General features: G+C 45.1%; 47 protein-coding genes, 1 tRNA gene and 1 pseudogene. 17 read left to right on the plus strand and 32 right to left on the minus strand.

All coding sequences use genetic code 11. From position 1 onward, the window contains the following. A pseudogene (locus ABV001_RS02565) lies at positions 1–83 on the minus strand (30S ribosomal protein S6); the annotation flags it as partial. Positions 84–204: 121 nt separating this feature from the next. Here ABV001_RS02565 and zwf point away from each other — a divergent pair. The 4 genes from zwf to pgl all read left to right on the plus strand — a co-directional run bounded on the left by zwf (position 205) and on the right by pgl (position 3,137). Beyond that, positions 205–1,734 (plus strand): glucose-6-phosphate dehydrogenase, encoded by a 1,530-nt coding sequence (gene zwf / locus ABV001_RS02570; protein WP_352421374.1) that lies wholly within the window; start codon positions 205–207, stop codon positions 1,732–1,734. An 88-nt stretch (positions 1,735–1,822) separates the two neighbouring features. Further along, positions 1,823–2,062: a hypothetical protein gene (locus ABV001_RS02575; protein ID WP_352421375.1), complete on the plus strand. Its 240-nt coding sequence runs from the start codon at positions 1,823–1,825 to the stop codon at positions 2,060–2,062. Beyond that, entirely contained in the window at positions 2,053–2,370 is a 318-nt protein-coding gene (locus ABV001_RS02580; RefSeq protein ID WP_352421376.1) for a type II toxin-antitoxin system RelE/ParE family toxin, read from the plus strand. The genes ABV001_RS02575 and ABV001_RS02580 overlap by 10 nt, the downstream gene beginning before the upstream one ends. Positions 2,371–2,402: 32 nt before the next feature. Continuing rightward, a complete protein-coding gene (gene pgl / locus ABV001_RS02585; RefSeq protein ID WP_352421377.1) occupies positions 2,403–3,137 on the plus strand; it encodes a 6-phosphogluconolactonase in 735 nt (244 codons plus the stop codon). Here the strand turns inward: pgl and def are convergent. The 4 genes from def to folB all read right to left on the minus strand — a co-directional run bounded on the left by def (position 3,121) and on the right by folB (position 5,474). After that, positions 3,121–3,681: a peptide deformylase gene (gene def / locus ABV001_RS02590; protein ID WP_352421378.1), complete on the minus strand. Its 561-nt coding sequence runs from the start codon at positions 3,679–3,681 to the stop codon at positions 3,121–3,123. The two genes, pgl and def, sit on opposite strands and share 17 nt — an antisense overlap. A gap of 60 nt (positions 3,682–3,741) precedes the next feature. Then, entirely contained in the window at positions 3,742–4,176 is a 435-nt protein-coding gene (gene ruvX, locus ABV001_RS02595; RefSeq protein WP_352421413.1) for a Holliday junction resolvase RuvX, read from the minus strand. 4 nt (positions 4,177–4,180) lie between these two features. Then, positions 4,181–5,014 carry an LPS export ABC transporter ATP-binding protein gene (lptB, locus tag ABV001_RS02600; RefSeq protein WP_502929826.1) on the minus strand — a complete coding sequence of 278 codons (834 nt, stop codon included), beginning with the start codon at positions 5,012–5,014 and terminating at the stop codon, positions 4,181–4,183. A 103-nt stretch (positions 5,015–5,117) separates the two neighbouring features. Further along, positions 5,118–5,474, minus strand: a complete 357-nt coding sequence (gene folB, locus ABV001_RS02605; protein ID WP_352421379.1) for a dihydroneopterin aldolase — start codon at positions 5,472–5,474, stop codon at positions 5,118–5,120. Positions 5,475–5,569: 95 nt separating this feature from the next. Between folB and ABV001_RS02610 the strand changes: the two genes are divergently transcribed. After that, positions 5,570–7,360, plus strand: a complete 1,791-nt coding sequence (locus tag ABV001_RS02610) for an aminopeptidase P family protein (protein ID WP_352421380.1) — start codon at positions 5,570–5,572, stop codon at positions 7,358–7,360. 138 nt (positions 7,361–7,498) lie between these two features. After that, positions 7,499–8,017, plus strand: coding sequence for a gamma carbonic anhydrase family protein (locus tag ABV001_RS02615; RefSeq protein ID WP_352421381.1), 519 nt, complete (start codon positions 7,499–7,501; stop codon positions 8,015–8,017). A 332-nt stretch (positions 8,018–8,349) separates the two neighbouring features. On the opposite strand, the gene ABV001_RS02620 is transcribed toward ABV001_RS02615, so the two are convergent. From ABV001_RS02620 to dnaB, 16 genes are all read right to left on the minus strand, one after another. Next, complete coding sequence (locus ABV001_RS02620) at positions 8,350–9,771, minus strand: Gfo/Idh/MocA family protein (protein ID WP_352421382.1); 1,422 nt, start codon at positions 9,769–9,771, stop codon at positions 8,350–8,352. Between the two features lie 43 nt (positions 9,772–9,814). Next, positions 9,815–12,568, minus strand: a complete 2,754-nt coding sequence (locus ABV001_RS02625; protein ID WP_352421383.1) for a M60 family metallopeptidase — start codon at positions 12,566–12,568, stop codon at positions 9,815–9,817. Positions 12,569–12,599: 31 nt separating this feature from the next. Further along, on the minus strand, positions 12,600–14,561 hold the full coding sequence (locus ABV001_RS02630) for a M60 family metallopeptidase (RefSeq protein WP_352421384.1): 1,962 nt from the start codon (positions 14,559–14,561) through the stop codon (positions 12,600–12,602). Positions 14,562–14,797: 236 nt separating this feature from the next. Next, complete coding sequence (locus tag ABV001_RS02635) at positions 14,798–16,096, minus strand: BT_3987 domain-containing protein (protein ID WP_352421385.1); 1,299 nt, start codon at positions 16,094–16,096, stop codon at positions 14,798–14,800. Positions 16,097–16,119: 23 nt separating this feature from the next. Then, positions 16,120–17,961 (minus strand): RagB/SusD family nutrient uptake outer membrane protein, encoded by a 1,842-nt coding sequence (locus tag ABV001_RS02640; protein WP_352421386.1) that lies wholly within the window; start codon positions 17,959–17,961, stop codon positions 16,120–16,122. Positions 17,962–18,066: 105 nt separating this feature from the next. After that, the gene (locus ABV001_RS02645) at positions 18,067–21,453 is read right to left on the minus strand and encodes a TonB-dependent receptor (protein WP_352421387.1); all 3,387 of its coding nucleotides are present in this window, start codon (positions 21,451–21,453) and stop codon (positions 18,067–18,069) included. Positions 21,454–21,654: 201 nt separating this feature from the next. Further along, positions 21,655–22,638, minus strand: coding sequence for a FecR family protein (locus ABV001_RS02650; RefSeq protein ID WP_352421388.1), 984 nt, complete (start codon positions 22,636–22,638; stop codon positions 21,655–21,657). A gap of 217 nt (positions 22,639–22,855) precedes the next feature. Further along, a complete protein-coding gene (locus tag ABV001_RS02655) occupies positions 22,856–23,101 on the minus strand; it encodes a sigma-70 family RNA polymerase sigma factor (RefSeq protein WP_352421415.1) in 246 nt (81 codons plus the stop codon). Further along, the gene (locus ABV001_RS02660; RefSeq protein WP_352421389.1) at positions 23,020–23,403 is read right to left on the minus strand and encodes a sigma factor; all 384 of its coding nucleotides are present in this window, start codon (positions 23,401–23,403) and stop codon (positions 23,020–23,022) included. Before ABV001_RS02660 ends, ABV001_RS02655 begins: the two co-directional genes overlap by 82 nt. 41 nt (positions 23,404–23,444) lie before the next feature. Beyond that, a complete protein-coding gene (locus ABV001_RS02665) occupies positions 23,445–24,716 on the minus strand; it encodes a peptidase U32 family protein (RefSeq protein ID WP_352421390.1) in 1,272 nt (423 codons plus the stop codon). Between the two features lie 116 nt (positions 24,717–24,832). After that, entirely contained in the window at positions 24,833–25,333 is a 501-nt protein-coding gene (gene trxA, locus ABV001_RS02670) for a thioredoxin (protein WP_352421416.1), read from the minus strand. 33 nt (positions 25,334–25,366) lie between these two features. Further along, on the minus strand, positions 25,367–25,582 hold the full coding sequence (locus ABV001_RS02675; protein WP_352421391.1) for a DUF6132 family protein: 216 nt from the start codon (positions 25,580–25,582) through the stop codon (positions 25,367–25,369). A 162-nt stretch (positions 25,583–25,744) separates the two neighbouring features. Beyond that, positions 25,745–26,068 carry an ArsR/SmtB family transcription factor gene (locus ABV001_RS02680; protein WP_352421392.1) on the minus strand — a complete coding sequence of 108 codons (324 nt, stop codon included), beginning with the start codon at positions 26,066–26,068 and terminating at the stop codon, positions 25,745–25,747. Between the two features lie 195 nt (positions 26,069–26,263). Beyond that, positions 26,264–26,968, minus strand: coding sequence for a porin family protein (locus tag ABV001_RS02685; protein WP_352421393.1), 705 nt, complete (start codon positions 26,966–26,968; stop codon positions 26,264–26,266). After that, a complete protein-coding gene (locus ABV001_RS02690) occupies positions 26,965–29,019 on the minus strand; it encodes a LysM peptidoglycan-binding domain-containing protein (protein WP_352421394.1) in 2,055 nt (684 codons plus the stop codon). The genes ABV001_RS02685 and ABV001_RS02690 overlap by 4 nt, the downstream gene beginning before the upstream one ends. 193 nt (positions 29,020–29,212) lie before the next feature. Continuing rightward, on the minus strand, positions 29,213–30,748 hold the full coding sequence (dnaB, locus tag ABV001_RS02695) for a replicative DNA helicase (protein WP_352421395.1): 1,536 nt from the start codon (positions 30,746–30,748) through the stop codon (positions 29,213–29,215). 272 nt (positions 30,749–31,020) lie between these two features. Between dnaB and ABV001_RS02700 the strand changes: the two genes are divergently transcribed. The 4 genes from ABV001_RS02700 to mazG all read left to right on the plus strand — a co-directional run bounded on the left by ABV001_RS02700 (position 31,021) and on the right by mazG (position 36,255). Continuing rightward, the gene (locus ABV001_RS02700; protein ID WP_352421396.1) at positions 31,021–31,458 is read left to right on the plus strand and encodes a Fur family transcriptional regulator; all 438 of its coding nucleotides are present in this window, start codon (positions 31,021–31,023) and stop codon (positions 31,456–31,458) included. 104 nt (positions 31,459–31,562) lie between these two features. After that, a complete protein-coding gene (locus ABV001_RS02705; protein WP_502929827.1) occupies positions 31,563–33,017 on the plus strand; it encodes a catalase in 1,455 nt (484 codons plus the stop codon). 265 nt (positions 33,018–33,282) lie between these two features. After that, positions 33,283–35,319: a protein-disulfide reductase DsbD family protein gene (locus tag ABV001_RS02710; protein ID WP_352421397.1), complete on the plus strand. Its 2,037-nt coding sequence runs from the start codon at positions 33,283–33,285 to the stop codon at positions 35,317–35,319. A 141-nt stretch (positions 35,320–35,460) separates the two neighbouring features. Beyond that, positions 35,461–36,255 (plus strand): nucleoside triphosphate pyrophosphohydrolase, encoded by a 795-nt coding sequence (gene mazG / locus ABV001_RS02715; RefSeq protein WP_352421398.1) that lies wholly within the window; start codon positions 35,461–35,463, stop codon positions 36,253–36,255. A gap of 9 nt (positions 36,256–36,264) precedes the next feature. On the opposite strand, the gene ABV001_RS02720 is transcribed toward mazG, so the two are convergent. The 9 genes from ABV001_RS02720 to ABV001_RS02760 form a co-directional block, all read right to left on the minus strand. Next, positions 36,265–36,828: a DUF2179 domain-containing protein gene (locus tag ABV001_RS02720; protein WP_352421399.1), complete on the minus strand. Its 564-nt coding sequence runs from the start codon at positions 36,826–36,828 to the stop codon at positions 36,265–36,267. A 55-nt stretch (positions 36,829–36,883) separates the two neighbouring features. After that, positions 36,884–37,939 carry a threonine aldolase family protein gene (locus ABV001_RS02725; RefSeq protein WP_352421400.1) on the minus strand — a complete coding sequence of 352 codons (1,056 nt, stop codon included), beginning with the start codon at positions 37,937–37,939 and terminating at the stop codon, positions 36,884–36,886. A 57-nt stretch (positions 37,940–37,996) separates the two neighbouring features. Further along, complete coding sequence (gene metH / locus ABV001_RS02730; RefSeq protein ID WP_352421401.1) at positions 37,997–41,698, minus strand: methionine synthase; 3,702 nt, start codon at positions 41,696–41,698, stop codon at positions 37,997–37,999. A gap of 42 nt (positions 41,699–41,740) precedes the next feature. After that, positions 41,741–42,685 (minus strand): nucleoside recognition domain-containing protein, encoded by a 945-nt coding sequence (locus ABV001_RS02735; protein WP_352421402.1) that lies wholly within the window; start codon positions 42,683–42,685, stop codon positions 41,741–41,743. 100 nt (positions 42,686–42,785) lie between these two features. Further along, a complete protein-coding gene (gene smpB, locus ABV001_RS02740) occupies positions 42,786–43,238 on the minus strand; it encodes an SsrA-binding protein (RefSeq protein ID WP_352421403.1) in 453 nt (150 codons plus the stop codon). After that, positions 43,238–43,789, minus strand: a complete 552-nt coding sequence (locus tag ABV001_RS02745) for a Yip1 family protein (RefSeq protein WP_352421404.1) — start codon at positions 43,787–43,789, stop codon at positions 43,238–43,240. Before ABV001_RS02745 ends, smpB begins: the two co-directional genes overlap by 1 nt. Positions 43,790–43,970: 181 nt before the next feature. Then, on the minus strand, positions 43,971–44,726 hold the full coding sequence (locus tag ABV001_RS02750) for a hypothetical protein (protein ID WP_352421405.1): 756 nt from the start codon (positions 44,724–44,726) through the stop codon (positions 43,971–43,973). Positions 44,727–44,751: 25 nt separating this feature from the next. Beyond that, positions 44,752–46,065, minus strand: a complete 1,314-nt coding sequence (locus ABV001_RS02755; RefSeq protein WP_323424120.1) for an outer membrane beta-barrel protein — start codon at positions 46,063–46,065, stop codon at positions 44,752–44,754. Continuing rightward, positions 46,062–46,628 carry an RNA polymerase sigma factor gene (locus tag ABV001_RS02760; RefSeq protein WP_323424119.1) on the minus strand — a complete coding sequence of 189 codons (567 nt, stop codon included), beginning with the start codon at positions 46,626–46,628 and terminating at the stop codon, positions 46,062–46,064. Before ABV001_RS02760 ends, ABV001_RS02755 begins: the two co-directional genes overlap by 4 nt. A 248-nt stretch (positions 46,629–46,876) precedes the next feature. On the opposite strand from ABV001_RS02760, the gene sppA reads away from it, so the two are divergent. The 7 genes from sppA to ABV001_RS02795 all read left to right on the plus strand — a co-directional run bounded on the left by sppA (position 46,877) and on the right by ABV001_RS02795 (position 55,260). Continuing rightward, positions 46,877–48,655, plus strand: a complete 1,779-nt coding sequence (gene sppA / locus ABV001_RS02765; protein WP_352421406.1) for a signal peptide peptidase SppA — start codon at positions 46,877–46,879, stop codon at positions 48,653–48,655. Between the two features lie 33 nt (positions 48,656–48,688). Then, complete coding sequence (gene lpxK / locus ABV001_RS02770) at positions 48,689–49,807, plus strand: tetraacyldisaccharide 4'-kinase (protein WP_352421407.1); 1,119 nt, start codon at positions 48,689–48,691, stop codon at positions 49,805–49,807. Further along, entirely contained in the window at positions 49,764–50,576 is an 813-nt protein-coding gene (locus ABV001_RS02775; protein WP_352421408.1) for a purine-nucleoside phosphorylase, read from the plus strand. Before lpxK ends, ABV001_RS02775 begins: the two co-directional genes overlap by 44 nt. After that, positions 50,576–51,598: a thiamine-phosphate kinase gene (gene thiL, locus ABV001_RS02780; protein ID WP_323424115.1), complete on the plus strand. Its 1,023-nt coding sequence runs from the start codon at positions 50,576–50,578 to the stop codon at positions 51,596–51,598. The genes ABV001_RS02775 and thiL overlap by 1 nt, the downstream gene beginning before the upstream one ends. Positions 51,599–51,799: 201 nt before the next feature. Continuing rightward, entirely contained in the window at positions 51,800–53,551 is a 1,752-nt protein-coding gene (locus ABV001_RS02785; RefSeq protein WP_352421409.1) for a tetratricopeptide repeat protein, read from the plus strand. A gap of 183 nt (positions 53,552–53,734) precedes the next feature. Then, a tRNA-Phe gene (locus tag ABV001_RS02790) sits at positions 53,735–53,807 on the plus strand. 232 nt (positions 53,808–54,039) lie between these two features. Beyond that, on the plus strand, positions 54,040–55,260 hold the full coding sequence (locus ABV001_RS02795) for a site-specific integrase (RefSeq protein WP_352421410.1): 1,221 nt from the start codon (positions 54,040–54,042) through the stop codon (positions 55,258–55,260). Between the two features lie 254 nt (positions 55,261–55,514). Here ABV001_RS02795 and ABV001_RS02800 read toward each other — a convergent pair whose 3' ends face one another. Beyond that, positions 55,515–55,814 (minus strand): helix-turn-helix domain-containing protein, encoded by a 300-nt coding sequence (locus ABV001_RS02800; RefSeq protein WP_352421411.1) that lies wholly within the window; start codon positions 55,812–55,814, stop codon positions 55,515–55,517. Continuing rightward, positions 55,814–56,128: a helix-turn-helix domain-containing protein gene (locus tag ABV001_RS02805; protein WP_352421412.1), complete on the minus strand. Its 315-nt coding sequence runs from the start codon at positions 56,126–56,128 to the stop codon at positions 55,814–55,816. Before ABV001_RS02805 ends, ABV001_RS02800 begins: the two co-directional genes overlap by 1 nt. Positions 56,129–56,565: the final 437 nt, after the last annotated feature.

Raw genomic sequence — 56,565 nt, forward strand, 5'->3', positions numbered from 1 at the left:
GTTTTGAATTTTTCAACCGCTTCCTTCATCTGAGCATCAGACAAAACGGGAGTCAAAATGAAAACGGTTTCGTAATTGTTCATACTAATTTAATTATTAATTCGTTAATTGAAAAAATTTCGAGCGGCAAAGATACAATAATTTCTCCAAATATCAACTTTTTAGACCTACATTTGTTATCTTGATATCGTAAATCCATTAAAAATGAAGAAAACAATCAACCAGGCGCTAATAATTTTTGGTGCGTCGGGAGATCTTACCTACAGGAAATTGATCCCTGCCGTGTTCGACCTGTTTATGAATGATTCCTTGCCGGAAGGATATGCCGTGCTCGGAGTGAGCCGGACTGAATTCACTGATAAACAATTTCGCAAGAAAATGAAAGAGGGTATCCGCCAATTTGCCCATTATAAGAATGCGGACGAAAAGAAAATCGACAGTTTCCTTTCCCTGCTCTTTTACCTGAGTATCGACACAGCAAAGGGGGAAGAGTATATACATGTGAAAAAGAAACTGAGCGAACTGGACAAAAAACTCAATCTGGGACATAACTATATTTTTTACCTCTCCACTCCACCCTATCTATACCCCATCATACCCAAATTCTTATACGGCCAGGGGCTCACGTTACAACAGAAAGGTTTCCGGAGAATTATTATCGAGAAACCGTTCGGACATGACCTTCCGTCGGCTATTGAATTGAACAGGCAACTCCTGGAATTTTTTCAGGAAGACCAGATTTACCGTATCGACCACTATCTGGGTAAAGAAACGGTGCAAAATATGCTGGTGACCCGTTTTGCTAACGGCATCTACGAACCGTTATGGAACCGCAATTATATCCAGCATGTAGAAATCACGGCAGCCGAAAGCGTCGGCGTGGAAGGTCGCGGGGGATACTACGACGAATCCGGTGCATTGCGGGATATGATTCAGAACCATCTGCTTCAGATGCTGTCTTTGGTGGCCATGGAACCACCCAACAAAATAACGCCGGAGGAGATCCGCTATGAAAAAATGAAGGTATTCCGTTCACTGCGCCCCCTGAGCAAGATAGACCTGAAAAAGAACGTGATCCGCGGACAATATACCGAAGCGACCGTACGGGGTAAACATTATAAAGGTTATCGTGAGGAGGCGAATGTAAAAACAGGCTCGCGCACAGAAACCTATGCCGCGATGAAAATCTTTATCGATAACTGGCGATGGGAAGGGGTGCCCTTTTATATCCGTACAGGGAAAAGATTGCCTACACAGGTATCGGAAGTAGTTATCCATTTCAGGCCATCGCCGCAAAGGTTGTTTAAGACTGCAGATAATTCACCCCAGTCAGACAATCAATTGATCCTGCGTATCCAACCCGATGAAGGTATTTTGCTGAAGACCGGCATGAAAGTGCCGGGAAGCGGTTACGAAGTAAAATCGGTCAATATGGATTTTCATTATTCAGAGTTGAACGACCATTATATACCTGGTGCCTACGAGAGATTGATACTCGATTGTATGGCGGGCGACAATATGCTTTTTATGCAGGGTGCCGCCGCCGAAGAGACATGGAAATTCGTTCAACCCATCCTCGATTATTGGGAGAATGACAAGGATGCAACTCTCCATGGTTATCCGGCCGGATCCTGGGGACCGGACGTGGCAGACGACCTCATAGAAGGGAAAGAGAATACCTGGCGCTACCCATGCAAGAATCTGGCGGAAGACGGGATTTATTGTGAGTTGTGATTTGAAAAGGAGTGTAATTTTTTTAACAATAATTCTACTGATAAGAAAAAACTCTTTTGTAAATTTGAACAAATAAAATAGCATTGTCATGGATATTCAAACGAGAAAAATAGAATTTGTGCAAGAGTTTCTAAAGCTGCAAAACGAAGAGTTATTGATTCGTTTAGAAAATCTTTTGCATTCAGGTAAATCAACCAAAGAGGATAATTTCAAACCTCTATCCAGAAAAGAGTTAAACCGAAGGATTGACCAATCCTTAGAAGACTCAAAAAATGGAATGCTCACCCAATCAAATGATTTAATTTATGAAATAGAAAAATGGGATTGACCGTATTTTGGACAGATTTTGCGAAAAATGAGCTAAAAAAAATCCATCACTATCATCGCAAAAAGGTTAGTGTAAAAGTAGCTCAGCAAATCTCTACACAAATTGTAGAGAGTACCCATATTTTAAATAATTTACCGGAATCTGGTGCTATTGAAGAACTCTTACAAGAAAAACCACAAAATTTCAGGTACATCCTAAGCACGAATTACAAAATCATTTATTGGATAAACAAAGAGAAAAATAGAATTGAAGTGGTGGATGTATTTGACACACGACAAAACCCGGTCAAAATGAAACGGAACAAATAAAACAAAAGTCGTTTTTTTGAATAAGGAAAAAAATGGACATACAGATTTTCAAGACAAAAGATGACCTGAACAAGGCTTTTACCGACAGGCTAAAAGAGGTTATTTCAAAAAAGGATATAGTGACAATTGCCCTTTCGGGCGGCTCTACGCCAAAATCATTATTTGATGATTGGGCGCAACTACCTGAAGGCGAAATAAACTGGAAGAAAGTCAAACTTTTCTGGGGTGATGAGCGCTGCGTACCGCCATCCGACGATGAAAGTAATTACAAGATGACCAAAGAGCATCTTTTTGATTTTGTGCCGGTACCCGAAGAAAATATATTCCGTATACAGGGAGAAAACGATCCCGAATCGGAAGCCGAAAGATATGGAGGGTTACTCAACCGGGAGTTAGGAACGACGAATGGCGTGCCTTCTTTCGATATCCTGATGTTAGGCATGGGAGACGACGGGCATACCGCCTCCATCTTTCCTCATGAAATAAAACTCTGGGACAACCCTGACAATTGCGTGACAGCCATTCATCCCGTGAGCGGGCAGAAACGGGTGAGCCTCTCCGGTAAAGTAATCAATGCGGCAAAGAATGTTTTTTTCATGGTAACAGGAGAAAACAAAGCCGAGAAAGTGAAGGAAATCATCGAACAACCGGATTCAGCCAAAGAAAAATATCCGGCAGCGCTGGTACAACCGGAATCGGGAAGTCTCCACTGGTTTCTGGACCGCGAGGCGGCCAAGCTGCTCCCCCGGCCTACTTCACCGTCCTGATCTTATAGTCGCAAGACACTTTCCCTTTTTCCATATTGGCCAGTTTGCTTTTGACCATCCTTTTACGAAGCGGTGAAATCTTATCCACAAACAGGATGCCATCTATATGGTCATATTCGTGTTGGATGACACGCGCCCTAAAGCCTGAGAATGTCTCATCGCGCGGCTGCAGGTTCTCATCCAGATACCGGATGCGGATCTGCTCTTCCCGGGGCACTTTCTCGTGAATACCCGGGATGCTCAGGCACCCCTCCTCTACAGCGGCCAGTTCCCCTTCCCGTTCAATGATATGGGCATTGATGAACGCCTTTTTGAAATCCTTGAACTCAGGATGTTCCTCATCCGCCAGCGGGGAGAGATCCACCACGAAAATACGGTCCTCCAATCCCACTTGAGGACCGGCAAGCCCGATACCATCGGCCGCATACATGGTTTCGAACATGTTTTCGATCAATTCCTTTAAATTGGGGTAATTTTGTGGCTCTATATCTTTTGCCTCTTTCCTCAAAACCGGATGCCCGTAAATATATATAGGTAATATCATAATTATTAATTTGTTGAATCGTTGAACTGTTTGTTGAACCGTTAAATCAGTAAATCATCATTACTCGTCCCGGCCTGTCGGGAACAATCGCCTCTCCATATATCCCTGCAGGATAATGGCAGCGCTGATTTCATCAACCAGTTCCTTATTTTGACGGTCTTTCTTTTTCAATCCGGCATCCCTCATAGCCTGTTGGGCCATTTTGGATGAAAACCGCTCATCCCAATATTCCACAGTAATCTGCGGATATAATTTCCTCAACCGGTTCACGAAGGGTTCCACCCGTTTCATATTTTCTGAAGGCTCATTATTCATCTGTTTGGGTAGTCCCACCACAATACACGATACCGCCTCTTTTTGAAGATACTCGTCCAGAAAATCAAAAATCCGGGATGTCTCCACTGTAGTCAGGCCATTGGCAATGATCTGCAGCGGATCGCTTACAGCTATCCCCGTGCGCTTTTTCCCGTAATCGATAGAAAGGATCCGGCCCATACTTTCAAGGAGCATCGAATATACGTTTGCGCAACTCAAAATCTCGTCCAAGATACTTCTCCCTTACCACCGGATTGGCAGCCAGTTCCTCGGCAGTACCCTGAAACAGGACTTTACCCTCAAAAAGCAGGTAAGCACGGTCAGTGATACTCAACGTCTCATCTACATTATGATCGGTAATAAGAATACCTATATTCCTGTATTTCAATTGAGCCACAATCGACTGTATATCCTGCACTGCAATCGGGTCGATCCCGGCAAACGGTTCATCGAGCATGATGAATTTCGGGTCAATAGCCAGACAACGCGCAATCTCTGCACGACGACGCTCACCCCCGGAAAGACGATCACCCGTATTCTTTCTCACCTTACCGAGCCCAAACTCATCGATGAGACTCTCCAGCTTTACCTTTTGCTCTTGAGGCGATTTATCGGTAAATTCCAATACCGACTTGATATTATCTTCCACCGTCATCTTCCGAAAGATAGATGCCTCCTGGGCCAGATAACCAATCCCGTGCTGCGCACGTTTGTAGACCGGAAAGCGTGTAATATTCTGCTTACCGATAAATATCTCTCCTTCATTCGGCACGATCAATCCCACCGTCATATAGAAGGTGGTTGTCTTTCCCGCCCCATTAGGACCGAGCAACCCGACGATCTCTCCCTGATTCACGTTAATGGAGACATGGTTCACCACCGTACGCTTCCCATACTTCTTCACCAGATTCTCGGTGCGCAACGTCAGCGATTCTTCCTGTGACAGACTTTCCTGCTCTATAGTATCAAGCTCTTCGGTTTCAATGCCGGACACTATGTCATCTCTCGTTTCGTCCATTTACTCGAAATATTTTTGCAAATATAGAGAAAGCCGGGAGAAATGCCAAACTCGTTTGAGCATTTCCGAGGCGCATCCCATATTGCACAAAGGTATGAAAAAGTTACGATTCTGAAATAATCACTGTCGCGCAATCCATTTTTCCGGCTACAGGTGGATTCATCTTTGCCAGTTCCACTTCAATCCGGTCGATCCCGGGAAACATCTCCTTTACTCTCCGCAAAATACGGTATGCTACGTTTTCAATTAACTGGGAAGGTTTTGCCATTTCTTTTTTTATCAAATCATATACCTCCGCATAATCGACCGTATCCGCCACATCATCGCTGATACAGGCTTCCGACAAATCGGATGAAAACCGCAATGTCACGGAAAAATTATTCCCGTGAAGTGCCTCGTGTTCCAATACGCCATGATAGGCAAAAAAATGCATGTTTTTTAATTCGATGGATGTCTTCATTGATTTATTCTTCTTATCAGAAACTCAATTATGGGAATATTTCGTTATATTTGTTGTTCCAAATACAAATATAATGAAAGCAAATTTATAATCATATGAAGACAACCGAAATTTCCAAAAGACTTTCAGCCATAAGGCAATTTATGGAGGAGAAACAACTCGATCTATTCATCGTTCCCAGTACGGATGCCCATCTGAGTGAATACCCACCCAAGCACTGGGAATCCAGAAAATGGATCAGCGGCTTTACCGGTTCCGCAGGAACGGCTGTAGTGGCAAAAGACAAGGCTGGCGTATGGACGGATTCCCGCTATTTCCTGCAGGCTGCCGACGAATTGAAAGATACGGGGTTCGAATTGTTTAAAATGGGACAACCCGGCACACCCGATATGACGGACTGGATTATTGAACAGGCTGGTAATGGCGGAGCGGTTGGAATCGACGGGTTGGTTTACGCGGCCTCTGAGGCAAAAGCATTAAAAATAAAACTCGATGCAAAAGGTATCCGGCTGGAGACCTCTCTCGACCCTTTTGCGACAATATGGAACGACCGTCCGGAAATTCCTAAGAATGAAGTTTTCACTTTGCCGGATACGGTAACCGGGGAATCGGTCACAAGCAAAATTAAACGCATCAATGCCGAATTGAAAAAGGTGGATGCGGATGGCTTGATCATAGTAACCCTCGATGCGGTAGCATGGACTTTTAATCTTCGGGGAAACGATGTGGATTACAATCCGGTAGCAGTTGCATACGGCTATGTTTCGGAGAAGGAGACAGTACTGTTTATCGATCCCGAAAAATTGACCGATGAAGTATCCAAAACGTATAAAAAGCAAGGGATTAAGATTACCGATTATAATGATATTTTCGAATATGTCGCCGGATTACCGGAAAATAACACTATCTGCATTACCGGTAACAAAATCAATTATAAGTTGCTGCAAACTATCCCTTCCTCATGCAAGATTGTGGACATACCGTCGCCCGTGGACCTGATGAAGAGTATAAAAAACGAGACCGAATTAAAAGGATTCAGGAATGCCATGATCAAAGACGGTGTGGCACTTGTGAAATTCTATATGTGGCTGGAAAAGGCCGTTCCTGCAGGAGAAGTGACAGAAATGACCGTGGAAGAAAAGTTGCATGAGTATCGTTCTCAACAGGATCTCTTTGTAGGCGACAGTTTCGGCACTATTGCCGGATATGCGGGAAATGGCGCCGTTATCCATTATCATGCTTCTCCCGCAACCTCCCTACAGGTGCAACCGGAAGGATTACTGCTGATCGATTCCGGAGGCCAGTACAAAGACGGAACGACCGATATCACCCGCACGGTGACTGTCGGCAAGTTAAGCCGACAGATGAAAAAAGATTACACCCTGGTATTGAAAGGACATATCGCCCTGGCTACCGCTGTCTTTCCCGAAGGAACCCGCGGGTCGCAACTCGATATCCTTGCCAGAAAAGCGCTGTGGGATAACGAACTCACCTACTGGCACGGCACCGGACACGGCATCGGACATTTTCTTAACGTTCACGAAGGACCTCAAAGCATCCGTCTGGAAGAAAACCCGACTCAGCTCAGGCCGGGCATGGTTACTTCCAACGAGCCGGGGGTTTATCGTGCCGACCAGTATGGTATCCGCATAGAGAACCTGATTGTCACACAAGAATACAAGAAGACCAAAGAGTTCGGCACTTTTTATAATTTTGAAACTATCACGCTTTGTCCTATCGATACCAAACCGATAGCCAAAAAGCTACTCACCAAAAATGAGATCAAGTGGCTCAACAATTATCATAAAATGGTGTTCAAAAAACTCAAAAGATATCTGAACGAAGAGGAAAGAGCATGGCTGAAGCGGAAAACAAAAGCAATATAATTCAAAGATTCAAGAGCCAAGAACCAAGAGCCAAAAACCAGGATTCAAGGCTAAATTGATTTGTGAATTTATGGATGTACGGTTCAACCGTTCATACCGTTTTCATTCATGGGTAATTAATTAGTAATTTTTCAAACAATGTCCCTTATAAAATCGGTTCGCGGTTTCACACCCGAAATCGGCGAAAATACCTATATGGCAGAAAATGCCACCATCATCGGAGATGTGATTATCGGCCGTGATTGCAGTATATGGTTCAACACCGTGCTTCGCGGCGACGTAAATTCAATTCGCATCGGAGACAGGGTAAACGTACAGGATGGCACGGTTATCCACACCTTGTATCAGAAGTCGGTATCAATCATCGGGAATGATGTATCCATCGGTCATAATGCAGTTATCCACGGTGCGGAAGTGAAAGACGGTGCGCTTATTGGCATGGGCGCTGTCGTGCTCGATCATGCTGTGGTAGGCGAAGGAGCCATCATCGCTGCCGGCTCTGTAGTGCTCAGTGGCACACAAGTGGAACCCGGCAGCATCTATGCCGGCGTACCTGCCAAATTCGTAAAAAAGGTCGATCCCGAGCAATCCAAAGAGATAAACCAGAAAATAGCGAATAACTATTTAATGTACGCGAGTTGGTTTAAGGAAAAGTAAAAATTCAGATAAATCGACCGGTTTTCTATTTTATATTAAGATATAATACCCCCAAAAAGTTAAGACAAATCTTTTTGGGGGTATTTCATAAAAGGAAAAGGAACAAAACCTATAGCTGATAAACGACTGTTTCCTCAATAAGGCGCACTCCATCATCGGGACAGGAATTCTTTAGTTCCGGGACATAAGAATAAAACAGCTATCAATATTGTTCCTCGCGTTCTTTTCATTGCTTTAAATTATGCACGACAAAAAACCTGACACATCCGGACAGACATGTTGTCTATATTCTCAAGAATACGTTAATGGTTAATTTTCAGCCATCTAAAAGTTCAATCCACGAACGCGTGACGGTATCCCCGCACATCACTCCAATGTCCCCGGGTAAAATCGGGTACCTCCACCGGAGCGCTGTTGTTCTCTATCGAGATACGGCTCAACTCCGCGAGGCTGCACCATTCCGCCAAGTCGTACACGTCCATGTCCAACGGTAATCCGTTCTGCAGGCAGTATACCAGGCGATAATCCATGATGAAGTCCATGCCCCCGTGGCCACCCACCTCTTTGGCTTTTTCTTCGAGTTCCTGATGGATGGGGTGCTTGTATTTCTCCATCAACGCATCACGAACCTCCTTCGAAACATAGTTGTGCGCGCTCAGGTCCTCGTGATTCGGCACGCCATCTGCTTCCGTCAGCGCGTCTCCCTGCAGGGCATACCCTTGGTTGGGATACTTGTTCGCGAAACCTTTTGTTCCGCTCACCTGGTACATCCGGCTGTAAGGACGAGGCGAAGCTACGTCATGCTGGATATGGATTGTCTTGCCGTTTTCCGTGCGGATCATCGTCATCGTGTGTTGCCCGTTAGCGAAGTCGTAAGCGCTGTCGCGGTCTATTCCACGCTCCTCGATCAGGTACTCGGGAATACTTATCGGCTTGGTATCCATCGCTACCAGCGTGTTCATCTTGTCGCCACGGTGGATATCCAGCGCCTGGGCTGCGGGTCCGATACCGTGGGTGGCGTATACGTCCCCCCGGAACTCCTTGTTGTACTGTAGGCGCCAATCCGCTTCGTAGGAACCCCAGAAGTCACGCAACTCGTGGATATAGGCACCCTCGGTATGTAATATTTCCCCGAAGAGTCCCTGCTGTGCCATATTCAGGGTGGTTAGTTCGAAGTAGTCGTAGACGCAGTTCTCAAGCATCATGGCATGTTTCTGTGTTTGCTCTGCGGTGTTCACAATGTCCCATATCTCCCCGAGCGTCATCGCGGCAGGCACTTCACACGCCACATGCTTGCCCTGTTCCATCGCGTAGATCATCATGTCGGCATGGCGTTTCCAATCGGTTGCTATATAAACCAGGTCGATATCTTCACGTTCGCAGAGCTCCTTCCACGCCTCCTCGCTACCACCATAGGAAGCGGCACGGGGCAGTCCGGCGTTCTCAAGGATAGCCTGCGCCTTCTCTACCCTGTCCTCGTGCAAGTCGCACAGAGCCACGATCCGCGTGCCCGGAATATGGGTAAACCGGTGTACGGCTCCCGGGCCGCGCATCCCCAAGCCGATAAATCCAACCCGAACCGTCTCCAGCCTGGGAGTGGTTAGGCCAAGAACATGTTGTTGCCCGGCAGGCCGCTCGGGTACCTCGGTACGGATAGGTTGATATTCTCCTTTCGGCGTCTGTGTGCCGTTTGTACAGCTAAATAGGAATAACGTCGCCAACAGAAGGGCGATTGTTGTAAGTTGTTTCTGCATAGAATTCATTTATTATTTATTGTATATTGGTAGCACATCTCGATCACCAATTGACTTCCGTTTTGTTTCCGTCAAAGGCAACAGCATATATTTTTAACGATTGCGGATCGCTTTCAAGCGCAAAAGAAGACTTGTTGGTAACAAAAATAAGCTGTTCGCCATCATAAGCCTCATACGCGACTACGTTCCTCCAACCATTAGTGACTATATTTACTCCGTTTTTACTTGCGGTTCCGGGTTGTATGGGCGACCTATTTTTAAAAAATTCCCAGTTGGAATCGCAAATATATTCAATCTTTTCCGTCATCGGGGCATAATTCCGCTCTTTCATTTCATCAATCAACCGATCAATCTGGTTCTGGGTGACTAAGAATTGCCCCTGGCCATAATCATCTATTGACCCGTTATACGGGCTCAGGTATCCCCAGCGGGTAAAGAAGCCGGTCAGGTCGGTTCCTGTAATATCACACATCATCCTTACAAAGTCGAGTTGTTGTTCTCCGGCGTTGGGCTTATCGGGAGAGGTACGTACCCTCTCATACAGGTCCTTGTATACATCGGTGTATCCGCGTACATTGGAAAAATAGAGCTGCAACTGCCATAATGAAACCAGTTTACAGAACACATCTTCTTCACCGGGATGCGGGGTGTCGTGCACGAACGAGTTATGGTATGCTTTCTCATACCGGTTATTATACCTTCCCATATTCTCCGACTCGATTCGCGAGTCATTCCCCCACTCTGTTTGCACGTATAGGGAATGCACATTATTGGTTACCTCGGTCATCCCCAGCCACTTGAAACCGGGGCGTGTCTGAAACACATGTCCCATCTCATGGGCAGGCCCCCAAGGTTCCGATTTGAAATTACTTAGCGTAAGGATCTCTTGTTGCGTCGACGCATTGTAAGAGGTGCGATAAGAGGTGGCATACATATAGGATGTGTATATGACCTTGAAGTATGCCCTGTTGATGGTGGGGCGGTCATACTTCATCAGTCCCATAAATTCCTTCTCCTGACGTACCAGATTGTCGTAGGCCGCAATCAATTGGGGTCCGTTGTCTCGCGCATACTGCCTGAATGCCGACGTTTCAAAGGTCAAATGCGCATGTTCTCCCAATACGTCGAAATACTTGTTGGTGGCGGCATCCAAAAGTCGTCTCCAGTCGGACGACTCATGTTTCTGAGAGTCAAAATAACCATTCACCTCACCGGAAGCAAAATGTATTTTTACCGGAGGCACAGAAGCATAATCGGGCGTATGATAGAAAATATAAATCAATCCTTTGTGCCGGGCTTTGATTTTATTGACCCCGGTTGAAAGGGGATAAAATGATGCATTGTCATAGCCGGCCGCACCCGGCGTATCGAGGTCCTGTATCTTCATACTGATGGTTTGACCGTATGTGTCACCCACAAAAACAACCAGCTCATCTCCGGCTCTTTGCACGCCAATGCCGGTTGGATTATCCAGCAAACTTAACGCGGACGTCTTATTCTCGCTCGCCCAGACATTGGGATGCGGCCAAGCCTTGTATTCCTGTATCCTGAACTCAGCGGGATATTGGTCGTTAAGCAGATAGAGAGCAATATTCCGGTAGAGGCTGCTGGAAACATTTTCTATATCGTCCAAGCCGATGCCCGGTTTCAATTCTGAACAAGTCAAATCAGTAAAGAGCTGTAACGGATCAAAGTTATCAGGGTTCGTTCTATAGAACTCCATCTCGGCACAACTGGCAAAACCTTGTCCGTCTCCGGCACCCGATTTCACGATAAATCGTATTGTTTTCGGATTGATCAGCGGCTGATCAAACACGATCTTTGCGGCTGATCCCGAACCATTAAAGTCATGTTCCAGCAATTTCACCAGATTCGGTTCCGATTCGGTGGCCGCCCACAATTCCACCTCCTTGAAATTTCCGTTGGAACCACTGGTACGGGGATGGTATATCAGATAGTCGATACTTTCCTGATCCTCGAAATGATAATCGAGTGTTATCGGGAAATAGTTGGTACCACCATTGCTCCAATTGGAGTGGTAGTTCGTATCGTAATTGCCGTCAAACGATTTTTCGATCTCTCCGCCCGTCTGGAATGAACTGGCCCAACCTCCGCTGATGGGTACCTGTATGTCGTCCTTAATATCATCCGGCGAACCACCGGCATAACCGGACTGTCCCTTTTGTATCACAAGGATCTCTTTCTCCAATTCGCCATCCGTCTGCCGGACTATCAACACGGCACGCCGCTCAGCCTCTTCCGTGTTCCACGCCACTTCAAAGCGGAACACCTCCGTCACCATCTCTGCAGAGCGGGTTTCCGGCTTCTCTTTGATCCAAGCCGCCTCTTCCGGAACAACCACTTCATATTCTATATTGGAAGTTACTTCCAAAGTAATATCCGTCCTATCAGCAGATACGGTAAATATGTCCGAAGAAAGCAATATAGCCGGTTCCGTACCCAACTGTTGTACTGAAATAGTTTCAGAAAGACTACCCGCAACAACCTCTAATTCCGCTGTTCTTGTGTCGAAATCACTGTTTTTGCTCACAGTTATACTTAGTACATTTCCTCTGCGAATAGCTTGAAGCCACGATTGCGCATCGGACTGGACTGTTGTCGTCCAATCTTCCATACTCGTCTTCACTACAATTTCACGTGTAGACGGTTCTGATTTAAAGTTGACTATTTTTGTATCAATAGTTAGAAAAGAAGGTATACTCTCCTGCTTCTCTCCGCAGGCAGGTAGCAGCAGAGCTACCAAAAAGAGAAATAGTAAAATCGACTGTAGGTTCATGCAATTAAAATTTACGTGTAACAATGTAGTATCAATCCTCCATTAATGCAATATCTTTCTTCGGTTTAGGAAGATTCATTGCCGCTATGTTTCTTTTTACGGCATCCACATCGTCCTGGCTCACCGTATAATGATAGAAACCATAGTCGTTGACCTGTATATCTCCCACGTAGAAAAAGCCCCACCGCTCAAAAAAATCGGTCAGGTCTGTTTGAGACACTTCACAGGCCAACCGGCAAAACTCAAGCATATTCAGATAATCTTTGCCGCGGTCACCACCTCCCAGCGGTTCCTGTTGGCGCATGGCAATCATCAGGTCGGGATAAAAATCGGGATACCCCTGCTCTGTGAAATAGAGATGCAATTGCCAGAAAGGAACAAGCCGGTGGAACACGTCAGTATTTCCATCGCCTCCGTACTGGCTGGAAGACACATCCTTACCCAGAAAATATAAATAAGAAATACCCTTGTCGAGTATGGTCTCACGCGCTTTGGCATAAATGCCTTGTTCCGACAGGCGGCTCCTGTTCCCCAGAGTGGTGGTAGAATAGAGTGTGAGGATATTGTTGCTCACCTCCGTCATTCCTCCCCAGGTAAGTTGCGGCCGCATCTGGAGCACATGCCCCAGTTCATGGCTGAATCCCCAGCAGGGATCACCCTTCACAATGCTTTCGGGATCTGCCACCAGGCGCATCGCCCAATCGATATAGGCCACGCCGTCCCCGTCACGGAACATATAATAATGGTAATTGATACGTGCCAACACGCGGTTTTCAGGGGAAAGCCCCTCTTTGTCCCACCCTATAAAATGGCGTTGCAGGGCTACGATACTATCAAAATTCTGTAACAGCTCAACGCCACGGTTCCAGGTGAATCGTTTCAAGCTGTCTACCGGAAACGCCACTTGAATATGCTTGCCCCGCATATCCATAATGGGGCTGACGGCATTCTCTAGGAGTGCGTTAAAATCACTGTCGGTATCGCCTCTTGTAATATCGAAGTACCCGTTTACTTTACCGGTTAGAAAATGCACGGCAATGGGCGGGTGATTTTCGGGGCTGTCATCCGTGAAGTATTGTATATAGGCATGTCCTTCTTTTTCAAGACGGATCAGGTTGGGTCCCTCTTGCAGCCGGAATGCCTCACTTTTCAGGCCCCATCCGGCGGGATCCTGTTCGGGCTTTACCCCTTCCGGTGCCCTGCGCGTCCATTCCGGAACAATAAGTGTGATTTCGGCGCCGCTGGTTTCTCCCACGAAGACAATATTCTCCCCTTTATCCAGCACAATGCCCGTGATCCCCTCGTATTTGCTGAAGCCGTCTCCAATACGCATTTGTCCTCCTAACACTACCGGATCGAGGCAGGGGGTATAATCGGCGAGCCGCAACCCCGGACCATATTTCTCGTCATAAAGTTGAGTGGCCAGATTTCTGAGCGCCGGGATTTTTAATCTTCCGATTTCCTTCCGGCGGACATTCGGCTTCAACTTCGTGCCCGTTAAATCGGCAAACACGTTTGATTCCTCAATCAGCCTCGGGGTGGTAATGGCATCCGCAGGCAACATCACGCACTCGAGCTCGCCCAGGCTCACCATATAGGCATCCCGTGATCTTCTTTCCCTGTAGGCATCCGTGATGACCAGTTTTATCTTTTCGGGATTCTTAACCGGGTTATCCAGTTCAAGGTGGACAGGGGTGTTCGACCGGCCGGCATTCAGGTCCGCTACTTTGTGGTACGTGCCCTTTTCCATTACCCAGACCTCGGCTGTTTTAATGACACCATTAAAGCCGGAACCGCGTGGAGAAAGGATGATCTTATCCAGCCGTTTGCCGCTCCCCTCCAGACCGGCTTCAATAATCACCGGTTGCCGGGGAATACCGCTCCACAGGGTATGGAAAATCTCGGTATCGGCGTCCCGTTTCCCGTCTGCAATTTTTTCAACTTGTGATCCCGGTTCGGTTATGCCGGACGGGGAGACGGTAATATTTTTCATTTCGATAATCGCGGGAGCGTCAAGATTATCCGTGATTAACGGCGTTTTTTTAAGACTGCAACTTGTTGCGACAATTGCGACAAAGAGAAAAAATTGAACCTTGATAGATCTCATAAGGGTATAAATTATGCCAACTGACGATTCATCCGTACGGGAGGCACTCGATTGGGAAAAAGGATTAAAACCTATCGGAAACATTGCTGCTTCCGATAGGCAACTAACTTGGGAATAAAATATTATTTACCAAACAATGTAAACTCTGCCATATTAAAGAAAGTGGGCGCCGAACCGCTGTTGGTTTTTAACACCTCAAATCTAAAATAGCTGAAAGGTTGATCTGCAATATATTCTTCAGAGGTGTATATTGAAGATGCTTCTGTCGGCATACCAGAAGTTATATGAGCAAGTTCTCTCCAATCCACGCCGTTTGAGCTCACCAGAATCCTGGCCTCTTGAGGTTTACCATTTGCATTATTCCTGTTTTGATAAACAAACTGGCATTGGCTAATGGCCTTATTAAGTTTGATTTGCAAATGGTGCGGATCATTAATGGCATACGACCATGCTGTATGAAAGAAAGTAGCCGCGTTATTGTCAATCAGGTTTTCGATGGGTCCTTCACTTGGTTCCTGTGCATTTGTAGATAACATGTCTACGGTAAGTGGGATTTTATTAAACGCGCCATATAACATAAAGGAAGACGCGGGTGTTTCAAACCCTTGCATGGTTACACTGGCAACTTTCAGAGGAATCACATAGGAACTTCCAAAATAATCCGCATTCCTAATGGTTATTGTAAGCGGTTCACTCCTATTCCGGCCTGTTTTGAATATCACCTTTCCTTCATCGGCAATGGTATATAACTCACTGGTAATCATTGAATATCCGGATGGGATACTATTGGGATCTACTTCAACAGTACATTCAAAGTCCCACAGGCTTGTAAATGGAAGCGTTAATCTGAATTCATAAGTCACGCTATTCCCCTCCACTGCAATAGTGGCATTATTCACTTCGTAACTCACTACCGGGACAACTACAGTAGGTTTCAACAACACCAAGTTCTTTTCTGCATTTATAGAATCTTCTCTACTCCAAAGCATCACTGGTAGCACATAATTCGATGCATCTTCTTCTAGCAGCTCATGAATAGCAGATGTTTTAAAAGATATCGTTTTGATCTGGTATTGTTCCTCAGCCTTGAATGACACGGTTGGGTCCGTTATTTCATACATCGAGGAGGGTAACAGACTGTATGCCTTCCCAATTGTGGTTGAATAGGCTGCCAATTCAGCTTCGCTCATCACGCTCAACTCAGCCAATGCCGAAGTATTAGAAGCATATCCCCCCTTCAATATTGTCATCGTGTACTCACCATCTTCACCGGTATTATAAAGGGTGAGATTATGTTCACCGACGTCTTTTATTGAAAGGATCTTCTCAAATTCCGCCGGGACTAATCCATCGTAATTTTCACACGAATAGGCTATTAACAACAGCCCCACGGTAATTGTATATATAAACTTTTTCTTCATACTATTTTGTTTATAGCAAATAATTAATTAAATCCAGGTGCTTGTACCATTTGTGGATTCTTGTACACCTCAATATAGAAAATGGGAAGCAAGTACATGCGGTTTGACCAAACAAAAGGCTGATCGACCGGTTGGGGAGTATTGAATTGCTCAAATGAAGGATTAATAGTACCATAGGCGTTCAATCCCATTCTCATTCCCTCTCCCATTGTCTGGGGAGCAATCATCCATCTCCTCACATCGTAATAGCGATGGCCTTCACCCCACAATTCAATAAAACGTTCGTTACGCACCCAGTCCGTTATGCTCATCTGACTGGTAACATCTGCCGTTGTTAAATTGGGGACACCCGCCCTTGTTCTCACTACGTTTAAGTTTTGAATGGCATTATTGGTTTCTCCCAATGCAGCTTGCGCTTCTGCCAGGTTCAAATACAACTCGGCTAACCGGATCAATGGTCTCGGTTTGCTTTCCAAGTTCCATGTATTGCTCAAAGTCACGGATAACTTCGGCATGATAAATTTCTGCGAAAAGTATCCTGTCACATTGTTATCCCTGTTATATCTCGACGGATTATATCCTTGCAGATCGCTATTCCGCAAATAAATTCTCACCGGATTTCCGTTTGCCAATTTTGAAGAGTAGTCCCCTCCATCGAAAGCAAACCAGGCATAAAAACGAGGTTCCCGTTCCACATTCAAGGTTATGATATCCCCTCTTTCCGGGATTCCAGCCGTTTTAAACCAGTTTTCCTCTCCTATAAAATCGGGATCATAGGCTGGTCTTTTTCCATTTTTTGTATAGAAGTATTCAATGGAAGTGTTTAACACCGGTGAAACGCCACTATATCCTCCATAGGTAGAGCCACTGCTTAGGGTTTGTATATAGTGCGGCATCGACCCCATGACCATATTTCCTTGATCGGCAAGTCCCCATATAATTTCTCTGTTTCCTTCGGTAACACGCGTGGTGACCAAATAGCGCATCAACAACACTTTTTTAAGAAACGCTTCTCCTTCGGCTGTTTGTTCATTTACCCCCGGAACAAAAGGTAAGTCTACCCCTTCGCGCACATGGAGATCTTCATCCTGGTATAGGGAAGCATTTCCAGACGTTAGTGCAAAATCCAATGCTTCCTGGCAAGCGATTTTAGCACGCTCCCATTTCTTGACATCATAACTGCTACTGACCAATTCCTTTCCATATTCGGGAGTTTCAAAATTCACATTCCTCCATTCCGGATAAGGGAAATCCCCATTCCATAAAGGAGAGGCCGCATATACAAGAAGTCTCGCTTTTAGAGCCTTTGCGATTGTAGAAGTAGCACGCCCCCATTTTTCCTGTTCACGGGTAGCAGGCAGGTCAACCGCAACTTCATCAAACTTATTCACTATCCAATCGGTCACATAGTCAAAATGTGAACGACCAGGGTAATCGGAAGGATCGCTATTCATCGCGATATAGTGATCATTTATCGGGCAAGGGCCATATTGCATGAGAATCAACATGTGGTAGTAGGCAATCATGAAATTAGCTTCTGCCGTCCACTCCTTTTTATCAGCTTCCGTCACGTCCTTCGCATTCGGGAGTTCTTGGAGGAATAAATGACATTGTCCAATATAACGATAGTAGCTACCCCAACGCCAGTCTCCGGTAGCTTGTGGCGTTAGCCTATTTGACAGTTGGTTATGCATATTTTCCACCCAAAGTGGCGGGAGCACCCATTCGTCAGAAGCAGCTTCGACCCCCGAATAATTCATCGGGTTTGTAATTCCGGCATAACAAGAATGCAAGAAGGCAAGGGTAGAACTAAAATCCTTCGTGGCATCTTCCAAATCGGGTTGCTCGGGTGGAACAACATCCAAGTAGTCACACGACGTTAATCCTATTGTTAATAATAGAATTATACAGCTTGCTTTTTTTATCGACCTCATCATTCCCATATGATTAAAATATTTATTTTCAATGATTTAAAAACTTAATTGTACACCTAGGTTAAATACACGTTGCAATGGATAAGCATTCCATGAAAGTTCAGGATCCCACTGTTTAAAGGGACCAAAAACCGCCAGATTATTACCGCTCAAGTATACTCGACCATGATTAAAGCTATACCCCAATTCCAACTGTTTTAAACGCAGGAAATTTCCATTTCTCATCCAATAGGTGCTCGTGTGTGCGTTATTTTGTGTATCAGTAGTTAGCAGCCCCAGTCGCGGGTATTTTGCATCGGGGTTCGGATTATCCACCGACCACCTGTTATCCGCAATATATTGAAATACGTTCTGATCGTTCTGCCCAAACGGAGCCATTAGTCCACTAACAATTGTCCGTTTAGCTGATCCATTAAAAAACACACCAAAGTCAAAGTTCTTATATCTCATACTTGCTCCAAAGCCATACTGAATACGTGGCACACTTCCATATTCTGAAATCATTGTTTTATCAAAATCATCAATGATACCATCTCCGGTTATATCCCGGTATTTAATATCTCCGGGTTTGGGTGTACTCCCCAGGTTTTGAACAGGGCTATTATCAATCTCTTCTTGTGAAGTGAATAATCCTTCTGCAATGAATCCTTCCACCCTGCTGGCTGGCTTTCCTGTACTAGATTGCCAGGGATACTTGTAAATGGGATCGTCCACATCCACGTATTTGTTTTGTGTATAGGTAAAATTACCGCGTAACTCCATCACCAGGTCCTTTGTCAGTTGCCTGTTAAAGTTTGCGCTGATCTCATATCCCCAGTTATCCATTTTACCTTTATTCGCCCAAGGTTTGGCGGTATAATACCCAAGCGATTCCGGCCATGCTTCTCGTTTGAGCAAGATATCATAACGTTTGTCATAAAAATAGTCGGCAGTGACATTCAGCGAACCAAACAATTCCATATCAATACCGAGATTCAGCTTCTTTACTTTTTCCCATCCGGCACCGTTCACAGCATACTCGAGCATTTGAGGTCCTTTAAGTTGATATCCGAGATTTTCTCCGGTCGTGAAGGCGGAACCGTCAGAGCTCAAATTCACTTGGTTAATATATAAGAAGTGAGGTGCACCGGCTCCTAATCCTGTTTCATCACTACCTATTAAGCCATAGGATCCGCGGAATTTCAGAAAAGAGACGGTATTCGCTATTGGTTCGAAAAAGGATTCTTCACTCATTACCCAACCTAACGAGATAGCGGGAAAAAACTCAAAACGACTTCCACTCGCCAAGCGCTCTGTACCGGTATAACCGAAGTTAGCTTCTGCAAGATATCTATTATCATACGCATACGTAAACCGGCCGGAAATACCTTGGTTACGGCTTGGAAGAACATTAACCTTGTATTCGCGCTGCGTGTAAAGCAACATTCCCCCCACATTGTGCAAACCAAAATTACGACTATAATCTATCGTCCCTTGTATAAAAAGAATATGGTCTCCTGATTTGGAAATATCTGATTGAGAAATAAAATCGGTCCCGGATGTGCCGAGTCTTTCAATTTCATATTCTTGTGTTCCGGGGTTATAACTACCATCTAACACTCTGTATAAATAGGGTTCGATGGAACGATTGTATCCATTTTGTGACCAGTTCTTGAAATTCACCAACATGGTGGCGCTTAATCCTTTTGTAATGAAGTCAAAATTCTGACTTACTTTTAATGAGGTGTTGATGGTATTCTCCTGCGTTTCTTTAAAAGAATTCAGCATGGTGGCATATATATTCTCGCGGTACGTGTTCCCTGTTAAAACAGAACTGCCGAATCGAATATGTTCATCTCCTTCTTGAGCAGGGAACGTAACCGGAAAGCTAATAGGATTAGCCGCCTGCATCTTTGCAAACAGATCAGATGCCGTATAATCTCCACTCTTGTATTGTCGAATTTGCGCGTTCATTCGCAAATCAACTTTGGTACCCTCAGTCAACTTGTAAGAAATATTATTTTGAAAATTATAACCCCAATTATTGATATTATTATCCCATGAATACGCCTTCTTAGAATTTAACAAACCGGTATCATGGTTTGCCTGGATGCTCATGTAGTATGTCGCTTTTTGTCCCCCGCCTTGTATATTTATATTAGCCCGTTGGTTTGTGGCCATATCCCTGAATATTACATCTTTCCAATTCACATCGGGATAGACGTATGGATTTATTCCGGATCGCGTGGCATCAATTGCATCTTGAGAGTATCTTGGAGTAGCATTCGGCGTTCGGGATATTAACGCTTCGTTATATAGTTCCATCCAGGTGGCTCCATCCACGAATTCGGGAAAGTTCATGGGTGTGTTGAATGACTGTTCCACCGTAACATTTATTTTCGTACGTTCGTTCACGTTCCCATCTTTTGTTTTAACAAGCATTACCCCATTAGCACCGCGTGACCCGTATATTGCCGTTGCCGAAGCATCTTTTAGGATAGAAAAACTTTCAATCGTTTCAGCGGGAATGTTGTTTAGATCAGCCGCACTAATTTCTACATCATCAAGCATAATGAGTGGAGTTGCGCGTCCTCCGAAAGTTCCAATACCCCGGATATAAAACTCAGATGTTGAACCGGGAGCTCCGCTGGTTGTCATGGAAATAACCCCTGCAAGTTGACCAGCGAAGGCACTGGTTAATGAAGAAGTGGGCATTCTTAAGGTTTGGCCCTTGACACTGGTAATAGAACCGGTTACACTCACTTTCTTTTGAACTCCCGCACCTACGATAACCACTTCTTCGAGCTGAGTAGCATCGGTATTCATTTGTATATCAATGACTCCCAGATTATCAACAGCAATCTCTTGGTCTAAAAATCCGACATATGAGAACTCCAATACAGCCCTATTATTATCTACTACAATTGAATAATAACCATCGATATCTGTCACGGTTCCCATTCCCGTTCCTTTAATCCGGATACTGACCCCAATCAAAGGCTCACCTGTTGCTCCTTCGGTAACATGGCCAGTTATGGTTCTTTTTTGAACCGTCTGTTGACTGGCGTTTCCTGCGAACCTGTCATCTGTCCTTTTTCGAGAAATAATTACATGGTTTCCTTTTACTTCCACATCGTATCCTGAGAAAATCGCTTCGGCAACTTCCTCTATGCTATCATAATTAGCATTGACACTGATTTTATGTGAAGCATCCACTTCGTTGTTGTTGTAAACAAATTTGTAATGGCTCTGTTTTTCAACGATCTTAACTGCTTCACTAATAGTCGCGTTATTAAGCTTGAGTGCTATCAGTCCTTGATGTGTCATCGCATTTACCTGTATTGAAAAAATGGCAGCGATTCCAAGCACAAGAAGAGGAATTCTCACAAGAGGTTCCCACCCTTTGGAATTAAATGACCGATCATTTCTTTTTTTATTGTTCATGTACTTAATGTTATTATTGTTGCTAAATTTTTCTGGATAATCTCGTTTTTTATGTTACGTAATCCTTTGTATTTGTATTTTCATTTCATTTTCTATTTCATTTTATCATAGGCATATTTTTGGGGGTTTTGAACTTATCACGATATCGATTCTTATTTCTGTAATTAAGAGACATATAATATTTCTTTACTTCATTTATTTTTATTCCACTTCCTGAAAGATGGCAATCGTTTCCTGGATTTGCCCGGGAAGTTGTTTCTGTTTCCAATTAAAAGGCACCACCGCCTGTAGTATGTTCAATATCTCTTCTTTTGTCTCGGTGTCGATGGTAAAAGAAACAGGGGTTTGCAGAACACCGGCATCCTTGCATTCAATGCGGATACCATACCATTTCTCAAGTTGGGTAAACACATCCGTCAGTCGGGTATTCTCAAACACCAACCGGCTGTTGATCCAATCGGTAAAGTTCGTCGCATCCACGGATTCCAGCCGGGTCTCACCTAAAGCCTTGTCATACGTGAACATCTGGTTGGGATGAAGGAGAAACTCTTCGCCTGCCTCTCCCGCCATCAATTGAATCGTACCCGATTCAAGCACCGCCTCGGCAATCATCTCTTCACTGTAATTCGTGACCAAAAATTGGGTACCCAACACCTGTATCGTGAGATCGGAAGTTTCCACAATAAACGGCTGCTCCTTGTTGTTAGTCACATCAAAATAGGCTTCTCCGTTCAAGTACACTTTCCGGTATGATGTGAAGTTTTCTGGATATTGAATCGTGCTGTTTCTATTAAGCCATACAATGGACCCGTCGGGCAGCACCACTTCTTTTTTCTGGTCCGAAGTAGCCGCAGTCAACAATGAAACACCAGACAATGGCATAAAAAAACGGACCGCAAGCAGCAGCAACACAATGGCGGCAGCAGCAGAACTTCCATATACCACTCTTCGGACCTTTCTCCTGAAGAGCAATTGCCGCAGATGGGTAAACCGCTCTGAGGCGCGCTCCTCATCCTGTAAATAAATATGAGATCGCTCCCATGTTTTTATCATACGGATGAAGTAGCGCTTATTTTCTTCTGAGAAGTTCAGCCACATGCTCAGCTTTGCTTTCTCTTCGTACGTGGCTTCATTGTCTAAATATCTCACAATAAGCGAATCAACATCTTTTAACGCCTGCCTCATTTTGATAAATTTTAAATCCTCTACCATATTACACGAACAAATGTGAAAACACCCTACCTCAAAAATTTTTTTTAAGATAATTAGTTACATTTTCCATCTCCACGCCCGTCAAAATTTGAACGGGTCGCTTTTGGGTTCACGCTGTAATCGGTTGTCCTGCGTGTTATTGAATGATCATTACAATGAGAGTCGTCTGCCGGTCAAACAAAGTGATATTTCATGTTTTTTGGAAAAAAATTAAAAAGAAAAGAAAGAGATGCCCTTTCTCTTCCAATGCCAACCGAATCTGTTTTATAGCTTTGGTAATATGTTTTTCAACGGCCTTCACACTGATACCGAGGGTTTCCGCAATTTGTTTGTTTTTCATCCCACTTTCCCTGCTTAGCAAGAAAACTTCCTTGCACTTAGGCGGTAACAGCAGAATAGCTTCCTCGATAATCTGTTCCATTTCCCTCGTATCAATAAAATTGTCCGAAACGAGTGTATCAAAAAAAACTGCTCTAAATTCAATTCGAAGTCCGAAAATAAGAGGTTTTTGTTCTCTGACTTCCTTAAAAAATCAATGCTCTTTCTCCGGGTCAACGTATATAAAAAAGGTTTTATGGATTCAGTCATATCGATTGATCTACGCCGGTCCCAACAATCCAGAAATACTTCCTGTACAATATCCTCAGCCACCTCTTCTCTCCCCACGATACGGAACGAATAAGCATGAAGCACGCTGAAATATTTCTTATAGACATCTTTAAAACAGTCGCTATTCATATTGATAATGAATCAAATAAAATATTCTTATGAACAACGACTTACAGAACCTCACACACCGTCCCTTGCCGGTTGGCAGTGACCATTTTATAGAGTTGATCGTTGGGACGGATCTTTTCATTGGTCCTGATAGAGAAGCGGTCTCCTTTCACCGCTTCGGGAACGGTGATAAGATCTACCCTGATATCGTCGGCGGTGAGGAAGATGGCGCCGGTGGTAGGTCCGGTGATCAATAATTCGTCTCCCGGTTTTACCGACTGTGTTTCCACAAGAAATTCCGTTACGCCAAGCTTTCCGAAGTGCTTGATGGCCTTTCCCACATACACTTTCCGCTTGGTAGCCCCCGATCCGTAACGGTGTGTCCACTCTCCCAGTCGTTGCCCGAGATAATATCCGTCCCAGAATCCCCGGTTGAATACAGTGGAGAGACGCTCATTCCAGTCGTTTATCTTCTCCCCAGTATATGTATCACTACAATAAGCCTGCACCGCTTCTTTATAGCATGACGTTACCACCCGCACATATTCAGGTCCCCTTGCACGGCCCTCAATTTTAAACACCCGCACCCCGGCATCCATCATTTTATTCATAAAATGGATAGTTTTGAGATCTTTGGGTGACATAATATATTCATTGTCGATTTCCAGTTCTATCTCACTGGTTTTATCCTTCACTATATACCCCCTGCGACAAATCTGGTTGCAGGCTCCACGGTTAGCGGAAAGGTCCTTCTCATGGAGGCTCAGGTAACATTTTCCGGAAACCGCCATACACAAGGCACCGTGACAGAACATCTCGATACGGATCAACTCTCCCGACGGTCCCTTGATCTGCTGGTCGACTATATCCTTATAAATCGCCGCCACCTGATCCATATTCAACTCACGAGCCAGCACCACCACATCGGCAAACTGCGCGTAGAATTTCAGCGATTCGGTATTGGTAATGTTCAGTTGAGTAGACAGATGCACTTCCACCCCAACACGCCGGGCATACATCAGCACTGCCACATCGGCCGCGATGACGGCAGAGAGGTTCGCCTCCCTGGCCGCATCCACCACCTTCCGCATCAGCTCCATATCATTATCGTAGATGATCGTGTTAACGGTAAGATAGCTTTTTATATGGTGATCACGACAGATAGCCGCGATATTGTGTAAATCGGCAATAGTGAAATTATTGGACGATTTGGCGCGCATATTCAACCCTTCGATGCCGAAGTAGATGGAGTCCGCACCGCCCTGTATAGCCGCAGTCAGCGACTCATAAGATCCTGCCGGCGCCATTATTTCATAATCCTGAATATTCTTCATCCCTGAACTGTAACTTGATAGGGCAAAGGTACAAAAAAACAGTCAATCAGACGCAACAGAAAACGGATACACCTTATATTGGGTATATCCGCTCCACCGCTTATCATTACAGGATTTTATGATTTTTTCAGCAATACCTCCTCGATAGCCTGCTTGAATGCATCTTTGGGAAGTGCCCCTTGTGCCATCTGCGGATCTTCGCCCATCGGCACGAAGAGTAAAGAGGGTATACTTCGGATACCGAATTCAGCAGCCAGCTGCTGCTCTGCTTCCGTATCCACTTTGTAGATATAGAGTTCACCGTCGTATTCATTGGCAAGCTCTTCCAGAATGGGAGCGACCATTTTACAAGGTCCGCACCAGTCGGCATAAAAGTCGATAATACAGGGTTTATCCCCCAGATAGACCCATGTGTCGGGATTTTCTTCGAAATTGGCCACCTTCGTCAAAAAGTCGGCTCTTGTCAATTGGATTGTTTTTTTTGATGTTGTCATACTATTATTTGTTTTTGTCACATTCGTTTCGTCACTGTTTGAACCGGTTTTCTGGCCGGCGTTGTTGCATGAAGCCAACATAAATACCAAAGCGACAGCCGCTACTAAAAAATTTGTTTTCATCATATACCTAAATTAGTTATTCTCTTGAAATTATTATTCAATTATATTCTTTGCTTTTTTATTGCTTGAAAAGAGATCGAAAAGGAGATAACCTACCAGTGCGCCATAGATCATCATCCTATAGGGATTGGAAGTGATAGGGCAAGTCCCGCTCAGACATCCCACATAATGGTAATAAATATATCCGACCAGCGTCCCGACCAATATGCCGGCTATCCTCAACCAGTGTTTCTTAAAAAAATCTTTCATATAGTTCTATTATTGTCTAAAATTTAATCACTTAACTACCTACCCACAACTTAACCACTTTTCCACCTTTCCACTTTTCCACCTTTCGCTTCGCGCAATCTGCTATCGTTCGGCAAATGTAAGTAAACTTCCTTTGCCCTCACTTACTCGCAGATTTTCACCTCAACTGCCACAGTCCAAAATGCACTTCAACACATTCGAGAATCTATTATCTCTAAGCGAGTAAAAACTATTTTTTCCACTTTTACGACAGCGGAGTATCCCTTTTGCCCTCATGTCAGTCAGATGGTGCGACAACAGCGATTGCTCACAATCCATATCCTCCATTAACTCAGTCACCGATTTCTCACCAGATTGGGTAAGCTGCATAATTACACACAGGCGGGTTTCATTGGCCAGCGCCTTCAATATATATGCTGCCCCTTCAAACTGGGAACGGTCTATTTTTTTTCTTTCCAATACAACTCCCTCTTCCTTTATTTCCATTATACTGAAACCTTAAATAAATACATGAACATATATTCATTTGTTTTTGTTCGACAAAAGTACAATTCTTTTTATCTTTCACAAAATTTTATTGGATTATTCGGAAGTAATTAATAGTTAAAAATGAAGAATTAAGAATGAAAAAAATCTCAACTTCTTCATTATTCTCATTGGCACATTAGTCTCATTAGCATATTAAAACATCCTCATATAATAAGTCAGTTTCACCCCGATCACACGGGAGGCTGAACGGGAAAAATAAGCGTTCTCGCTACGACGGCTGGTAAAAATATCCCCTAATCCGAAATAGTAACGTCCCTCAAGGTCAAAATCTCCGATACCGGTTTTAAACTCCATTCCTATTCCTCCGATTAAGCCATAATCCACCTTTTTCAGGTCATATGCACCTTCGTACTGCATCCCGATTCTTGCCTCCGGGTCAGCAGCCCTCCGTTCATCCAGATCATCCGACAATGCCTGGCTCATTTTCTGGCTATCGCCGACCAGAAAAGATATCTGCGGACCGATATTGACTATAAAGCGTGTTTTTCTTCCTGCATAGATATGCGTCATAAATGGGATATCCACATAGTTCAGTGTCCTGCTGTAAGAAAAATCGGATGACGACTCAAATTCTTCTTCCCATCCTCGTTGTGCATAGTTGATTTCCATTACAATTCCCAGATGTTTTTCGGAAATATATTTTGCCGATATTCCACCATAGATTCCCTGCTTGAAACCCATCGGCACACTCGGCACGAAATCCACCTTTGAAAAAAGGCTGCCGCCTCCCGCCCCCAGGTACAATTCACCTTTGAATATCTCTTTCTGGGCATACAAAGGAGAGATACCCAACGAGAGCAGGAGGCATAGAACTACAGGATTAAAAAGATGTCTCATCGGCTTTTATCTGTTTTGATGATTCTGCCGTCTGTACTATAATGAATGAGATACAGTCCGGAATTGATGAAACCGCCCCAGTTATTGGGACGTTCAAAATAGAACGGGAATTGGAGTGAATTGACATTCATCCCTTCGATATTTTGCTCGAAATTATTACCATATCTTTGCAGGGCGGTCAGGAAAAACAAACCGGTATCGTATCCCCACATGCCATAACTCGGGAATGTTTCCAGAAGATCCCGGTCATACCATTTGCGAAAGCTGGTTTTGAATGCCTCTACATCACGGCTCTGCTCATTGGCAAAGAAAGGAGAAAATATGTACGTATCAAACAAGCTATAATTTTCTTTGAGGTTGTAAGCTTGCCAGTCAGGATAACCGAACAGCCGGATGGAAAAGCCTGGATCTGATTCCTGTACCTTCTTCAACTCATCCAGTATCTGACGCAACAGGCCGGAGTCTCCACTGGTAGGGACAATTACATTCTCCTTATTCCTACTAAGCAATGTAAGAATCGCACTATCGAATGTGGCGGCGGCGTTCAACGTCTCGTATCTGACATTATTTCTGCGAAGTTCATTTTGCAATAAGGAAACGAATTCATTTTTATCGTTACCGCCTCCCTGTATAAACATGATATGGGCATTTCGGAATGTCTGGAGAAAAACAGAAGAAGCTTTCGTATAGGTCAGATACTGCATCGGGTTTACCTGGAACATATTTCCATTGTTGAGTACCTCAGCGTTGCTTTGCGAGAAAGGCACCACATATTTTATATTATGGGATTTTGAAAAATCGGACAGCACTTTGATTTGCGCATCACTAACCCCGCCAATAATCAGGTTAAGCGATTGCATTTCCATGGTTCCCAGCAAACTCTGGAGTTTCCGGGTATCTTCTCCCTTTCCTATATCAAAAACGAATAGTTCGATATTAGCCCCATTGTTTCGCATCTTCTCCACCGCCAGCAGAAAACCTTCATAGTACTCCTGAATACGAAGGTGTGCTCCTTTTGTCTCATCAAGGAAAGGCAGTAATAGTCCCACATTCATCACATTCACTCTCTGGGAAGGCGCGGGCTGGCTAAGTAGCCGGTTCGCCTCACTCATATCCGATCTGGAATCATCCTCCACAAGACTCCTTTTCACCGGGACAAGCAACTCCATATCGCTCTTCAATCCCCCTTCAAGCATCGGGTTCAAACGCTGTATTTCCTGCACCTGCACACTATATTGCCGGGCAATACTATAAAGTGTCTCGCCTCTGCCGACTTTATGAATAATGTTGGTAGTCTGTTCTTCATAGGGTAAGATTACCTCATACGATTCGAAAAAGGGGATACGGATAGTTTTCCCTATCTGGAACGTCTCAACCGACAACCCGGGGTTTGCCCGCATCACATCCTCCGGTTTCAGGGAATAAGTCTTTGATACGGAATAGAGCGTCTCTTTGGGTAATATGGTATGATAACGATAGTTCTCTTCTTTTTCCTGACTGATAACTCGCCGTTGCGGGATAGTAAGCACTTGCCCCTCGTTAATACCCTCCCTGCTTCCCGGATTAAGACGGAATATCTCATCCACAGTCGTGTGGTACATCCTGGCTATGCCAAACACTGTTTCTCCAACCACCACGGTATGTTGGAATGTGGTATTCTGGTCTTGCGCCCGAGACTGCCCCCCCCCGGAAGAACGAGGGGATTGAGGAGACCGGATGGACTGGGAAGTGTTGGTATTCAGCGGAGAATCCGAATTCCGCCCTTTATTTTCCCCGGTAACGGGAATCAATAGTCTTTGTCCGTTCTGGAGACCTCTTTCGGCTCCGGGATTATGACGCAGGATTTCGGCTACCGATACCGAAAAAGTCCGCGAGATAGCGTAGAGTCCTTCCCCCGATTGGACATTGTATTCATAATAAGTCTGCCCGTTCACTTGCACGGTTTTATAGTTCAGATCCTGTGCAGAAAGTGAGAGGAGTGAAATATGCAAGAAAAGCACGAACGAAAATATTGTATTCGGATTAACCCTGTTATGCATCTTTAGTTTCATTTTATATGAGCTGCCACGGCAGTTTTTAACATACAAAAATAGAAATAATATTTTGATTTATACTTTTAGTGATCAAATGCAACCAACAGTTTGACAGTAATTATAACATTTTAAGCTCAATTAGGTTTGTTATTTTTTACTTATCTCCATATATGACAGATACTTGTATTCCCTTTTAAGGTATAGTTCGCCGTTAAAATGGCAACGGATCATTTCCCTGTGTCACAAGGCCGGATGAAGGGAAAGCTGAATCCACGGAAGAGTCGGCTGGTTTGGACTGGGCATTCATTCTCGAAGGACGCTCTACATAATTTCTGCCCACGGCATAGTCATCCAGATTTTGGAAACGTGCATATTCATTATCGAACCGCATATTGGCAATACCTGTAGGCCCGTTACGATGTTTTGCCACAATAATCTCGGCAATACCTACCAACGAATTGCCCCGTTCATCTTCAGTAATCCTGTAATATTCGGGACGGTGGATAAAACAAACAATATCGGCATCCTGCTCAATGGCACCCGATTCGCGCAGGTCGGCCAGTTGCGGCCTCTTGCCTTCGTGCCCCTGACGATTTTCCACACCACGGTTCAACTGAGACAAGGCAATGATGGGGATGTTCAACTCCTTGGCCAACCCCTTCAGTGAACGGGAGATCATGCTCACCTCTTGTTCACGGCTACCGAAACTCATCCCGCTTGCGTTCATCAACTGCAGGTAGTCGATGATCAATATTTGGACATTATGTTCACGTACCAACCGCCGTGCTTTGGTACGCAATTCAAACACCGACAAACTGGGCGTGTCATCGATATAGATAGGAGCATTATACAGAAACTTATGGTTTTTATCGAGCCGCTCCCATTCATCGTCCGAAAGACGGCCGCTTTTGATACTTTCCCCTTTTATCTGGCACACGTTCACAATCAACCTGTTCACCAACTGCACGTTCGACATTTCAAGCGAGAAAACGCCTACCGGCTGTTCGTAATCGAGTGCCATATTCTTAGCCATCGACAATACAAAAGCAGTCTTTCCCATGGCCGGTCGAGCCGCAATGATCACCAAGTCGGATCTCTGCCACCCCGACGTCAGTTTGTCCAACTCCTTGAAACCGGTAGGCAGGCCACTCATACCGTCTTTACGGTTGGCTGCCAACTGGATATTGTTCAACGCCTCACGGATGACCGGATTGATCTGGATCACGTCTTTTTTCACATTCCGCTGCGAAATTTCAAATAAGCGTCCTTCGGTCTCCTGCATCAAATCATCCACATCCACAGTCTCATCAAATGCTTGTTGCGACACATCCGAAGAAAAAGCGATCAACTCCCTTGCCATGGATTTCTGTGCAATGATACGGGCATGATATTCTATATGTGCGGCAGAGGCCACCTTTTCCGATAACTCGGCAATATAGACGGCCCCCCCGGCAGTTTCCAATTCACCCCGTCGCTTCAGTTCCTCCACTACCGTCAATACATCCACCGGCTTTTGCTGCATGGCAAGCCCCTGAATGGAGTCATAGATCAACTGGTGAGAAGGATCATAAAAACTTTCCGGCTTCAATATTTCACTGATAACGGAATAAGCGTCTTTTTCCAGCATCAGCGCCCCCAGCACTGCCTCCTCCAGTTCTCTTGCCTGGGGGGGCAGCTTGCCGATATCAGGCGCGGCAACCGTTTTCTCAACTACTTTTACTGCAGATTTTCTTTTTTGTCTTTCCATCTCTCGTAGGTTTTTGCTAAAAGGATTGTAAAGGTAGGGAGTAATTTGTTCCTGTGGGAATTTTGGCGACCATTCTTTTCCAGAAGTTATAAACACATGTTGAAAACTCGATTAGGGGGAAAGATGAAAAGGTTGTGGAAGAGTGGAAAGGTAGGATTATGCAGAATCAGATTGAAAAAGATCAGGGAATATAAAATTAACAAAATAACAGTGAACTTTTCAAAGGAGAATTTGTTTTAAATAAGAATTATTCCTATTTGCAAGAGATATAGATGGAAGCTCACGCAGACGAGATACGCGAGAAACTGAGAGACAAAGGATTAAAGATTACCCCGCAAAGGATTAGTGTCCTGAAGGCTCTTCATGCTTTACAGGATCATCCCACCGCAGAGCAGATCATAGGCTTTGTACGTCAAAAAAACCCCAATATAGCTACCGGTACGGTGTATAAAACTCTTGACACGCTCGTGAAAAACGGTGTGATCACAAAGTTCCGCACCGAAGGGGAAGCGGCTCGCTATGATTGTATCCTCACCCATCATCATCATCTGTTCAGTAGTGACAATGATCATATAGAGGATTATGAGAATGAGAAATTGAACCTCCTTCTGAGCGATTTCTTCGAAACGAATGCCATCCCGAATTTCGAGATTGAATCGATCAAATTACAAATAAAAGGGAAATTTTTATCCGGCTTACATAACGATTGAGTAAAGACGATGGAATTCATCCATCAATATTAATACTTTTTAAATTTAAATTTATGAATGCAGAAGAACTGAAAAAGCAGAAAGACAAGGTGGACCAACGGAAAATGACCACCGTTGCAGGCGCGCCTGTCGGCAACAACCAGGATTCGATGACGGCAGGGCCACGTGGCCCGATGATGCTTCAGGATGTGTGGTTTTTGGAAAAATTAGCGCACTTCGACCGGGAAGTAATTCCTGAAAGGCGTATGCATGCGAAAGGATCGGGTGCGTTCGGCACGTTTACCGTGACACATGACATCACACAATACTCAAGGGCGAAGCTCTTTTCTGAAATCGGCAAAAAAACCGAAATGTTCGTCCGTTTCTCTACCGTAGCGGGGGAACGCGGTGCAGCTGACGCGGAAAGAGATATCCGCGGTTTCGCGATGAAATTCTATACCGAAGAGGGCAACTGGGATCTCGTCGGCAACAACACTCCTGTCTTCTTTTTCCGTGACCCGCTGAAGTTTCCCGACCTAAACCATGCGGTAAAGCGCGATCCGCACACCAACCTGCGCAGTCCCAACAACAACTGGGATTTTTGGTCAAACCTCCCCGAAGCGCTTCACCAGATCACCATCACCATGAGCGACAGAGGTATTCCCCGCAGCTTTCGACACATGCACGGATTCGGGAGCCATACCTACAGCTTTATCAATGCAGAGAATGTGCGCCATTGGGTGAAGTTTCATTTTGTCACCCAACAGGGAATTGAAAACCTTACCGACGCAGAAGCCGAGATGGTGGTAGGAAAAGACAGGGAAAGCAACCAACGGGATCTGTTCGAGGCAATCGGCAACGGCAATTTCCCGAAATGGAAGATGTATGTGCAGATCATGACCGAAGAGCAGGCTGAGAATATGCCCTACAACCCGTTCGACCTCACCAAAGTGTGGTATAAAGGCGATTTCCCGCTTATCCCCGTGGGAGAATTCGAACTCAATCGCAACCCAGACAACTACTTTCAGGATGTGGAACAAGCCGCCTTCAACCCCGCCAATGTGGTTCCGGGTATAGGATTCTCTCCCGACAAAATGTTACAGGGACGGCTCTTTTCCTACGGTGACGCGCAACGCTACCGCCTCGGGGTGAACCACCATCAGATTCCGGTCAACCAGCCCAAAGGTGTAGGGTGCCCCTATCACTCATTCCATCGCGACGGACAGATGCGGGTGGACGGGAACCAAGGCGCCAGCCTCCATTATGAGCCGAACAGCTACAATATGTGGCAGGAACAACCTGAATATGATGAACCGGTACAAAAAGTGGACGGAGACATCAAACGATGGAATTTCCGCGAAGATGACAGCAACTACTACGAACAGCCCGGAAAACTGTTCCGACTGATGACGCCCGATGCACAGCAACGCCTCTTTGAAAATACCGCGCGCAATATGGACGGCTGCGACGAGATTATCAAAATACGACACATCGGCAACTGCTATAAAGCAGATCCGGCCTATGGCAGGGGTGTGGCCAACGCATTAGGTATCCCTTTTTCGAAAGCCGGGATAGAGTGAGGCGGGATAACAGTCTCTGACTGAGATCCACCGAAGGCCTCAAGAGCGATAATTTTCAATGATAATTATCGCTCTTTGTTTAAGGTGTATATATTACACTGGGATAATCAATAATTCTCAGATGAATTTTTTGAAAAATATTTAACATGCCAAAACTCTTTATAACCGATATTAACCCATCATTTTAGTATGGGCATATTAACTTTGTCAATTAATTCTGGAAGTATTATGTAATCATTGTAAAGAAACAAGCATAAACAATTATATGAAAAAAATAACGATCACCCTTTTTGGATTTCTCTTCCTCTCCACGGCCTTTATATCCGCTCAGGATATAGTCACATGGAACTTTTCCCTTGAAGATGCCGGCAACGGAGAGGTTAACATCATTGCCAAAGCTTCTGTCCAACAGGGATGGTATATGTATGACACAAAGATCCCCGATGGAGGCCCCAATCCTACCATGATCGAGTTCGATAAAATAACCGGTGCGGAAACAGTCGGCGAATTTCAGTCAGTCGGTAAAAAAGCGACCGTAAAGCATGACGAGATCTTCGGAATGGAATTAGGGATATTCAAGGATGATGCGCAATTCGTGCAGCGTCTCAGGGTGACCGGCAAGGCGAACTTTTCCGTCGAAGGAAATGTACGTGCCCAGGCTTGCAACGACCAGACATGTACTCCTCCGCTACCCGTAGACTTCTCATTCAGCCCATCCGACCTGCCAGCTTCGCTCACAGTAGCCGGAAGTACATCAACCGCAGAGGAAGGAACCGTGACTGCCACACCGGTGGAAACGGACGGAGCAGCAGAACCGGAAGAAATTATAAGTGGACAGGGTACCCCGGTCTCTTTAACCGGTGCCGACAGGGACCAGCTCTGGTCGCCGGTCATTGAGGAGTTGAACGCTCTCGGGGCGGACGACAATGCCGATGCTTCCCTTTGGAGCATCTTCCTGAAAGGTCTCCTGTGGGGTTTTGCCGCGCTGATCACGCCCTGTGTCTGGCCAATGATCCCCATTACGGTCAGCTTTTTCCTCAACAGGAACAAGAAAAGCCGAAAGAAAGCGATACAGGATGCTACCATATACGGCCTGTCCATCATCATCATTTATGTGACCCTGGGGCTGATCATCACCGCCATCTTCGGCGCCGCGGCTCTCAATAACATCGCTACAAGCCCGGTATTCAACCTCATCTTCTTCGCGCTGCTCATCACCTTTGCCTTCTCCTTCATGGGGGCTTTCGAGATCGTGCTCCCGTCCTCATGGACCAACAAGATGGACAACAAGGTAGACAGTACCACTGGGTTTATCAGCCTGTTCTTCATGGCATTCACCCTGGCACTGGTTTCCTTCTCCTGCACCGGCCCCATCATCGGATGGCTGCTGGTGGATGCCGCCACACAGGGTAACTTCCTGGCTCCCGCACTCGGCATGTTCGGATTCGCCTTCGCACTGGCCATCCCCTTCACCCTTTTTGCCATCTTCCCCTCCTGGCTCAAGACACTCCCCAAATCGGGAAGCTGGCTCAATTCGGTAAAGGTGGTACTCGGTTTCATCGTGCTGGCCGTATCGTTGAAGTTCCTGTCGGTGGCTGACCTCTCCGGCGGATGGGGTATCCTCAACCGCGACATATTCCTGGCGTTATGGATCGTCATCTTCGGCTTACTGGGATTCTACCTGCTGGGGAAAATAAAAATGCATGGCGACAGCGAACTGACTCACATTCCGCTATTCAGGCTTTTCCTGGCCATACTCACCCTTGCCTTTACCGTCTACCTGGTACCCGGCTTATGGGGAGCACCGCTCAAACCGATCAGCTCTATCGTACCGCCGTTATCCACACAGGATTTCAAGCTGGCACACAAACCGATGGGACAGGTGTTCAACGATTATGAAGCCGGAATGGCATACGCTGCACAAACAGGTAAGCCCGTATTGTTGGAATTTGGCGGCCATGGCTGTGTGAACTGCCACAAAATGGATGCCACCGTACTGGCCGACGACCAAGTAAGGGAGCTCATCGACGGCGAGTTTGTATTCATCGTGCTGATGGTGGACGAGCGCACCCGGTTGCCCGAGACAATAGAGGTGGATGAAAACGGAAGGACTTCCAAGTTGCGTACCGTAGGCGACAAGTGGAGTTACCTGCAACGGCACAAGTTCGGGACCCAGTCGCAACCATTTTACGTGGTGATCGACCAGCAGGGCAAGCCGCTTTCTCCCGCACACGCTTATGATGAGAGCGTGGACAGCTATATTGAATTCCTTCATGAGGGCCTCAAAAATTTCAGGAAATAACTCTCAACAGCATTACAGAGGCGGTTTAAAACTGCCTCTGACTTTTATATATAAACGACTATAAGAACTAAACGCCCACGAATTCAAGATTAAAATGTCTTGTATCTTTGGTTCTTGGCTCTTGTATCTATTCTTAATTATATGCACACAAAAGAACAGAAATTGGAAGCATTCGGCCGTTTGCTCGATATCATGGATGAGCTGCGGGTGAAATGCCCCTGGGATAGGGAACAGACGAATGAGAGCCTCCGGGCAAACACGATAGAGGAAACCTATGAGTTGGCGGAAGCTATCCTCAGCAATGACAATAGTGAAATCAAGAAAGAATTGGGAGACCTGTTGTTACACGTAGTATTTTATGCCAAAATAGGGGAAGAAAAACAGGCGTTCGACATAACCGACATCTGTAATACCCTATGTGACAAACTGATTTTTCGTCATCCGCATGTATTTGGCGATCAAAAAGCCGATTCGGCAGGCATGGTGGAACAGTCATGGGAACAACTCAAACTAAAAGAAAAAGGGAGGAAGCAATCGGTACTGGAGGGTGTCCCTTCCGCACTTCCTGCACTGGTAAAAGCCTACCGGATACAAGACAAGGCCCGCAATGCCGGATTCGACTGGAATCAACGTCATGACGTATGGGACAAGGTAAAAGAAGAGTTAGGTGAATTGGAAGCCGAGATTGAAAAAATGGACGACAATAAGATCGAAGCTGAGTTCGGGGATATGCTTTTCAGCATCATCAACGCCGCCCGCCTCTATAAAGTGAATCCCGACAACGCTTTGGAACGCACCAACCGGAAATTTATTTACCGTTTCAACTATATGGAGAAGAAGGTAAAGGAACAGGGACGGTCATTGAAAGATATGACGCTGGAGGAAATGGAAATGATCTGGCAAGAGGCGAAAAAAACACAGCCGGTTGATTTGTAACCCGGCCTTTTATTTCCCTACCCTCCAACGCGTCAGGATAGTTTTCCGTTTTGGGAAAATACCGTTCTTTTTGGTACGTATATCCTCCACCACATAGAAAATATTGGCATCGAATTCTGTAAGTAAACGTGCCAGTGTTTTCATCTCTTTCCTGTCGACAACGGTCTCTATGATATCCACCTCGTTGGTAGAACCTGTACCATGCGTCATCGTGGCACCAATATTCATCTTATTCAATTTTTGAACTAACTCTTTTCCGTTTTTCTGCGTATAAATACGGCAGAGCACAATTCCATAAGCAATCCTGTTTTCAAGGAGTATCCCCACGTAATTCCCGGTAGCATACCCTCCTGCGTACGATACATAAGAGAGCAGGTCGTTCGCCCGTTCAAGTACTTGCGAAATGATCACGATCCAGATAAACACCTCAAAAAAGCCAATAAGCGGCGCTTTATATTTTTCACCTTTCGACACGAAGATAATTCGCAGCGTGCCGAGCGTCACATCGCAAATACGACCGAAAAATATCATTACAGGTAATAACCAGGGGTAAACGTCTAAGAAATCGAACATATTTTTTCAATTAAGAATTAAAAATTAAGAATTAAGAATTTTCATTATTCACTCTTCATTCTTCACTCTTCACTATTAATTTTTCATTTTTCACTAATTCTCTCAGGTAACCGGCAAACTCACGGATATCCCCCTCGGTAGTATCCCATGAACATACGAGGCGTACTTCGTTCCGCGACTCATCCCAGTCGTAAAAGAAATAACGTTCCCGCAACTTCTCCGATATCTCCCGGGGAAGGATCAGAAAAAGCGCGTTCGACTGCACTGGCTGTGTAATCACCGGCCCTTCGACATCCTTTATCTCCCTATAGAGTTTTTGTGCCGCCTCATTGGATCTTTTCGCATTTTCCAACCAGATATTTTCATTCAGATAGGGAATAAACTGTGAAGAGATAAATCGCATTTTGGAATATAACTGGGAGGTTTGCTTCCGGTAATACTTGATATTTTCAGCTAGTTCCTTGCGCAACGGGATAAGTGCTTCACCAAACATCAACCCGTTCTTTGTACCTCCCAACGTAAAAATATCCACCCCGGCCTCCACGGTCATCTCCCTCAGCGAGACATCCAGGATGGCACAAGCATTGGCAATACGTGTTCCATCCACGAAAAGAACCATATCATGACTATGTGCCAAACCGGACAGCGCTTTTATCTCCTGCGGGGTATACACGGTTCCCAATTCCGTGGTCTGGGAAATGGCGATTACTTTCGGCTGGGAATGGTGTTCGAAACCGAAACCATGCAGGTAAGGGCGCACCAAATCCGGCGTGAGTTTACCATCGGGCGTGGGAATCTCTTTTAACGCTGCACCGGTCATCTTCACGGGTGCACCACACTCATCCACCGCGATATGGGCGGTAGCAGCACAAAGGATTGAATGGAAAGGCAACGTACAAGCCTGCAAGGCCACTACATTGGCACCTGTGCCGTTAAAAAGGAAGAGAGGTTCTATCTCTTTCTCTCCAAGTAGCGAACGGATAGCCTCTTGTGCCGCATGCGTCCATTGGTCATCGCCATAAGCGACAGCATGGTCGCTGTTGGCATCCCTTATTGCCCTCATGATGCGCGGATCCACACCGGAATTATTATCACTTCCAAAACTTCGCATTATGTCTCTGAATTAGGTATGCAAAGATACAAAAAAAGATACAAAACCTCTTGTCAACTATACCAAATTGGCCAGCAGGAACTTGCGGATCTCGTCCGGTTTTACATTCTTGCGCCGGGCATAATCTGTGACTTGTTCTTCCGATATCTCCCCTATCGCAAAATATTTCGATTGCGGATGGGCGAAGAAGAGTCCGCTGACCGACGCATTGGGGTACATCACTCCATTTTCGGTAAGTGAGATACCGATTTCAGGGGTTTCCAGCACATCATGCAACAGGAAGTTCACCGTCTGGTCGGGAATGGAAGGATATCCCACCGCGGGACGTATCCCTGTATATTTTACGGCAAACATTTCGCCAATAGAGAGATTTTCGTCCGCTGCATATCCCCAATATTCACGGCGCACCCTGGCATGTAACCATTCGGTAGCAGCTTCCGCCAGGCGGTCGAGCAACGACTTCATCAGCAAGGCAGCATATTCGTCACCTTCTGCCTCATAGCGGCCGATCTGTTCTTCTGCTCCCACTCCGGCGGTAACGGCAAAGGCGCCGATATAGTCTTTTTTTCCCGTTTGGAGCGGTGCTATAAAATCACTCAGGCAGAAGTACTCATTTTTATCGTTTTTTTTCTGCTGACGCAAGAAAGGGAAAGGAGTACCACCTACGAAAACGGTATCATTTTCACTGTATGCTTCATAGATTCCGAAAACCGCCCTGACATAATCTACATTCTCTTCTGTAAACTTTTGCAGCATGTCCACCGCATCATCATACAATTTTTCCGCCTCCAATCCTTTTTCACGATCATCTTCCCGGTATCCGGCAATCCATGCGGCACGGGCTTCTTTGGTGCGCTCTGTCCTGGTGACTGTATGAAATTTGGCCGACATATTCCAGGCATGGAAGAAGAACTTCCAGTCGATGTAAGGCATAATCTCCTCCAACGGGATATGCTCCAGTTTTATCCGTCCCAATTTAGGGGGAACGGCTGCCTGATAATCATCCCAATCAATATTGAAAGCATGCTGCCTGGCTTCTTCCAACGAAACCAGTTCGATTACTTTCCTGGTATTGTTTTCCCGCAATACCGAATATTCGTCCTTTACTTTCCGGATATAGTCACCCTTGTTGCCGGGGTTCATCAGGCTGGCGACTGCGGACGGGCTTTGTGAAGCATCTTTTACATACACTACGGGGCCCATGCTGTATTTCGGTTCGATCTTCAATGCCGTATGTAACTTCGAAGTAGTCGCTCCTCCTATCAGCAATGGCAGGCTGAACCCGGCTTTTTCCATCTCTGCGGCGACGATAGCCATCTCTTCGAGCGAAGGAGTGATCAATCCGCTCAATCCCACAATATCGGGCTGCTCTTTGATCACCGTCTCGATGATTTTCTCGGGGGGCACCATCACGCCAAGGTCGATAATATCATAATTGTTGCATGCCAATACGATGGAAACAATATTTTTACCGATATCATGCACATCCCCTTTTACGGTAGCAAGCAGTATCTTTCCCGCCTTTTGCTGTGTATCGCCTCCGGCCGCTTTTTCAGCCTCGATAGTAGGTTGGAGGATGGCCACCGCCTTTTTCATGGTACGCGCAGCCTTTACCACCTGCGGCAGGAACATCTTCCCTGAGCCAAAAAGGTCACCCACCCGGTTCATCCCGTCCATCAGCGGCTTATCGATAATATCTACTGCGCGGGGATAGGTTTGCAGCGCTTCGGCAAGATCTTCCTCCATGTGATCACCGATCCCTTTTACCAGCGCATGGCTCAACCGTTCTTCCAGCGAAAGCGTCCGCCACTCTTCGGTTTTGCCTTTTTCCGCCTCGGGATTCTTTTCGCCCTTGATCTTTTCGGCATACTCCATCATCCGCTCGGTAGCGTCATCTCGCCTGTTCAGTACCGCATCTTCTGCCAGTTCCTTCACATCGGCAGGGATATCTTCATAGATCACCGATTGTGCCGGATTCACGATCCCCATGTCCATTCCTTCACGAATGGCATGATAGAGGAAAACGGAATGCATTACCTCACGCACATATTCGTTGCCACGGAATGAAAAGGAAAGGTTACTCACCCCTCCGCTCACCTTGGCGTGGGGCAGATTCTCCTTTATCCATTTAACCGTTCTGATAAAATCCACCGCATAGTTCTTATGCTCCTCGATACCGGTAGCAATAGCCAGGATATTAGGGTCGAAGATAATATCTTTGGGATCAAAACCGTTTTCGGTGAGCAACTTATAGGCGCGGCCACATATCCCGATACGCCGTTCGAAGGTATCGGCCTGCCCCGTCTCATCAAATGCCATCACCACTACCGCCGCGCCATAACGCTGCGCCAGCCGCGCATGATGGAGAAACTCCTCCTCACCGTTCTTCAACGAGATGGAATTGACAATGGGTTTGCCTTGCACGCATTTCAGGCCGGCTTCGATAACCTCCCACTTGGAGGAGTCGATCATAATGGGCACACGCGACACATCGGGATCCGACGCAAGCAGATTAAGGAAATTGGTCATCTCCTCCGCCCCCTCCAGCAAACCGTCATCCATATTGATATCAATCGCCTGTGCCCCGTCTTCCACCTGCTTACGGGCAATATCGAGGGCTTCTTCATAATTCTTTTGCTGGATCAAACGTAGGAATTTCCTCGAACCGGCCACGTTGCACCGCTCTCCGATATTCATAAAATTGATCTGGGGAGAGACTTCCAACATTTCCAATCCCGAAAGCTGAAGATATTCAGGCGGGGCGGACTTTTGATGGGGAATGCCGTTTTCCACAAGGCGGGCATATTCCGCAATATGGGCAGGTGTAGTACCGCAACATCCTCCAATGATATTCACCAGTCCTTCATCGATAAACTCTTTGATCTGGACGGCCATTTTTTCGGGGGTCTCGTCATACTCACCCAGTTGATTGGGCAATCCCGCATTGGGATAGGTGCTGATATAGAAAGGGGCGATACGTCCTAACTCTTTCACATAAGGTTTTAGTTCGGCCGCGCCCAACGAACAGTTCAGCCCGATGGCCAGGGGCTTGGCATGGCTGACCGAAGCGACAAAAGCGCCCAGTGTCTGCCCCGAAAGCGTGCGTCCCGCCCTGTCGGAGATAGTAACTGAAAGGATTACAGGTGTCTTGATGCCGGTTGCTGAAGCCACCTCTTCCGCAGCAAAAAGAGCTGCCTTGGCATTGAGTGTATCAAAAATAGTTTCTATCAACAAGATATCCACCCCACCCTCTACCAATGCCAGTATCTGTTCTTTATAGGCCGCTTTGAAGTCATCAAAGGTTGCCGCGCGGAACATGGGATTTTCCACCTGGGGGCTCATCGACGCCGTTTTGTTGGTTGGCCCGATGGAACCCGCCACGAATCGGGGTTTATCGGGAGTTCTCAATGTAAATTCATCAGCAGCTTCACGCGCCAGCCGCGCTGCTGCCAGATTCATCTCGCGGACAAGATGGCTCATATGGTAATCCTGCATCGAGATCGAGGTGGAGTTAAACGTGTTGGTCTCGATGATATCGGAGCCGGCCGCCAGATACTCACGGTGGATCTCCCCGATCACATCGGGGCGGGTAATGGATAGCAAGTCGTTATTTCCCTTAAGCAACGTATCGAAGTCCTTGAACCGATCACCACGAAAATCGGCTTCAGTAAGGCCGTAACGTTGTATCATTGTCCCCATCGCTCCATCCAGGATGAGGATGCGACCGGGCAATATATCCTCTATTTTTTGTTTCGTCATATTTTATTTCAATTAAGCTTAAAATAGATTCCCGAACCATCATCAAGAATCTGTTATCCTTAATTTTAAGCTTCCAAATCTTAATTTTAATATAATTCTTCTCACCCACACAACAATCCAAGCCAACGTCAACCGCACTCCCAATACCCACCAGACAGAGACACCAAGCGCTATGAAAAGTATATTGTCTTCCAGAATGGAATGCGACATGGCAAGATGATAGTTCAACAAATTAGCATCGGTTCTGTTCACCTTTCCTTCCTTCATCTGATCCATCATCAAAGCACCTCCATAAGTCAACCCGACAATATAGCCGATAAGCCATAGAAATCCGGTACTTGCCGGCAGTCCGAAAAACCGGAGTAACGGCTCAATCCCCTTACTCAGCTTGGAGATTAAACTATAAGCATCGAGCAACTTATAGAGCAGGTTCAGCGAAAAGACAATCACAGCAATCAGAAGTGTTACCTGTAACGCACTTTTCAACCAGACCAACAACAGTCCACCTAATGAAAAGATCTCCGCCAAATCAGTCTGGACAAATGTAGGATTACCCATATCCTGCGGCAGGATCAGATTCAATATAAGCCCCATGACAATACTCATGCTGATCCGTAAAGCGGTAACCGTCCAGAAAGGGGTTCCCGTCCTCGCCTGAATGGCACTCTCTACCGGAAGATTATGCGAAATCTGGCACATCAGCGCCAGGATGGTGAGCTCCCTCAAGGTAATGGACATGGAGGTAATAATGGCCAATGGAGCATAAAGTGGTAAAAAAATGCTGGTGATGAAAACGATGGCAGTACTGCCAGGTAATCCCAGATAGGCAAAAACCGGGTCAAGCAGTCCGGCCATAAAAGCGAGTATACCCCAATAATCCAATAACCTCACGATCAGGGATACCGGCAAAATAATTTTAAGCAACCACCATGTGGTGTACCCCGATTTCCTAAAAGCCGGAAGAAATATATCTTTATAAAATTGCATTAACCCCGCACACATTTAAATTTACCACTCTCCCACTCTTCCAGTCTTCAAGTCCCCCACCTAACCACTTAGGCACCTAACCACTTAGGCACTCAGGCACTTATTTCCTAAACATCCGGTCCATCGATCTTTTATCCTCTTTTTCTTTCAGGGACTGGCGCTTATCGTACTGTTTCTTTCCTCTTGCTACCGCAATCACTACTTTGGCCAAACCTTTTTCATTGATAAACAGCCGGATGGGAATAATGGTAAAACCCGTTTCTTTGGTAAGACGGGAAAGTTTGCGCAGTTCGTTTTTATTAAGGAGCAGTTTACGATCGCGGCGTGCGCTGTGATTATTATAAGTGCCGTAGAAGTATTCGGCAATATGCATATTCCGCACCCACAGTTCTCCCCGTTCGAAGAAGCAATAGGTATCCACCAGGCTCGCCTTACCCAGCCGGATCGACTTGATCTCGGTACCGGTAAGCACTATGCCTGCCGTAAAAGTTTCTACCAGTTCGTAATCGAACGTGGCACGCTTGTTCTTTATATTGATGGCTGCTTGCTTCATTACTTTATCAGATAGGAAAAAAGAGTACGGATCAGTACCGGAGAAAGAATGATAATAGCCGATGCCGCTGCGGTAAAATCAGCGACTTTTGCTTTCGGTACTTTCATAAAATAAAGCGTTCCGATATTCACCAGATAAATGGTATAAAGCGCCAATAGCCAGAGGATAAAGAGTTCTGAGAGAAAAGGCGTAATTATAAACAAAGCGTAGAGCACTACCGAAGCATACCCCGTGAATTGCTGAAAGCGCGGCAAATCCTTGCTTACACCAAAACGAGGGGCTATTTCATTCAGCAGATAAGAGGCAATAAAGTAGCCGCCGTAGACTCCCACAACATTAATAATACTACTCTTCAGCGCATTCTCCACATTCCCTTCGCGCACGAACCACAAACCTCCCACAAAAGAGGTGAAGGCTATGATCCCGAATATGGGATGAAGGAAACGGTAAAGGAACTCATGCTGTGTCCTCTTTTCCTTTTCTAAATCTTTCCACGCTGCGGGAGACGCAACAATCAACTGCGCAATAGTGATAAAAATATCCCTCCACATTCCTTTTTGATTTTGAATGGCAAAGGTACATGATTTTTTTGTAACCACACAGATTGGCAAAAAGAACCGTTAAACAACAAGTTACATATGTACTTTTATTAATTACCCGGAAGTCAGGTTAAAAAACAACAGCCCCTCTGTGAAAAGGAGCTGCCGTCTTTTATTTGTATGATGGGGGAAATTATTCTTCTTCTTCGATCTTCCACTGGACAACGGTTGTATAAGCCAACTCCGGAGCCGTATTATCACCTTTATTCTTATAATACTCAAATTTCACCTTCAGTTCTTTATCGCTTCCTCCCATTGAGCGCAATTGAGTCATGTTCAATGCCACCGCATCTCCTCTATTTTCAATAGTGGTACCTTCTGCTGTACCGGTTAACGTAAGATGGGCATAGATCACAATCTCTCCCTTATCACTCAATTCATCTCTTTTATAGAATTCGACCCTACCCGTCTCACCTTTCTTGGCGGAATAACCATATTCGATAACCCAGTAGTCATTCATAAAACTTTTAGCGTTACTATAAAGAGGGTCATACATTTCAATAAACCCCACGGGATTTTCCACTTCCGGGATTTCCACATTCGTGTACAGATATTTTGAGGGGATATCTATCACATTGGTTGACAAGATCACGTTATCAGCCTGATAAGTTTGGTCGCCCACTGTAATTGGCGTAGTTCCATTGTCTTCATCCCAACTATATACCATAAATTTAATGGTACCGGGATCCATCGTTATCATAGAGTTGGTAGTAATTAACCGTGAATAAGGAGACCACCGGGAGAACGTCTTTCCATATATTTGTCCTCTTCCATCCATATCCAGATATACAAAAGAGTTATCGGTATAATTATTGTTTCCATCATCCAAACAAGATGTCATCAGAAGCGCTGCTCCTATAACAGTTAAAAATAAGATTACTTTTTTCATTTCTACTTTCTATTTTATGTTAATATTAAAATTCATACCTTAATCCCACATTCAGGTCCATCACGATCTTCCTGTCAGAATAAATAGTTTTATACTCGTTTTTTGCGTCAAAATAATAGGCACCCCCTACTTTTCCATATAATCGCAATCTGTCGTAAATAGGGTAAGAAAGCCCCACACCAGCGTTGACTGATATCTGGGGGTTATGCTGGGATATTTTTGTAATTTCCTGCTCTTCAGATCCTTCCGAAGCGTTATTGAAATTTGCTGCTGTCTGTCCTTCTTTCATTTTGCGGAATTCCCCGGATACATCTTTTTCTATCATTCCACCTACGGAAGCATACACATTCAGCTGTCCCAGAGAAATAAGATTATAGTTTACATTCAACGGGATACCCAGATAATGGAGCTTTTGCTCTTCCATTACCTTGAAATTATTATTGATATTCCTTGTTTTGGAGTGAAGATAAGAGTAGACAAGGCCGGTTTCAATGGAAAGGTCGTCCAGCAGGTATTTGGAAACCGTAATGCCAAATGACACCGGCTGGTCATGCTCCATTTCAGAAACATTATTCGTCACATCATTGGATTGGACTTGCATACCTTTATTGGCTTCCGGCATATATTTGTTGTCAGGAAGTGCCGAAAGGCTCCGCAATGTCATGGGCGAGTTTACCGTCTGCTGGTAACCGGTCAGGCCTCCTCTGCCGTTGACGGCAAGCAAGAGGGTTCCCCGGCTTCTTCGGGCATCTCTGGCGTCGGCAAGAAGAATTTCGTCATTTCGCTGCACGGTAATAGTTTCTTCTTGACGTAACTCTTCCTCTTCTTGATCTATAGCCTCTTCTTCAGGTTTTGCCGCCTTCACTACATCCTCACTTTGCAACTTCTCACGCTCCATCCATGCCGCCAGCATTCCCGCCGGAGAGGAAGAGCGGACAACCGGCTGTTTCCCTGCTCTTGCTTTTCCCGGATTTCTTGCAGCCAGAAGCGACCCGGCTTCTGCCGGCCGTACAACAGGTCCGGGTACGGATTCCGGCGTCGTCGCCATCTTGGTCTCATGATCGGGAGTACTACCTGCGGAAGGAGACGCGGAAACCATCTCTGAAACCACCGTCTCCGTCTGTTCCATAGGATTTTGGATAAACAGTATACTACCCACGAGCAATATCAATACAGCCGCCACCGATCCGGCATACCACCTTCGGCGGAGTGCCTTCCTGGCAGCTTCGGCTGCATTCAGCGATCGTTCCACACTCTCCCATCCATCTGGCGGGGCAGGTATTTCAAAGCCGCTGAGTTTTGACTGGAACCCTTTTCTAATATCGTTATCTGACATCATTGTAACTGTCTTTGATTGTGATGAAGGATGGCTGAAATTTTCTTGCGGAGCATATTCTTTGCCCTGTAAAATTGCGAGCGCGAAGCTGCTTCATTAATACCAAGTACCTGGGCAATTTCCTTGTGCGACATCTCTTCGAAAATATACATGTTGAAAACTGTCCTGTATCCGGGCGGTAAATTCCTTATCATGTCAAGCACCTCTGCCTCGGGGATATTTTCAATATCGAGTGAATTGTCCGCCTGGGTTTCCGACTCATCGGCATTGATATAACTGTACTCTTCCATAAAGCGGTACTTCTGCTTCTCTTTCCTGTAATTCTCCAATGCCAGATTCACGAAAATCCGTCTTAGCCAACCTTCAAAAGAACCCTTGCCCGAAAACGAGCCGATCTGCGTGAAAACCCGGATAAATCCGTCGTGCAACAAGTCACGGGCTGTCTCTTCTTCCCCGCTGTAACGCAAACATACCGCCATCATCATAGGAGCATATCGCTCGTACAATAGCTTCTGGGCATCACGGTCCTGTTTCTTACATGCTATGACAAGTTGCGAATCATCCATTCTTAACCGCAGTTCATTTTAATAGATGGAAAATTAAAAAAAACGCTGCATGAACCGGGAAGTTTTTACCCTTATTTACATTTTTTTAAGAAATAATTTTCCTTACCATTTTGCGTAATTTTCACACACCAAAATTACTACCAACGGCAAAAACCGACAAATGAAATTAATTAAGAATATGTAAATTAAATTGTGCTATAACTCTTTTTTCTCTATTTTTGTAGGTATAATCAATTAATAATTACTCTATGAAGGATTTTCTGAAAATCGTGCTCGCCTCAGCTTTAGGCTTTGTTATCGCGAACATACTCTTTTCCGTCATTGCAATGATCTTTATTTTTGGTGCGATGGGATCTATCATGGGATCCTTGTCGACCGGCGAAAAATTCATTCTTCAGGACAATACCGTATTGAATCTTCGCCTGAACGGCCCCATCACCGAGCGTACCCCCGAAGAAGATCCATTCACCTCCATGATGGGCTCGAATCGCCCGTTACCGATGGGCTTAAACGATATTGTGAGTGCTATAAGGAAAGCAAAAAGCAATGATAAAATAAAAGGTATATATATCGACTCCCGCAATATGATGGCCTCAATAGCCACATTGGCCGAAATCCGCCATGAACTGGAGAATTTCAGGGAGAGCGGAAAATTCATCGTTGCCTATGCCGATGCCTATACGCAGGGGGGCTATTGGCTGGCTTCGGTAGCCGACAAAGTAGCCATCAATCCACAGGGGATGCTCGACCTTCACGGATTGGCATCGATACCGGTTTTTTATAAAGATGCCCTTAACAAACTGGGCATTGAAATGCAGATATTCAAGGTGGGGACCTATAAATCGGCGGTGGAGCCCTTCACCCAGAACGAGATGAGTGACGCCAACCGGGAACAGGTAAGCTCTTACCTGAACGATGCATGGAGTTTCCTGAGAAGCGACCTGGCGAAATCACGCTCACTCTCAATTGCCGATATCGACTTGTTGGCTGACAGCCTGCCGGCCATACAATCGACCGATTTCCTGCTTTCATCCAACCTGGTAGATACTCTCCTGTATGAAACGGAAATGAAAAATTACCTGAGGAGCCTGCTCGAAATCGATGAAGAGGCAAAAATACCCTCCGCGACAGTGGCCAATATGAAATCGGTAACCACCAAAACCGTGAAGAAGACCGATAATACCATTGCCATTCTCTATGCGAACGGGAATATCACTTCAGGCACCGGTCCAAACAACATCCAGGATAAATATATGGTGGACCAGATCGAGAAACTGAGAAAAGATAAAGAGATAAAGGCAGTAGTGTTCCGTATCAACTCGGGGGGCGGAAGCGCTTATGCTTCCGAACAGATATGGAAAGCCATCACCGATCTTAAAGAGGAAAAGCCGGTCGTGGTCTCTATGGGTGACATGGCAGCTTCCGGGGGATATTATATCGCCTGCAACGCCGACAAAATAGTCGCCCAACCCACTACCCTGACCGGGTCGATCGGTATCTTCGGCGCTTTCCCTAATTTTGAAGGGACAAGCAAAAAACTGGGTATTTCTACCGATGAGGTGAAAACCAACGAATTTTCAGACTTCGGCAATCTCACACGTCCTTTCAACGAAAGGGAAAAAGAGATGCTTCAAAACATGATCGAAAGAGGGTACGATCTTTTTCTGACCCGCTGCGCGGAAGGACGCGGCATGTCCAAAGACTCCCTGGCGCTTTATGCCGAAGGCCGTGTATGGACCGGGAATCAGGCTAAAGAGATCGGGCTGGTAGATGAACTGGGAGGTATTGAAAAAGCTATTGAAATAGCAGCAGAAATGGCCAATCTGGGTAAGAGCTATGTAGTGTTCGAGTATCCCAAGCTCCGTTCGCGTTTCGACGAATTATTCAATCCCCAGAAGGAGGAACTGGTTGCCCGGACAATAAAAGAATATCTGGGTGAAAGTTATGAGATGTTTATGCTGCTGAAAGATATCAAAGAGCAGGATTATATACAGGCAAGAATCCCGTATGATTTGAATATTCAATAAATGTAGTACTTGCGAAGCATAGAGCACTAATTAATGGAAAAGGACAAACCTTCCGTCGGAATCCGTCGATCAATGGCGCCATTGGCATGGCTCTACGGTCTTGGTGTGAATTTCCGGAACAGCCTGTTCGACAGAAAAATACTCAAACAAAAATCATTTGATATTCCGGTGATTTGCGTGGGAAACCTCACCGTAGGCGGCACAGGCAAAACACCGCATATTGAATATCTCATCAGGCTGCTATCTCCACAATATAAGGTGGCAGTGCTCAGCAGGGGTTACAAACGTAAGAGCAACGACTTTTTGATCGTCGACACCGATTCGAAGGCGCACAATGTAGGAGATGAACCCTTGCAGATCAAGCAGAAATTCCCCGAAACTTTAGTGGTTGTCGATAAAAACCGGGTGAACGGTATCAGGAAAATCCTTTCTATTGAAAAAGAGGAACGTCCCAATGTGATCCTCCTTGATGACGGGTTCCAGCACCGTTATGTACAACCCTCACTCTCTATCCTGCTGGTGGACAGCAACCGTCCTGTCTTCGAAGACCGGTTGCTGCCGATGGGATCATTGCGTGAACCGTTGAAAGGAAAAGAAAGGGCATCTATCGTGATAGTGACCAAATGCGACCCTGACATGCAGCCCATCGATTTCCGGATCTATACGAATGGATTGAATCTCTATGCGTTTCAACAACTTTATTTCACCAGCTTCGACTACGGGACGGTAACACCTCTTTTCCCTGATTTGCAGGGGAACCCGCTGCAGGCACGGGATCTTCGCAAGAAGCATGTTTTTCTGATAGCAGGCATTGCCTCACCCCAGCCTCTTGTGGATAAGGTGGAACTGTTCACCTATAACCTCTATACGAAATTTTTTCCCGACCATCATTCTTTTACAAAGAGAGATATACAATCGATCAGGGAATTGACCGATACGGTAGATGATAACAACAAGATCATCCTCACCACCGAGAAAGATGCTGTCCGTCTCAGGGCGCTGCCTTATCTTGATGAGGAAATAAAGAAAATGCTCTATTACATCCCGGTGCGCGTGACATTCATCGAAGAGAAAGAACAAGAACAATTCAACAATAATATTTTAGAACATGTTAGAAACTATCAGACAAACAGCAGATTACCTGAGGAGTAGAATCGAAGAAATCCCTAATACGGCCATTATCCTGGGCACCGGCCTGGGTGAACTGGTCCATGAGATCGAAGATAAAAAGGAGATCCTCTATACCGAGATCCCTAATTTTCCCGTCTCTACAGTGGAAGGCCATAGCGGAAAACTGATTGTCGGTACGCTCGGCGGCAAGAAAGTGCTGGCCATGCAAGGGCGTTTCCACTACTACGAAGGATACGACATGAAACAGGTAACTTTCCCCATCCGTGTTTTCCAGGCGTTGCACATCGAATACCTTTTCGTTTCCAACGCGGCGGGGGGAATGAATGCCAGCTTCGACATAGGAGATATCATGCTGATTGAAGACCATATCAACCTGTTCCCCGAACATCCGCTCCACGGAAAAAACTTCAACGAACTGGGAACCCGTTTCCCCGATATGAGCGAGGCCTACAATAAATCGTTGCGTCTGATGGCGATGGAGATCGCCAAAGAAAAGAACATCAAATTGCAGCATGGGGTTTATATCGGACTCCAGGGCCCGACTTTTGAAACGCCGGCCGAGTACAATTGGCTGCGTATTATCGGAGGAGATGCCGTAGGCATGTCTACCGTTCCCGAAGTGATCGTGGCCAACCATGCCGGGATGAAGGTGCTGGCATTCTCCATCATCACCGACCTGGGTGTGATCGGCAAGATCGTGGAAGTGTCGCACGAAGATGTGCAGGAAGCCGCCAAAATAGCCCAGCCGAAGATGGCGGAAATCATGCGTACCATTATTCAGAGAATTTGATGCAACGGACAGAAATAGCCACATTGGGCGAATTCGGGTTGATCGACCACCTGACCCAGGATATCAGACTCACGCAGGAGAGTTCCATCAAAGGCGTGGGTGACGACGCCGCCGTTATAGATAATAGTGGAAAACGGACGCTGGTGACTACCGACCTGTTGCTGGAAGGGATTCATTTCGATCTCGTCTATACCCCCCTCAAACATCTCGGGTACAAAGCAGCCGTCGTCAACTTCTCCGATATTTACGCCATGAACGGAAAACCACAGCAGATCACCGTCTCCCTCGGCATATCGAAACGGTTCTCGGTGGAAGACTTAGAAGAGTTCTACAGCGGATTAAAGCTGGCCTGTGAAATCTACGGGGTAGATATCGTGGGGGGCGACACCACCTCGTCACTTACCGGCTTTACCATCAGCATCACCTGTATCGGCTCGGCAGACGAAGGAAAAATCGTCTACCGCAACGGCGCCAAAAACACCGACCTGATCTATGTGTCGGGCGACATGGGTGCCTCTTATATGGGATTACAGTTGCTGGAGAGGGAAAAGAGCGTATTCGACGGCGACAAGGATTTTCAACCCGATTTTGCAGGCAGGGAATATCTTTTGGAACGTCAGCTCAAACCAGAAGCCAGGAAAGATATCGTGGCTTCGCTGGCGGAAAATGGAATCGTACCTACTTCTATGATAGACATCTCCGACGGATTATCTTCCGACCTGCTCCATATCTGCAATCAGAGCAACGCCGGCTGCCAACTCTTCGAAGAGCGGATCCCTATCGATTATCAAACAGCAGTGATGGCCGAGACATTTAACATGAACATAACCACCGTCGCGCTGAATGGCGGTGAAGATTATGAATTGCTCTTTACCGTTCCGCTCCATTTGCATGAAAAAATGAACAAACTGGAAGGAATCCGGCTGATAGGGCATATTACCCCTCCCGAACAAGGCTGTTACCTCGTTACCCGCGATGGACAGGAGATGCAGCTCCGTGCACAGGGATGGAATCCAATTTAAACGACCATTCACTATCTGAGAGGAACAACCTGCCAAAAATCCTTTCCCGATGGACATTTGTTCCACCGGATGCTTGGTTTATGAAAAATAATTACTGAATTACCGGTAATTTGGGACTTATTAAAAATTTCCATATATTTGACCACATATTGTTATGTTTCTGTTAAGCGAGATATTAATCGATTGACCAAATAACCAAGCATGCCCGCGACCTATGACATAAAAATATTGGTAAACCTTTTCCTATGGTTATCTTCGTCGTTTCTGCCCATTTCCTGTCTCCGACAATCGAATGCAAGGTATCCTGCTCATTTGGAAGAGATAATACATCTTTTTTTTATAGAGAATCAGAATGACAGCATTTTACATTTGGAAGATACCTGTATTACTCATCTGCCGGAAAATGTCCGGCAGGTGAGCGATATCTTCAAAGCGGCAGCGCTTTGTGAATCAGGAAGAGCCGACAGCGCAGAAATTATCCTGCAAGGTATCCGTCCGGAACTGTTAGATGCACGCGGCCTTTACTATTATAATGGAATCACCGCATTGACCCGGTTCCGTCTGAACCATCTTCAGGAGGCTTATCAAACGGCCATCGGAGTTGTGGAGAATAATGTATATGATGCACGATGCCTTGCCCTGGTAGAACGGTTAATGGCAAGAATACACTATTATTATGAGAATTATGAACATGCCATCAGTTTGCTTCATCGTTCCAGTGAACATTACCGGGAAGCCGGATTACATAAGAGCGTGGCTGTGAATCAAAAATTTCTCGCAAGTTACTATAATGGGGTGGGATCATTCGATGAAGCCATAAAAAAAATCGGTGAAGCGGAAACTACGCTGAAAAAGTATGATGATAAGGAAGAACTTTACTATGTCTATATTGTAGCGATAAACGCCTATCTGAATCTGCAACAGATGGATAGCACACAATACTATGCAAAACTGGCCATGGAGACTGCGGACTTTACCCACGACCAACAAAAACAGGCATCCATATACAATTATATGGGAAGGATTGAAAGTTTGCAGGGAAATTGGCCTGCCGCCATCGCATCATTCGAAAGAGTGATCCGGACAGATAATGAATTCTTCGGATCGGAAAGACGTAAATCAGGGGCTTGTATCGGTCTGGCTTCCATCTACAATAAACTCGGCAAACACGAAGAAGCAAAAGAATATGCCATGCGGGCAATCGGTCCCATTAGAGAGCATGACTGGGAAAATTGGCTGTACTATGCTTACACGGAACTGTCAACCGCATTTCAGTCAACCGATCCGGCAAAGGCACAACTCTTTCTTGATTCGGCTCAAATCAGCCAGGACAAATATCACCGGTTATTCGCAAGAGGAATTGTAAATTTCACCGAAACACAAATAGAACTGGATCAGGCTGCCCGTAGAATAGAACAGTTACAAAACGACAAAAGACGAAACCGGAACATATTTCATGTGGCTTTTCTCTTGCTGGTACTGTCCAATATCATAGTGATCCGGGTTAACAAGAGGCGAAAGAAGAAAAAACAGGCTAAACCGCATATCATTATGGAGCAGAAGGAGTCTGGGCTTTTCAACGATTTCGAGGTATGGTTGAAGGAGGGTAAAAAGTTCCTGCAACCCGGTCTCGACTTAAACAGGGTGGCGATGGAGATGGGTACCAACCGCAGTTATCTCTCAAAAGCAATCAATTCACAAGGTGTCAGGTTTACAGAAATCATTAACAGGTATCGGATCCGGGAAGTAATCCGGATTTTTGAAAATAAAGACGATCCCAGACATCATCTCAATACGGATGAGTTATCATGCTGTGTGGGCTTTCGCACAAAATCCGTATTCTTCGACTCATTCCGCAGGGAAACAGGTATGACACCCCGGCAATTCAGGGAAAACATACGATATACAAAGACGCCCGACGCCATGCAAAAGAGCGAATTCGACAGCTCATAAAGCATCCCTCTACTATAATGTAACCTTCCATTACGTTTACCCGAAGAAATCAGAAATGGCGAATAAAAAGAAAAAATACGCTCATCCGGGAAAAAATAATCGCTGAAATTACTGTTTTTTATGGGTAAATTTTGTAAATCTCAAAAATGCGGTTATCTTTGCACTCGCAATTTAAGCAGTGTTGGTGCCATAGCTCAGTTGGTAGAGCAAAGGACTGAAAATCCTTGTGTCCCCGGTTCGATTCCTGGTGGCACCACAAGCAAAAAAAGAGAAAATCCCTGAAGGTCAATCACTTTCGGGGATTTTTGTTTTCTGCCGAAAGTGCAAAATGGGGCGAAAAATAGCGGATCTGGTGGCGTAATCGGTGACTTTTTCGAGACTATCAAAAATAGTCACCAGGCAGATTTTATTTCGCTGATATGTAGCGTTTTGCATAACTTTAGTCTGGGCTTATTTCCATAATTTTGAACCATTAAAATTACAAGGAAATGAGACGAAATTCATTTGGTGTTTTGTTCTTCTTAAAGAAGAACCAGTTGCTAAAAAGCGGGGATGCCCCCGTAAGTATGCGAATTACCGTAAACGGTCAGCGTGAGGAGATTCGTACAAAGAAAAGCATTAATCCTTCTCTCTGGAATCAAGCCAAAGAGTGTTCCAGAGGTCGAGATCGAAAATCTCATGACCTCAACAATTACATTGAATCGGCACAAATACGACTATCACAACTCTTTAATGAGATGGAGCAGAACGGCAAAACCATCACTGCCAAGATTCTTCGGAATAAGTTTCTGGGAATGGATGATGAAGACCGCAAAACCTTAATCGCATTTTTCAATGAACATAATGAGCAATGCCGGAAATTGATTGGAATAGATTATGCCGATATTACAGTTCGCCGATACGAATGTTGCTCTCGCTACTTACAAGAACTGATTCAGAAAAAACACGGTGAAGATGATTTACTCTTGAGAGAAGTAAAAGGAGAATTGGTACGAGATTTTGAATTCTTCATGAAGACAGAAAAGAAATGCCAACAGAATACTGTGATCCGTTATATGAAGTGTTTCAAAAAAGTAATCAATCTGGCGATTGCCAATGAATACATTAGTCGAAACCCTTTTGTTGGGATCAAATTCCATGAAGTGCCGGTTAACAAGGAATTTCTGACCATGGAAGAAATAACCCGAATCACTCAAAAAGAATTTGCGATACATCGTCTAGAATTAGTTCGGGATGTATTTTTGTTTTCGATATGGACAGGGTTAGCATTCATTGACGTCTATAATCTGAAACAAGAACATATTGTTACGGATAACAATGGAAACTTCTGGATACGCAAAACCCGTGAGAAGACAAATAATATGTGTAATATTCCTTTACTAAGTACACCTCAGCAAATTCTAAAGAAATACGAAGGATATCCTATCTGCGAAGAGCGAGGGACGTTGTTGCCTGTTATGTGCAATCAAAAATATAATTCGTACTTGAAAGAGATTGCCGATTTGTGTGGAATCAACAAGAAACTCTCGACTCATACCGCCCGATACACTTTCGCCACGGTGGTAGCTTTAGCTAATAATGTGTCACTATCCAATGTGGCTAAAATGCTTGGGCATTCCTCCACACGAATGACACAACACTATGCTAAAGTATTAGACCAAAGCATCCTGAAAGATATGCAAAAAGTAGAGCAAAAGATGAATAGTTAGAGAGTACGACTATACAATATTGAAAGAGCAACCCAGGATATGAATTGGGTTGCTCTTTTTTTAATTTGTCTAATAATATCTTCTTTTCAATCAATATACAAAAATATACTCCGACCTAAAACGCAAGACCAAGCTCTGTTTCCGATAAAAATCTTCCGAATCCTGCGGATTAGTGTATTTTTACCGGAAAGTCTTGCTTATTTAGTTCTCCGCATGGAGGATGTATATCGGTTGAAAAGAAGAAAAAGAAAATATTAACGAAATGTATTCTGATACCCATCATCCAACATTCGCTGAATATCTGACTCCCGATAGAGTATTTTTCCACCCAACTTACAAAAAGGAAGCCGACCTTCATCCCGGTAATTCTGCAAAACACGACGGCTCAGCTTTAATCGTTCCGAAACTTCTTTATCGGTCAAATAACGCTCCCCTTTTAGCATCGGACGATAATTTCCCGTTAGATTCTCCAAACCATCCAACATGTTTTCAAGGGATTTGAAAAAGAATACGATTTGTTCATCACTCTGTGTTATCAAATTATCATTATCCATTACTTACGCTCCTTTCTTTTATAAGTTAATTCCTTTTCTTTCTGTGTGATAAATGGAATGATCCGCTCAATATCGTCAGCTTTGTAATACATCTTATGCCTGATCTGCGTATACGGGAGTATTCCATTATCCCGGTAGTTTTGCAACGAACGTTTGGAAATATTCAGAATCATACATACGTCCTGATTGTCCAGCCACTTTGCCATACTTTTATCACTGTTCCGATTGCAAATAGCTTCCACCTTCCGGGTAAATGCTCCAAATCGATCCATCATTTTTTCGAATACCGATTCTTCGATATTAATAATCTTCATATCTTATAATTTAAAAGTTACTATTCTTATTTTCAGAACAAATATAAGTTGAGATATCTACCGAAACAGCATATAATCGGGAGCTGGCAGCAAGTGGCACCGATTTGAGTATGTTTGGCTCTGGTGTTGTCTATTTTTGTCATTCAATCGATTCTCTGCTTATCCAAAATATTTATAGTAATTTATAGCAAAACACCGCATCAAAATCACATTAGAATACTGGTTCATAAATAGTTACTTTATTTGTGAGAGTTAATATAGCTAAGTTATTAACTACGACGAATAGTATTAATTTATTATGATTATCCGCAATCAGTCCTAAACATTTATTAGGATAATTGCTGGAAAATCGGTTGATAATTAACGATATATATTTTCTCATATGATAGAAAAGTTGTATATTTATAGTCTAAATATCAATAGATTATGAACCTACT

The organism is Proteiniphilum sp., assembly GCF_040307845.1.
In the GTDB taxonomy this organism is placed as follows: Bacteria; Bacteroidota; Bacteroidia; order Bacteroidales; family Dysgonomonadaceae; genus Proteiniphilum.

What these genes read in the sequence shown, in the direction of transcription:
- ABV001_RS02755 (WP_323424120.1), bottom strand. Translation starts at nt 46,065, where the DNA reads ATGATGTCAGATAACGATATTAGAAAAGGGTTCCAGTCAAAACTCAGC.
- ABV001_RS02760 (WP_323424119.1), bottom strand. Translation starts at nt 46,628, where the DNA reads ATGGATGATTCGCAACTTGTCATAGCATGTAAGAAACAGGACCGTGAT.
- ABV001_RS02800 (WP_352421411.1), bottom strand. Translation starts at nt 55,814, where the DNA reads ATGGATAATGATAATTTGATAACACAGAGTGATGAACAAATCGTATTC.
- ruvX (WP_352421413.1), bottom strand. Translation starts at nt 4,176, where the DNA reads ATGGGCCGGATCCTTTCTATCGATTACGGGAAAAAGCGCACGGGGATA.
- lpxK (WP_352421407.1), top strand. Translation starts at nt 48,689, where the DNA reads ATGGAAAAGGACAAACCTTCCGTCGGAATCCGTCGATCAATGGCGCCA.
- metH (WP_352421401.1), bottom strand. Translation starts at nt 41,698, where the DNA reads ATGACGAAACAAAAAATAGAGGATATATTGCCCGGTCGCATCCTCATC.
- ABV001_RS02625 (WP_352421383.1), bottom strand. Translation starts at nt 12,568, where the DNA reads ATGAACCTACAGTCGATTTTACTATTTCTCTTTTTGGTAGCTCTGCTG.
- ABV001_RS02675 (WP_352421391.1), bottom strand. Translation starts at nt 25,582, where the DNA reads ATGAAAGATTTTTTTAAGAAACACTGGTTGAGGATAGCCGGCATATTG.
- ABV001_RS02700 (WP_352421396.1), top strand. Translation starts at nt 31,021, where the DNA reads ATGGAAGCTCACGCAGACGAGATACGCGAGAAACTGAGAGACAAAGGA.
- def (WP_352421378.1), bottom strand. Translation starts at nt 3,681, where the DNA reads ATGATATTACCTATATATATTTACGGGCATCCGGTTTTGAGGAAAGAG.
- ABV001_RS02775 (WP_352421408.1), top strand. Translation starts at nt 49,764, where the DNA reads ATGTTAGAAACTATCAGACAAACAGCAGATTACCTGAGGAGTAGAATC.
- ABV001_RS02690 (WP_352421394.1), bottom strand. Translation starts at nt 29,019, where the DNA reads ATGAAACTAAAGATGCATAACAGGGTTAATCCGAATACAATATTTTCG.
- ABV001_RS02645 (WP_352421387.1), bottom strand. Translation starts at nt 21,453, where the DNA reads ATGAACAATAAAAAAAGAAATGATCGGTCATTTAATTCCAAAGGGTGG.
- trxA (WP_352421416.1), bottom strand. Translation starts at nt 25,333, where the DNA reads ATGAAAACAAATTTTTTAGTAGCGGCTGTCGCTTTGGTATTTATGTTG.
- thiL (WP_323424115.1), top strand. Translation starts at nt 50,576, where the DNA reads ATGCAACGGACAGAAATAGCCACATTGGGCGAATTCGGGTTGATCGAC.
- ABV001_RS02720 (WP_352421399.1), bottom strand. Translation starts at nt 36,828, where the DNA reads ATGTTCGATTTCTTAGACGTTTACCCCTGGTTATTACCTGTAATGATA.
- lptB (WP_502929826.1), bottom strand. Translation starts at nt 5,014, where the DNA reads ATGGACGAAACGAGAGATGACATAGTGTCCGGCATTGAAACCGAAGAG.
- ABV001_RS02630 (WP_352421384.1), bottom strand. Translation starts at nt 14,561, where the DNA reads ATGAAAAATATTACCGTCTCCCCGTCCGGCATAACCGAACCGGGATCA.
- ABV001_RS02785 (WP_352421409.1), top strand. Translation starts at nt 51,800, where the DNA reads ATGCCCGCGACCTATGACATAAAAATATTGGTAAACCTTTTCCTATGG.
- ABV001_RS02725 (WP_352421400.1), bottom strand. Translation starts at nt 37,939, where the DNA reads ATGCGAAGTTTTGGAAGTGATAATAATTCCGGTGTGGATCCGCGCATC.
- ABV001_RS02580 (WP_352421376.1), top strand. Translation starts at nt 2,053, where the DNA reads ATGGGATTGACCGTATTTTGGACAGATTTTGCGAAAAATGAGCTAAAA.
- ABV001_RS02745 (WP_352421404.1), bottom strand. Translation starts at nt 43,789, where the DNA reads ATGTGGAGGGATATTTTTATCACTATTGCGCAGTTGATTGTTGCGTCT.
- ABV001_RS02660 (WP_352421389.1), bottom strand. Translation starts at nt 23,403, where the DNA reads ATGAATAGCGACTGTTTTAAAGATGTCTATAAGAAATATTTCAGCGTG.
- sppA (WP_352421406.1), top strand. Translation starts at nt 46,877, where the DNA reads ATGAAGGATTTTCTGAAAATCGTGCTCGCCTCAGCTTTAGGCTTTGTT.
- ABV001_RS02710 (WP_352421397.1), top strand. Translation starts at nt 33,283, where the DNA reads ATGAAAAAAATAACGATCACCCTTTTTGGATTTCTCTTCCTCTCCACG.
- ABV001_RS02610 (WP_352421380.1), top strand. Translation starts at nt 5,570, where the DNA reads ATGAAGACAACCGAAATTTCCAAAAGACTTTCAGCCATAAGGCAATTT.
- ABV001_RS02615 (WP_352421381.1), top strand. Translation starts at nt 7,499, where the DNA reads ATGTCCCTTATAAAATCGGTTCGCGGTTTCACACCCGAAATCGGCGAA.
- ABV001_RS02735 (WP_352421402.1), bottom strand. Translation starts at nt 42,685, where the DNA reads ATGCAATTTTATAAAGATATATTTCTTCCGGCTTTTAGGAAATCGGGG.
- ABV001_RS02680 (WP_352421392.1), bottom strand. Translation starts at nt 26,068, where the DNA reads ATGGAAATAAAGGAAGAGGGAGTTGTATTGGAAAGAAAAAAAATAGAC.
- zwf (WP_352421374.1), top strand. Translation starts at nt 205, where the DNA reads ATGAAGAAAACAATCAACCAGGCGCTAATAATTTTTGGTGCGTCGGGA.
- folB (WP_352421379.1), bottom strand. Translation starts at nt 5,474, where the DNA reads ATGAAGACATCCATCGAATTAAAAAACATGCATTTTTTTGCCTATCAT.
- ABV001_RS02665 (WP_352421390.1), bottom strand. Translation starts at nt 24,716, where the DNA reads ATGAAGAATATTCAGGATTATGAAATAATGGCGCCGGCAGGATCTTAT.
- smpB (WP_352421403.1), bottom strand. Translation starts at nt 43,238, where the DNA reads ATGAAGCAAGCAGCCATCAATATAAAGAACAAGCGTGCCACGTTCGAT.
- pgl (WP_352421377.1), top strand. Translation starts at nt 2,403, where the DNA reads ATGGACATACAGATTTTCAAGACAAAAGATGACCTGAACAAGGCTTTT.
- ABV001_RS02620 (WP_352421382.1), bottom strand. Translation starts at nt 9,771, where the DNA reads ATGCAGAAACAACTTACAACAATCGCCCTTCTGTTGGCGACGTTATTC.
- ABV001_RS02750 (WP_352421405.1), bottom strand. Translation starts at nt 44,726, where the DNA reads ATGAAAAAAGTAATCTTATTTTTAACTGTTATAGGAGCAGCGCTTCTG.
- ABV001_RS02705 (WP_502929827.1), top strand. Translation starts at nt 31,563, where the DNA reads ATGACCACCGTTGCAGGCGCGCCTGTCGGCAACAACCAGGATTCGATG.
- mazG (WP_352421398.1), top strand. Translation starts at nt 35,461, where the DNA reads ATGCACACAAAAGAACAGAAATTGGAAGCATTCGGCCGTTTGCTCGAT.
- ABV001_RS02685 (WP_352421393.1), bottom strand. Translation starts at nt 26,968, where the DNA reads ATGAGACATCTTTTTAATCCTGTAGTTCTATGCCTCCTGCTCTCGTTG.
- ABV001_RS02635 (WP_352421385.1), bottom strand. Translation starts at nt 16,096, where the DNA reads ATGAAGAAAAAGTTTATATATACAATTACCGTGGGGCTGTTGTTAATA.
- ABV001_RS02805 (WP_352421412.1), bottom strand. Translation starts at nt 56,128, where the DNA reads ATGAAGATTATTAATATCGAAGAATCGGTATTCGAAAAAATGATGGAT.
- ABV001_RS02575 (WP_352421375.1), top strand. Translation starts at nt 1,823, where the DNA reads ATGGATATTCAAACGAGAAAAATAGAATTTGTGCAAGAGTTTCTAAAG.
- ABV001_RS02795 (WP_352421410.1), top strand. Translation starts at nt 54,040, where the DNA reads ATGAGACGAAATTCATTTGGTGTTTTGTTCTTCTTAAAGAAGAACCAG.
- dnaB (WP_352421395.1), bottom strand. Translation starts at nt 30,748, where the DNA reads ATGGAAAGACAAAAAAGAAAATCTGCAGTAAAAGTAGTTGAGAAAACG.
- ABV001_RS02650 (WP_352421388.1), bottom strand. Translation starts at nt 22,638, where the DNA reads ATGAGGCAGGCGTTAAAAGATGTTGATTCGCTTATTGTGAGATATTTA.